The sequence below is a fragment of the Enterobacter sp. BIDMC 30 genome, from assembly GCF_000534355.1.
GTDB lineage: Bacteria > Pseudomonadota > Gammaproteobacteria > Enterobacterales > Enterobacteriaceae > Enterobacter > Enterobacter ludwigii.
The window spans coordinates 3,820,574-3,878,244 of record NZ_KI973169.1 but is presented as its reverse complement, the minus strand read 5'-3'; the positions used below and the strand labels follow the sequence as shown (position 1 = coordinate 3,878,244).

Here is a 57,671-nt window from a genome sequence, read left to right as displayed (position 1 = left end):
AGTCGTTGTCAGCAACGTTGATGAAGAACTGGGCTGTTGCAGAGTGAGGAGCCTGCGTACGCGCCATCGCCAGCGTACCACGGGTGTTTTTCAGACCGTTGTTCGCTTCGTTTTTGATCGCTTCTTTCGTCGCTTTCTGGTTCATGCCAGGTTCGAAACCGCCGCCCTGGATCATAAAGCCGTTGATCACGCGGTGGAAAATAGTGTTGTTGTAGAAACCTTCGCGGCAGTAGTCCAGGAAGTTTTTAACTGTTTCAGGCGCTTTGTCATCAAAGGTTTTGATTACGATATCGCCATGATTAGTGTGGAAAGTAACCATTTTTGCATCCTGTTCCGTTATTGTGGTACGTCGACCCGCGTTTGGGTCATCTATAGGGGCTTGTTATAGCATAACCACAGGATGCGATCACCTTGCATTGTGTGCTGCTTCAGGTTTGAATTACAGGTAGAATAACCGGTTTTCAACCACACACGTGTTTACATGGAATCTTCGATGTTAAAAATCTTTAATACAATGACGCGCCAAAAAGAGGAATTTAAACCTATCCATGCCGGGGAAGTCGGCATGTACGTGTGTGGTATTACGGTTTACGATCTCTGTCATATCGGCCATGGCCGTACCTTTGTTGCATTCGACGTTGTCTCGCGCTACCTGCGTTTTCTGGGCTACAACCTGAAATACGTGCGTAACATCACCGACATCGACGACAAAATCATCAAGCGCGCGAACGAAAATGGCGAAAGCTTTGTTGCGCTGGTGGATCGTATGATCGCGGAAATGCACAAAGATTTCGACGCCCTGAATATTCAGCGTCCGGACAGCGAGCCGCGTGCCACCCACCATATCCACGAAATTATCGACATCACCGAAAAGCTGATCGAACGTGGTCACGCCTATGTGGCCGATAACGGTGACGTGATGTTCTCCGTGCCGACTGACCCTACCTACGGTCAGCTTTCCCGTCAGGATCTGGATCAGCTGCAGGCCGGTGCACGCGTTGATGTGGTGGACGTGAAGCGTAACCCGATGGACTTCGTGCTGTGGAAGATGTCCAAAGAGGGCGAACCAAGCTGGCCTTCCCCGTGGGGCGAAGGGCGTCCTGGCTGGCACATTGAGTGCTCGGCGATGAACTGCAAACAGCTGGGCAAACATTTCGATATTCACGGTGGCGGTTCGGATCTGATGTTCCCGCACCATGAAAACGAAATTGCACAGTCAACCTGTGCGCATGGTGGCGAGTACGTGAACTACTGGATGCACTCCGGGATGGTGATGGTTGACCGTGAGAAGATGTCTAAATCTCTGGGCAACTTCTTCACCGTGCGCGACGTGCTGAAATATTACGATGCGGAAACCGTGCGCTACTTCCTGATGTCTGGTCACTATCGCAGCCAGCTGAACTACAGTGAAGAGAACCTGAAACAGGCGCGTGCGGCGCTGGAGCGTCTGTACACTGCCCTGCGCGGTACCGATAAATCTGTACCCGCGGCAGGTGGTGAGGCGTTTGAAGCGCGCTTTATTGACGTGATGAACGATGACTTCAACACGCCGGAAGCCTACTCCGTGCTGTTTGATATGGCGCGTGAAGTTAACCGTCTGAAGTCAGAAGATATGGCGGCGGCGAATGCATTGGCCTCCCATCTGCGTAAGCTCTCTTCGGTACTGGGTCTGCTGGAGCAGGAACCGGATCTGTTCCTGCAAAGCGGTGCGCAGGCGGACGATAGCGAAGTGGCGGAGATTGAGCAACTTATCAACGCGCGTCTGGAAGCGCGTCAGGCGAAAGACTGGGCGGCAGCAGATGCCGCGCGTAACCGTCTGACGGAAATGGGCATCATTCTGGAAGATGGCCCGCAGGGAACCACCTGGCGTCGAAAATAATTCTGGTGCGCGCTGATGCCCTCTCCCACCGGGAGAGGGTGCAAACACGAAAAACGGCAACTGGGTTGCCGTTTTGCTTTTACCTCCGCTTCCACCACAACAGCCCCATCAGCACAACCCCTGGCAGCCACACCCACAGCAGCTCCGACATAATCACCTGATGCCCGTAGGGCGTGGTATAGCGTGACAGCGCAAACGGCGCGACCTTAATGACCTGCCACGGTGCAAAAAACCGTTCATCTGACCACGGCCACAGCCAGCCGACGCCTTTTCCCCCGGTGGTGATGGAATCCAGCAAGCTGTGCGACAGCAGAGACACGGTTAAGAACAGCCAGCAGCGGGTCAGGCTTGCCCGAAACCATCGTCGGCCCATCAGTACGCAAAGTATCGGCACCACAAAGGCAAACAGCAGGGAGTGGGTAAAGCCGCGGTGGCCGAACACATTGCCGTAGGCAACGCCGAACTTAAACGCCAGCACGTCGGCGTCCGGCAGCATGGCGAGGACGACGCCGGCAAACAGCAGGCGGGGAGGGATGATTTTACTTCCCAGGCCTAAACCCAGACACAAAGGCACTGCAGCGTGGGTGATAACGGTAGGCATTGCAATTATCCATGGCAAAGCAGGGAAATATAGCAGCGAATGGGCGCAATGAGGATGGTGTTAGCGTCTTATTTACGCCGATTCCCGGGCAATAAGCTGCCCGGAAAGGGTGATACGCTGTGTTTGCAGATCCGGCTCTTTTAACTTGCGGATGATCAACCCCGCCGCCTGACGCCCCGTCTCCTCACTGGCGGAGGAAACGTAGGTAAACGAGGGAGACGTCAGGTTCACGTGCAGCATATCTTCAAAACCGACCAGCGCGACCTGCTGGGTGAGAAACACATCTTTCCCCACGGTGCGCCCCACCTGATGAATGCCGGAGATGGAGCCGATCATCGCATCCGGCGAGTGGCAGAGCAGGGCGGTAATGGTGTTGTTTTTTTCCAGCAGCTGGCGGGTGGCGAAACCTGCGGCCAGCGTGTCATCGCTACACGCAGGCGAGTATTCCTCACGCCAGACCAGGCCGTTCTGGGTCATCGCGCTGCGAAAGCCGAGCAGACGTTGCTCGCGGATAAGGCAGCCTTCACGACCCCCAATGTAGGCAATGTTGCGGTGCCCGCGCTCGATAAGATAACGCGCGGCAAGGTTCGCCGCCTGGCGGTTGTCGCGCATCACCAGATTGCATTTTTCATCCAGCAGGGACTGAGAGACCACCACCAGCGGCAGCGGGCACTGACGGATGTGTTCCGGCAGCGAGGATGCCCGGGTGTCAGAGGCCAGATAGATAACGCCGGCGACCCCCTGCTGTTTAAACGACAGCAGGCAGCGCTCAAGATGTTCATGGTCGTTCAGCGGCTGGCCGAGGAAAACCATATACCCCTGTCTCTCCAGCTCCTGGACGATGCTCGCCATCACCTTAATGGAAAAGCTGTCGCTAAAGTCGCGCAGGATCAGGCCAATCAGGTTGGAGGTGTTGGCGCGGAGGTTGGCAGCGGCGACGTTGTGAACATAGCCCAGCGTAGTGATGGCAGCATTGACCTTCGCGATCGTTGCGTCTGAAATCTTCCCTTTCTGGCGCAGCACCAGCGACACGGTGGAGACCGAAACGCCCGCATGCTTTGCGACATCAATGATGCTGACTTTCTTCAAAACCGCTCCCTGAAATTTACCGATTATCAGCCAGATAAGACAACGTCCCCCAGCGTACAGGAGACGTGTCGTTCAGGCATCTTATTATTTGCCAATCATGGTGGACATGGTCTGGGCGATAAACTGTGCTCTGGCACCGAAAATCACCTGAATACCGTTATCACCGACGAACACTACGCCGCGGGCGCCAAGGCCGTTCAGACCGTCCTTATCAACCGCTTCACTTTTTGCCACTTCCAGGCGCAGACGGGTGATGCAGGAGCCGACGGAGTCGATGTTGTGCGCGCCGCCCAGCAGGTTGATGATCTCTGTGGCGAGTTCTGAATCTGACTTATCGTCCGCACTGGCGGTCACTTCTGTACGGCCCGGCGTTTTCACGTCGAAACGACGGATCACAAAGCGGAACGTGAAGTAGTAAATCAGGCCCATCGGAATGCCGATAATAATGGCGTTAAGGAAGTTAGTTTTGTAGCCGTTAAATGACGGCAGGATCCCGAACGACAGGTAGTCGATAAAGCCCGCAGAGAACGACTTGGCGATATGCGCATGCAGCAGATACATGGTCATGTACGCCAGACCGGCCATGATGGCGTTAAAGACGTACAGAATAGGGGCGACGAAGATAAAGGTAAATTCAACCGGCTCGGTGATCCCCGTCAGGAAACAGGTGAGCGCCGCAGAGAACAAAATACCGGCCGCGATTTTCTTATTTTTGGTGTGTGCTTCGTGGTACATCGCCAGGCACGCCGCAGGCAGCGCGAACAGCATCAGCGGGAATTCACCCTGCATGAACTTACCGGCGTTCTGGTAGCTGTCGCTGCTGAAGGATTTGACCCCTTCTTCCAGCATCTTGAACCAGATGGTCTGGTCGCCGTGAATCACCTGACCGGCCTGGGTGGTGTAATCCCCAAACGAATACCAGAAAGAGGGATACCAGATGTGGTGCAGGCCGAGCGGGATCAGCGCGCGTTCCACCAGACCGAAGATAAAGGTCGAGGCTGCCTGATTATCGCCATTAACCACCACGGAGAGCGCATCGATGCCCGCCTGGATATGCTGCCAGACATACGGCAACAGCAGGCCGAGCAGGAAAGAGAGAAACGCTGTCGCAATCGCCACAAAGCGTTTCCCGGAGAAGAACCCGAGGAACTCTGGCAGCTGCAGGGTGTGGAAACGGTTATAGCACCAGGCGGCGAGAATCCCGCAGATCAGGCCGCCGAAGACGCCCATCTGCAACGTCGGGATGCCGACCACCATCGCGTATTTGCCGCCCTGTGACGCCATTTCCGGCGTGATGCTCAAGACGGTGCTGATGGTGATGTTGGTGACAAACACCGAGACCGCCGCCGAGAGCGCGGCAATGCCGGACTCGGATGCCAGCCCCACGGCGGAACCAATGGCAAACAGCATCGGCAGGTTATCAAAGATAACCCCGCCCGCGTTCATCATCAGCGGCAGGTGAAACTTATCGCCAAAGGCCAGCAGCAGGCCCGCAGCGGGAAGCAGTGAAATTGGCAGCATTAACGCGCGACCAATCATCGATAATTTAGAGAGCGATTTAACAAACCCTGATATCAGACTCATGCTGATTTCCCCCGAGTAGCGCTTTTTTTGGCGCTGTTATTGTAAGTAGAACGTTTTAGTAGAACGTTCTACTTATCGTGGGGAAAGAGTGAAAAACGCGCAACAGAATTTTCACTTTTCAACAGATGAAATAATGATTATTTGAAGTCGATCGATAATTAACCGCGATGGGTGTGGGGGAATGTGGGTTCCCTCTCCCGACGGGAGAGGGGGGAGAGCATCAGGCGGTCACCGTCACGGTTTGCCCTTCAAAGCTCACGGTCTGACCCGCGACAATTTTGCAGCGCTTGCGGGTTTCCACTGCGCCGTCCACCTTAACAAGCCCATCGGCAATGGCGATTTTGGCCTGTGCGCCGCTTTCGGTCCAGCCTTCCAGCTTCAGCAGATCGCACAGCTCAACGTGCGGGTGTTTACCTAATGAAAATGTGGCCATCTTACGCGTCCTCTACGTCGTGGTACTCTTCGCATGCCTGCAAAGTATTCTGAATCAGTGTGGCAACGGTCATCGGGCCTACGCCGCCCGGAACTGGGGTAATGTAAGAGGCGCGAGCCGCAGCATCTTCGTAAACCACGTCACCAACCACTTTCCCGTTTTCCAGACGGTTAATACCGACGTCCACAACGATCGCGCCTTCTTTAATCCATTCACCCGGAATAAAGCCCGGCTTCCCGACCGCCACGATCAGCAGATCGGCGTTTTCTACGTGATGACGCAGATTTTTGGTGAAGCGGTGGGTCACGGTGGTGGTGCAGCCAGCGAGCAGCAGCTCCATGCTCATCGGACGGCCGACAATGTTTGATGCGCCAATGACCACGGCGTTCAGACCGTAGGTATCGATGTTATAACGCTCCAGCAGCGTAACGATACCGCGCGGCGTGCACGGACGCAGACGCGGGGCGCGCTGGCACAGACGGCCCACGTTGTACGGGTGGAAACCATCAACGTCTTTGTCGGGGGCGATACGTTCCAGCACCTTCACGTTGTCGATGCCGGCTGGCAGCGGCAGCTGAACCAGAATACCGTCGATCGCGTTGTCGGCATTCAGGGTATCAATAAGTTCCAGCAGCTCTGCTTCGCTGGTGGTTTCCGGCAAATCGTAAGAGCGGGAGACGAACCCCACCTCTTCACACGCTTTGCGTTTGCTGCCGACATAAATCTGCGATGCCGGGTTGCTGCCGACCAGCACAACGGCCAGCCCGGGGGCGCGTTTTCCGGCAGCTTTACGCGCCTTCACTTTTTCCGCGACCTCAGAGCGCACCTGCTGCGCAATCGTTTTACCGTCAATAATCTTTGCTGCCATCAGAGAGAAGATTCCGTCTGTAACGTTTGAAAGGGGGGATTGCCTGTATTTTGTCAGAAGCGAGCGCCGCTGTCAGTCACCCTTTGCGAGTTTTCATCAGGAGGCCGTAAAAACCCTTCTGAGGGGATGGTCAATTTCTTAGGCAGGATTAGGATGTGACCTGGCGAAATGACAGCGTTTTGACATATTTTAAAATACATTCATGAGCTACTTTGTCTCCTCCGAAATAAGCTTTCAATTAATCAATTGAACGTATTTCTTATTCCCGATTATTCGCGGGAAGGGTTATTTACATTTTAAAGGAATAGACATGAAACTCAGCAACATTGCTTCTACTGTTATTGCTACTCTGGCCCTGGTTGCGGGTGCCGCAAATGCAGCAGATCCAGCCACTCCGGTTACCGTAAATGGCGGTACCGTACACTTTAAAGGTGAACTGGTTAATGCTGCATGTTCAGTAAATACTGATTCTTCCGAGCAGACGGTTAACCTGGGCCAATACCGTACCGCGAAGTTCACGAAAGTGGGTGACACCACCTCTAATATTCCGTTCACCATTGAACTGAATGATTGTGACCCGCTGGTTGCGAAAACGGCCGCAGTTGCGTTCACCGGTCAGATCGACGCAACCGACAAAACCCTGCTGGCGGTAACCTCTGGTAACAACGACAACTCCGCGAAGGGCGTGGGCATCGAGATCCTCGACAGCAAATCCACCACCCTGACTCCAGATGGTTCAACCTTCTCTGCCGCGCAGAACCTGATTGAAGGGACTAACACCCTGAACTTCACCGCGCGTTACAAATCAACGGCTGCGACCACCGAGCCAGGCCAGGCAAACGCTGACGCCACTTTCGTAATGAAATACGAGTAATTCCTCCGCACAGGGATGTTCAGGCCTCAGGGAAGAGGCCGTCATACGCTAAGGCCAGGAACGAAGGATGACAAGGACCGGAACACTACTGCTGTTAACCCTTGCGATGGCCTGCCAGGCCTCAGCACATACCGTGGTGATCGACGGCGGCAAAGTTCATCTCAGAGGTGAGCTGGTGAACGGCGGCTGCGCCGTGGCACCCGACAGCCAGAACATGCGCATCGAAATGGGGCAGTACCGAACCAATTCATTTTCCGGTGTGGGCAGTTTTTCCACGGTCAATGTGCCCTTCACCGTGCGGCTGCTGGATTGCAGCGTGGATGTCTCGCGCACCGTAGGCATCCAGTTTCAGGGCGTTACGCCAGCAGAAGATCCGCAGGTTTTTCTGGCGACATCGCGGCCAGGTGAATCACCGATAAGCAGCGGCGTCGGGCTGGCTCTTTTTGACGAACAACAACGTCAGATTATCCCGAACGCAACGGCCGTCAGCTGGTTGCCGGTGAATACCAGTGAGCTTGCGTTTCATTTTAGCGCCCGCTATCGGGCTATTTCCGAACACCTCGTGCCAGGCAATATTCAGTCGGATGTCTGGTTTACGTTGATTTATCCATAACACCTGCGAACACATTATTAAAGGTACGGTTGTGATGAATACCCTAATTAAACCAGGACTGTTTTTATCGTTAATTTTAATGATGGTTTCTGCATGCGCAAATGCTTCCGGCGGTATTGCGCTGGGGGCCACCCGCGTTATTTATCCGGCAGATGCAAAGCAAACTTCGCTGGCGATCACCAACAGCAATAAACAAGAGCGCTATTTAATCAACGCGTGGATCGAAAATGCGAACGGGCAAAAAGAAAAAACCTTTGCCGTGACCCCGCCGCTGTTTGTCAGCGAGCCGGACAGCGAAAACACGCTGCGCATTATTTATGCCGGGCCCGCGCTGCCTGCCGATCGTGAATCGCTCTTCTACATGAACGTGAAAGCGATCCCGTCCGTGAACAAAGCGAAAACGGAAAATAATAACGTGCTGCAGCTGGCTATCCTGTCGCGGATCAAGCTGTTTGTCCGCCCGACAAATTTGCCGATGCAGCCGGAAGAGGCGCTCTCGCAGCTGCGTTTTGAGCGCGTCGGCAACCACCTCAAAGTCAGTAACGCTTCGCCGTATTACATCACGCTGGTCAATATGAAGCTGGGCGGACAGACGCTGGATAACCTGATGGTTGCGCCTAAAAACTCGGCGCAGCAGGTACTGCCAGCCGCCGCAAGCGGTACGCTCTCCTGGCAGAGCGTGAATGACTACGGTGCCATTACGCCGGCGCGTAGCGTCAACCTGTGAGCAGAGTCAGGGCGATGAATAATCACCAGGGACGTTACTGCCCGGTCGCACTGGCGCTGATGGCAGCGCTCTGGCCACAGGCTGGCTGGAGCGAAAGCTACTTTAACCCGGCCTTCTTGTCCGATGACACCGCCAACGTGGCGGATTTATCGCGTTTTGAACAAGGTCACCAGCAGGCGCCTGGCGTTTATCGCGTGGATATCTGGCGTAACGATGAGTTTATCGCGACGCAGGATGTTCGCTTCGAGCAGGCCGACAATACACCGCCGGTTGCCGGTGGGCTGTCGCCGTGCATTACGCGCGTGATGCTGGAGCGTTTTGGCGTCAATATCGCGGCCTTTCCTGAGCTGGTTAACGTGAAAGGGGAGACCTGTATTCCCCTGGCGAAGGCTATTCCCGGCAGTGAGATCGCGTTCAACTTCGCCTCGCTGCGCCTGAATATCAGCCTGCCACAGGTGGCGATGCAGAACAGCGCACGCGGCTACATTCCGCCCGATCAATGGGATGAAGGGATCCCTGCCGCGCTGGTGAACTACAGCTTTACCGGCAACCGCGGGAGCGAGGACGACAGCTATTATCTGAACCTGCAGAGCGGGCTGAACTATGGCGCGTGGCGTTTACGCAATAATGGCGCATGGCGTTACACGCAGAATAACGGGCAGCGGCACAGCAACTGGCAGAATATTGGCACCTGGGCGCAGCGCACCGTGATCCCGCTGAAAAGCGAGCTGGTGCTGGGCGACAGCAATACCGGTAATGACGTTTTCGATAGCGTGGGTTTTCGCGGCGGGCGGCTCTTCTCGTCTGACAGCATGTACCCGGACAGCCTGCAGGGCTACGCGCCAACCGTTCGCGGCATCGCCCGAACGCCCGCCAAAGTGGTCGTTCGACAAAACGGCTACGTTATCTATCAAAGCTATGTACAGCCTGGCGCCTTTGCCATCACCGATCTTAACCCAACCTCGTCAAGCGGTGACCTTGAGGTGACGGTTGAAGAGAAGGATGGCAGCCAGCAGCGCTATACCGTGCCGTATTCCACCGTGCCCCTCCTGCAGCGCGAAGGGCGCTGGAAGTATGACCTGGTGGCCGGGGATTACCGCAGCGGCAACAGCGAACAGGATACGCCATTCTTCACGCAGGGTACGTTGATTACCGGGCTTGGCGACGGCTACACGCTGTACGGCGGTACCCAGCTGGCGTCACGTTATACCGCGGTGGCTATCGGGGCCGGGAAAAACCTCGGTGACTGGGGGGCAGTGTCGCTCGATATCACCCATGCCCGCAGCCAGCTTGCGGATGACAGCCGCCATGAAGGGCAGTCGCTGCGTTTCCTCTATGCAAAATCGCTTAACGGATTCGGAACCAACTTCCAGCTGCTGGGCTACCGCTACTCCACAAAAGGGTTCTACACCCTGGACGATGTCGCGTGGCGTTCGATGGAAGGCTACCAGTATGCCGACAACCAGGATGATGACGGTGTGCCGGATGTGGAGAGTTATCACAACCTGACGTGGAATAAAAAAGGGCGCTTCCAGCTCAATATTTCCCAGTCGCTGGGAGATTACGGCTCGGTCTATATCTCCGGTAGCGAACAGACGTACTGGGGCACCAATGAGTCCAACCTCTGGTATCAGCTGGGGTACGCGGGCGGCGTGAAGGGCGTCAACTACTCCGTGTCCTGGTCATGGAACAAATCCGTCGGGATAGACGGCACGGACCGAATCGCGTCGTTTAACGTCTCCGTACCGTTCAGCCTCTTTACCCGCCAGGGTTTTCGTCGGGACAGCGCCATTGACCGCGCCTATGCCACGGCGTCAGCCAGCCGTAACAGTGATGGCGACACAAGCTGGCAAACCGGGGTCAGTGGGACGTTGCTGGAAGATCGCAACCTGAACTACAGCGTGACCCAGGGCCACACCAGCAATAACGGCTCAAGCGGAAGCGCCAGCGCGAACTGGCAGGCAACCTACGGCACGCTGGGGGTTGGCTACAACTACGCACGCGACCAGCACGATCTCAACTGGCAGCTCTCCGGCGGCGTGGTCGGCCATGCGGATGGCGTAACCTTCAGCCAGCCGCTGGGTGATACCAACGTTCTGATCAAAGCGCCGGGAGCATCGGGCGTGAGCGTGGAAAACCAGACCGGTGTGAAAACCGACTGGCGTGGCTATGCGGTGATGCCGTATGCCACCGTCTACCGCTATAACCGCGTGGCGCTGGATACCAACACCATGAGCAATAACACCGATATCGAAAATAACGTGAGCAGCGTGGTGCCGACAAAAGGGGCGCTGGTGCGCGCCAGCTTTGATACCCGTATTGGCGTGCGCGCCCTGCTGACCGTCACGCGCGGCAACCAGCCTGTGCCATTCGGTGCCGTGGTGCGTGAAACCCAGAGCGGCGTCACCAGTATGGTGGGCGATGACGGACAGATTTACCTGAGCGGCCTGCCGCTGGAAGGTGAACTGCTGATCCAGTGGGGCAACGGGATGCAATCCCAGTGTCGTGCGCACTACAGCTTGCCAGAAAAGAGCCTGCAACAGGCAATCACACTTAAGGGGATTCGCTGTGAGTAAAATCCATTGCCTGGCTTTATCACTTCTCTCTATTTTGCCCGTGGGGAATGCCTTAGCCACCGTGTGTGTGAATGAAAAGGGCGTCCCTACGGAGGTGCATTACGACCTGACGGATAAATTTAACAGTTCGAATAACCAGATCGGACAGGTGGTGACGCTCAGCGAGAAATCGCAGTGGGTGGGGGTGAATGCCGTCTGCCCGAAGGGTACCACCGGGAACACGACCAAACGTAGTTATGTTACCGATTACCCGGTCACGGGAACAAGTGATGGCTATCAGTACCTGAAGCTAAACGACTATCTGGATGGGGCAATGAAAATTACGGACAGCTTTGCTGGCGTATTTTATCCGCCCAAAAGTTACATCCAGATGGGGAGTCACCCGAACGTCTCTAAAAACAAACCGTTTGGCGTTCAGGATTCCAGCCTCGTCTTTCGCCTCAAAGTGACCCGAAGGTTTATTAATATGGTGGTGATCCCGCGGGCGACCATGTTCCGCGTCTATGTCACCACTACCTCTTCTGATCCGTTAACCTCGCCGGTCTACACCATCAGCTACAGCGGGACCATTCAGGTGCCGCAAAGCTGCGCCATCAATGCGGGGAATATCGTGGAGTTTGACTTCGGCGATATCGGTGCCTCCCTGTTCAGCAAGGCCGGGGCGGGTAACAAACCGGAGGGGGTAACCGCGCAAAGCAAAACCATCGCCATCAAATGCACCAACGTGGAAGCGAACGCAATGCTGACGATGCGCGTTGAGGCAGAAAAGGTCTCCAGCAACGCGGTGGTGTCGGATAACCCCGATGTGGGGTTTGTGATTGCCAACGAAAGCGGTACCCCGCTAACGCCCAACAACCTGACCAGCAAAATCCCGTTCCGTCTCGACGACAGCGCGCAGGCGCAGGTGGGGATCCGGGTCTGGCCGGTCAGCGTGACGGGGAATAAGCCTGCGGAAGGCCGTTTCACGTCACGGGGTTATCTGCGTGTGGATTACGATTAAGGGGAAGAGATGCGGAACCGGAACTGGCATTTCGCCGCAATGACACTGATGATGCTTCACGCCAGCGCGCAGGCAGCCACTGCGCTGGGGGAGATCAATATTCAGATGTACGGCAACATTGTTGATTTTACCTGTGTGGCCGAGGGCAGCGATAGCGACAAGACCGTCACGCTGGGAACCTGGCCCACGAAACAGCTCAGCACCACGGGAAGCCGCACGCAGCCCATGCCGTTTACGCTGAAGCTGACCGGCTGTCCGCCTGGTGCGGCGTCCATCACGTTTTCGGGTAAAGCCGACGGAAGCAATAACGGGTTACTGGCGCTCAATGACGCCAGTACGGCAAGCAACGTTGCCGTCGAGATCAGGGATGCGGATAAAACGCGTCTGGCACTTCAGGAGGCCAGCCAGCCGGTAGCGGTTGATGCGCAGGGAAATGCGACATTGTCATTTTATGCCAATTATATTGCCACTGCTGATAACCCTCAGCCTGGACGGGCTGATGCTGATGCCACCTTCATGATTAATTATAATTAGCGCTGACCGCACTCCCTGCAGCTCGGATAAGCTGCAGGGAGTGAATTCAGGTTATAGCAGTTCGTGTGCTTTGGCATAATCAATTAATTCAACGATGCTTTGCACACCCAGCTTGGAATAAATATTGGATTTATGTGCGCTGATGGTTTTGTTGCTTAATAGCAACTGCTCTGCAATCTCCTTATTGGATAAACCATTTGCCAGGTAACGTAATACCGTCACCTCACGATTCGATAATGGCATATCCGCGACCATCCCTTTCCCCGAACCCAAATGGTTTATAAAATTCAACGTTTCCGACGGGAAAAAAGAATAGCCCATCAGGATCATTTCAACGGCGTTGTAGATCTCGCCCAAATCTTTTCGTTTACTGACAAAACCATTTGCCCCGGCGCGAATGGCGCGTCCCGCGTAAAAAGACTCGGATTTTGAAGAGAGGAACAGGACCTTGATGTCTTTATTTAAGTTTCTGATTCTCTTCAGTAAAGCGAAGCCATCTGTGCCCGTAAGTTCGATGTCCAGGATCACCAGATCGATAGGGTGGTTACGGATACAGTCAAGGACTTCATGGCTGTCGCCAGACTTGAGTTTGACTGTGATGTTTTTATTTTTCTGTAGCAGGACTTCTATCGACATTCTGACGATAGGGTGTTCGTCCATAATGATAACGGATGCCGGTTTCATTTTTAATGCCTCAGACTGTTAAAAGCGTTATGCCGAGTTTGGTTAAAACTCTCGAAATGCCGGAAGGATAAATGTGCAGATCCTTATACCGTAGTATTTCCCTGGAAAGAGCGAAAGCATCCTTGTTAACGTAGTGAAGAAATCTATGCCTCAGCGCGGTCATCTCATTTGGCTGGTGTTGGCAAAAAGGTTTTTCTTATTCATATTTGATACGCGTCTTATTATACCGTGTAAGTTTTTTCCGAAAACCCTGTAAATTACCCCTCGCTTATTACTTTGTATTATCTTCTGGATCCGAATAGCTATTTTTTTAAAATTAGATTAAATATCCTGTTATCCCATTTACCGCATCTTTTGATCTTTATGTAATAACAAAAAATGACATATCACACTGTATGTTGATCAAATGTTAACAAATCGACGGCCGTTTTCAGGGGCTGAAAGCGGGAACGGATGGTGAAAAAGTGTTCACAGAGGGCACCAGACCTTCGTTTGAAAGTGATCGGGTCGTCGCCGGAAAGGGCACCCGTCGTACAGCAGAACATACTACAGACTTCGCTTTTGACTGCCAGGCAGTCTCGCCGAGCCGCTTGTTTTTACATCATTATCGTCTTATTAACTCCTTTATCAAACACTTAACGCACGGAGGAAAGTGCTGCAGATTATTCATTCTGTGACATTTCACATGGTTTAAGCCCGTAAATTAGGAATAGTTATAAAATTGAAATTATTGTTAAAATTTAACAAATAAGTAACATGATTGATAAGTAAATTCCTAAAGGTCTTTAGGAAATAAGGGCTTAGTGGGTGGGTTAGAAGGTGCAGTCTGAGAGGTTATTGAGAAGGTGCAGCAGTTCCTGGCGATGGGTCAGACCCAGTTTCAACAGAATGCAGCTGAGACGATAGATAATGCGGCTATAGGGGCGATTCTGCATCAACGCTATCTGGCGAAGGGTCTTCCCCCGCGATAACTCCTGCAAAATAGGCCATTCGGTGCGGGAGAACCAGTCTTTATCGCAGCCCTGGGGAGGGCTGGTATCCATCAGGCTGTGCTGGAAAGCAGACGGCGTCAGTTGACGTTCGAGCACGTGAAAAGGGCCCGCCGCTTTGCAGAACAGGCGAGTATCGTAATTATCCGCCCTGACTAACAGATAGGGCGTCAGAAAAGGGGGATAGAGGCTATGCCTTCTGAGCTGATCCAGCTTGTCGATCAGCGCAGTGGAGCGGCTTTCAATATCCACCACCAGGCGGGCGGAAGGCCACTGGGCCAGGGCGCTAAACGCATCCTCCAGCGTGGGATAGTCGCAACAGCTGCTCAGGGGGAATTGGCCGTTGAGAAAACCGGTGCGTAGAAAATGATCCTCCGTCACCAGAATGATAAACGGAGCGTCTGTTTTGCGGGGCTGGCTGATGGACTGACTCAAAAATTCGAGCCGGTCGAAGAAGGGGGGAGCAAAAGGCGAGTGCGTAAATCCCAGTGCATCACTTCCTGTACGCCGCCGCCGGTAACGGCGCACTGTCATTCGCATGGCCTCCCCCCTGGAAATGGCTTTTTAATCCTCCGGCCATGTCCAGGACGGCCAGTAATAGCCCTGGCCGAGTTCTGCGCCTGCCTGCAGTGCCCAGGTACAATCCTGCTCAGTCTCAATACCTTCAATAAGCACTTTCCCGGCAAGCTGAAAGCACCGGGACACCAGTTGCCGTAGCGCGGGCGTGGCGCGTAGACGCCAGAATGCATCCTTATCGATTTTTACGCCGCTTAACGGTAACCGGCAGGATAAAAAGGGCGGGATGAGTGTTTCATCAATGTCATCCAGCCAGATACCGTGACCTTGTCTTATGAGCTGCAACAGGCTCCGGGTAACGGTCTGCCTCTGCGCGGCTGACAGCGTTAAAAAAGCACTGGGGTCGACAAGTTCAATATTCAGCGGCGGACATTTTATCCGGCTAAGCCGCTGAAAAGCGTCGGGCTCTGTCAGGACGGTTATCGGCAGATTAATGAAAAAATTATTACAGTGCGGGGTATTTTTTAACGCGGTGAGCTGTACTTCAAGCAGCGTTATCGACCAGTCTGCAGACTGATGGCGGAAAAAGGCTTCGCTATGCTGCGTTTCAGACAGGACGCTAAGGACCTCCACGCCGACCCTGCGTAAAGAGGAGAGGGCGACGATGGGCTCAAGTTTGATGCCGACGATGTCCTGAGAAAGGTACTGTAACCGGGGGGGCGTATAGGTCAGGTTTTGCGCTGTCACTCCATGGTCCTGTTGTCTGTCAGCCTCCAGGCGGCCGGGATACCTCACACTAGTGTGACGAGCTGACGCTCAGGAAAACAGCAGGCGTTACTTAAATGCAACTAAGCCTTTTCGCAGCGCGAAATTCTACGACGGAAAAGCGATGAATGTTGAAAAAACAGCCGTATTTACAATCGGCTAGCGGTAATTGCCCCTGAAAGCCGAAAAGGCATTGACTCACCTGTCATTGACCGTATAATTCCAGGCGTTTCACCACCGCGAAGTTCACTCTTCTCAGTGCGCCCTTAGCTCAGTTGGATAGAGCAACGGCCTTCTAAGCCGTAGGTCGTAGGTTCGAATCCTACAGGGCGTGCCATTTACTGCCTTCACCCTTTTTCGCTTCCACTCTCCCGTTTTACGCTAAATACACGTTTATGCCGATCTCATTCTGTCGATTAAATAATCGGGAAATAAATAGAACGCTAATGAATATTTGTTATTTTTCCAGCCTAAGGCTTTCTTAATCTTTATTTCATCCATTTTTATAATCTGGATTTTTATCATATTTATCCGCTGTATAAGAATATTTTACACTTTTACGACTAAACTTGATTGATACTAATTATCATTAGCGTTTTTGTATGCTTTAATCCTGTCCCACAACGCTATGCGTGGTAAATCACCCTGGTCTATAAAGGATATGTTCATGAATTCTCGCCTGTTGTCATGCTTCTCGCTTGCCTTGTTGTCTTCATCTCTTTTCCTTTCCACACAAGCACTTGCCGCTGATAACAACGAAGGTATCGTTGTTTATAACGCGCAGCATGAAAATCTGGTGAAGGCGTGGGTTGACGGTTTTACCAAAGAAACAGGTATTAAGGTGACGCTGCGTAATGGCGATGACAGCGAGCTGGGTAACCAGCTGGTTCAGGAAGGCACGGCATCACCTGCAGACGTGTTTCTGACGGAAAACTCGCCATCAATGGTTCTGGTGGATAATGCCAAACTGTTCGCGCCACTGGATGCAGAGACCCTGAAGCAGGTGCCTGCGGAATTTCGTCCTGCGCACGGCCGCTGGATCGGGATTGCTGCGCGTAGCACGGTGTTTGTCTATAACCCGGAAAAATTGAGCGAACAGCAATTGCCAACATCGCTGATGGATCTGGCGAAACCTGAGTGGAAAGGCCGCTGGGCGGCATCGCCGTCAGGCGCGGATTTCCAGGCGATCGTAAGTGCGATGCTGGCCCTGAAAGGCGAGCAGGCCACCCTTGAGTGGCTGAAGGCGATGAAAACCAATTTTGTGGCCTACAAAGGTAACAGCACCGTGATGAAAGCCGTTAATGCCGGCCAGATTGATGGCGGTGTGATTTATCACTACTACCGTTTTGTCGATCAGTCCAAAACGGGTGAAAACAGCAAAAACACCCAACTCTACTACTTCAAACATCAGGATCCGGGTGCCTTTGTCAGCCTTTCCGGCGGTGGCGTACTGGCGTCCAGCAAACACAAAGAACAGGCTCAGGCATTCATCAAGTGGATCACCGGCAAAGAAGGTCAGGAGAGCCTGCGCACCAATAACGCGTTTGAATATGCGGTTGGCGTGAACGCGGCCTCTAACCCGAAACTGGTTCCGCTGAAAGATCTGGATGCGCCGAAAGTGGAACCTTCAACGCTTAACAGCAAAAAAGTTATCGAGCTGATGACGCAAGCCGGCCTGCTGTGATCCTGAGAGTTAAGTGAACGCCTTATGTCTGGTCTGAGTCTCGACATCGGAAAAAACAGGATGCAGGAGCCTGCCCGCAGGCGACCTGCGCTGCCGATGGTTGCGTTAGCTGTCTTATTTTCATTAATGGCGCTTCTGCCTCTGGGTTTTATCATTGCCATTGGCATTGAGACGGGCTGGGAGACCATTAAGACGCTGGTGTTCCGCCCGCGTGTTGCTGAACTGCTCAGCAACACGCTGTGGCTGACGGCCTTAGCGGTTCCGCTTTGTATTGTGACCGGCGTGGCGATAGCCTGGCTCACGGAGCGTACCCGGCTGGCCGGGCGGGGAATATGGTCTGCGCTGGCGGTCGCCCCGCTGGCAATCCCCGCGTTTGTACAAAGCTATGCCTGGGTGAGCGTCGTCCCCTCCCTGCACGGTCTTTCCGCGGGAGTATTTCTCTCTGTTTTAGCCTACTACCCGTTTATCTACATGCCGGTTGCCGCGGTACTGCGCCGCCTCGACCCGACGCTTGAAGATGTGGCCGCGTCGCTCGGCACGCCGCCGTGGCGGGTCTTTTTCCGCGTAGTGTTGCCGCAGCTCAAGCTTGCTATCTGCGGCGGGGCGCTGCTGGTCGCGCTGCACCTGCTGGCGGAATACGGCCTGTACGTGATGATCCGCTTTGATACGTTCACCACCGCGATTTATGACCAGTTTCAGTCTACCTTCAGCGGCCCGGCAGCCAATATGCTGGCGGGTGTGCTGGCCTTATGCTGTCTGGCCATCTTAATGCTGGAAGGGGTGACGCGCGGAAAAGCACGCTATGCGCGCATCGGCGGCGGGGCCGCACGTGAACAGAAACGCTGGCCGCTGAAGCCGGTCGCGGCCACGCTGGGCCAGCTGTTTTTCCTCACGCTGATCGTGCTGGCGCTGGGCGTACCGTTAATTGTGCTCTGTCGCTGGGTCTGGCTGGGCGGTATTGAGAACTGGATGAGCGCGGACCTCTGGCACTCCCTGCGCCAGACGCTCATGCTCGGCGTGGGTGGGGCACTGCTGACCACGGCCTGCGTGATCCCCATTGCGTGGCTTGGTATCCGTTATCCGCACCGCGTCTTCCGGATGCTGGAAGGGTGTATCTACATCACCAGCTCGCTGCCGGGGATTGTGACCGCTCTCGCGCTGGTAACGGTGACGATTCATTACGCCCGTCCCATTTATCAGACGGAAATTACGCTGTTCCTCGCCTATCTGTTGATGTTTATGCCCCGCGCGCTCATCAACCTGCGGGCCGGGATTGCACAGGCGCCGGTAGAGCTGGAAAACGTGGCGCGTAGCCTTGGCAGCACGCCTGCGAAGGCGCTGTGGAGCGTCACCATGCGGCTGGCCGCGCCGGGTGCCGCCGCGGGGGCTGCGCTTGTTTTTCTCGGCGTCAGCAACGAACTGACCGCCACGCTGCTGCTCTCTCCGCTGGGAACACGCACGCTTTCCACCGGTTTCTGGGCGCTGACCAGTGAGATCGATTATGTTGCCGCCGCGCCGTACGCGATGCTGATGATCCTGATTTCACTCCCGCTGACCGCCATCCTCTACGTGCAGTCGAAAAAAATTGCAGGACTATGACATGCTTGAATTGACGTCCATTTCTAAATCCTTTTCCGGTGTGCAGGTGCTCGACAGCTTAAACCTGAGCGTTGCGCCGGGGAGCCGGACGGCGATAGTCGGGCCGTCCGGGTCAGGGAAAACGACGCTGCTGCGCATTCTTGCCGGCTTTGAAACGCCGGACGCCGGGCGGATAGTGATGCAGGGCCGAACGCTGTTTGACGAAAACAGCTTCGTTCCCGCCCATCTGCGCGGCATCGGCTTTGTTCCCCAGGAGGGGGCGTTATTCCCGCATCTCAGCGTTGCAGACAACATTGCCTGGGGGCTGGACGGCACGCGCCACGAAAAGCGCCAGCGCGTAGAGGCGCTGATGGAGATGGTGTCGCTGGACAGGCAGCTCGCGACCCACTGGCCGCATGAGATTTCTGGCGGACAGCAGCAGCGTGTGGCGCTCGCCCGCGCGCTGGCTCAGCGTCCTTCATTGATGCTGCTGGATGAGCCGTTCTCGGCGCTCGATACCGGTCTTCGCGCCATGACCCGCAAAGCGACCGCTGACCTGCTGGCGGAAGCGGGCGTTGCCTCGATTCTGGTGACGCACGATCAAAACGAAGCGTTATCTTTTGCCACCCAGGTGGCAGTAATGCGTTCCGGGCGCTTTACCCAGGTGGGTACCCCGTATGACGTCTACACTCAGCCTGTTGATGAAGAGACCGCGCTGTTTCTGGGCGACGCGGTGATCCTGCCCGCTCAGCTTACCGCCGGCCATGCGGTGTGCGCGCTGGGTGAGATACCCACCAACAATACGCATGCCACCGGGCAGGGCCGGGTCATGATGCGCCCTGAACAACTGCGCGTGACGGCGTGCGCGCGGCATGAAAGCCCGGTGTCGATAATTGATGTCGATTTTACCGGTCATTTGTCCACGCTCACCCTGGCGTTTGCCGGGCAGCAGGAGCCTGTTGTTCTGAAGACTGTAAGCCAGCCAGGCTGGAATCCGGGTACGGCTGTGCGTATTGATGTTGCGGGAACCGCCCGCGTTTTATCGTTCTCCTGCCGCGCCTGAAAGACCGTCCCGGAAACGGGGCGGTTATGCCACGCTATCCCGTCCATACGTCCTCCTGCTTTCCCACGCCTGTTAACCGATTTTCTCACGCAGTGACGTGCGTTTACGCTTGCCAACAATCATGTAATGCGTATAGTTCTCATTTGCATTGCACTTGATTACATTCTAAGGCCCGACAACGGGCCCTTTTTGCGCGCACGTTTAATGAGTTAATTATGAACAACACGAAAAGGCATAAAACGCTGCTGGCTCTCGCCATTGGCGCGGTCACGCACTCCGCCCTGGCGGCGGATGAAAAGAAAGAAGACACCCTGATTGTCCAGTCTGCGCCTGCCAGCGATTTTAAACCCGGCGGCGACCAGCTTGTGCCGGCGTTCCTTGACGGGCAGGTGGCGAACGGTGGACGCATGGGGATGCTGGGGCAGCAGAACGCCATGGACGTGCCGTTTAATATCATCAGCTACACCTCGAAGCTGGTAGAAGATCAGCAGGCGAAAACCATTGCTGATGTGGTCGCTAACGACGCGGGGGTGCAGTACGTGCAGGGTTACGGCAACAGCGCCGAAACCTTCCGTATCCGTGGCCTGAAGTTTGACGGAGATGACATGACCTTCGGCGGCCTGTCCGGCGTTCTGCCGCGTCAGGTGGTGGATGCGCAGATGGTCGACCGCGTTGAGATTTTTAAAGGGGCAAACGCCCTGATGAACGGCGCGGCAAGTTCAGGCGTGGGGGGAATGATTAACCTTGAGCCGAAACACGCGGATGAAACGCCGCAGGCAAAAGTGGGCGTTGATTACACCTCTGATTCCCAGTTTGGCACCACGCTGGATGCGGGCCGTCGCTATGGCGACAACGACCAGTTTGGCGCGCGCGTGAACCTCGTTCATCGCGAAGGGGAAAGCGGGGTGCCCAACGATCGCCGCCGCACTACGCTGCTCTCCACCGGCCTCGACTACAAAGGCGACAATTTCCGCACCTCTCTGGATGTGGGGTATCAGAAGAAAACCTTCCATGGCAGCCCGACCAGCGTCAATATCTCCGCCGTGGATTTCGTGCCTGAACCGCCGAAAAACGATCGCAACTTCTCGCAGAAATGGGCCTACAGCAACATCGAAAATGAATTCGGGATGTGGCGCAGCGAGTACGACATTACCGATAACTGGACGGCCTATACCGGCCTCGGTGCGCAGCACGCTCACGAAGAAGGGATTTACAGCGCGCCGAAGCTGCTGGATAAAAGCGGTAAGGCGACGGTCAGCCGTCTTGATACCAACCGCATCAGCGATTCCGTCAGCGGGATGGCGGGTATTCGCGGTAACTTTGCTACCGGCTTCGTAACGCATAAAGTCAACGTCGGTTACTCCGCGATGACCAAAAACGAAAAAATCGGCTGGAAAATGTCGTCGGCGGCGGATAACCCAACCACCAATATCTATCACAATACCGGTGTGGATATGCCGGACAGCTCCAGTTTCAACGGCTTAGGCGGAAATTACAGCGATCCGCTCACCAGCGGGCGTACCCGGACGCAGGGCTGGCTGTTGAGTGATACGCTGGGCGTGCTGGACGACAAACTGCTGTTTACCGCCGGGGCGCGTCATCAGAAGGTGGTCATTCGCGGATACAACAAAATTACCGGGCAGGAAAATAAAGCAGACGGTTTCGACGGCAGCCGCTGGATGCCTACCTACGGCGTGGTTTACAAGCCGTGGGAGGCGATCTCCCTGTATGCCAACCACACCGAAGCGCTGCAGCCGGGTCAATCAGCCCCTAACACCGCCACCAACTACGGGCAGAGCACCGGCATCGTTCACTCTAAGCAGAACGAAGTGGGCGTGAAGGCGGATTTTGGTCGCGTGGGCGGCTCCCTGGCGCTGTTTGAGATCAAAATGCCGTCGGCGATCCTCAACAGCAACGGTCATTATGGTCTTGATGCCGAGCAGCGTAACCGCGGCGTGGAGCTGAATGTGTTCGGTGAGCCCCTGCTGGGCGTCCGTCTGAACGCCAGCGCTACCTGGCTGCAGGCGGAGCTGACCAAAACCAACAACGGCCTCAACCAGGGCAATGATGCGATTGGCGTTCCGAATTTCTATGCCGTTCTGGGCGCAGAGTATGACATCAAACCGATTGATGGCCTGACCGCTACCGCGCGCGTGAACCACTCCGGCACGCAATACGCGGACCTGGCGAACACCAAAAAGCTGGACAGCTACACTACGCTGGATCTGGGTATGCGTTATCGCTTCGCCGTTAACCACAATCAAAATCAGATGACGGTGCGTGCGGGTATCGACAACGTGACCAATGAAAACTACTGGTCCAGCGTGGATGATTCAGGTACCTACATCACCCAGGGCGAACCGCGTACCTTTAAAGTCTCGGTGGGCTACGCATTCTGAGAACGCCGCTCGTTATCCGGGGCAGGGATGCCCCATTCCCTTGCTACCACCAGCCTGAAGTGTTAAAACGTGCCCCTTCTAAAAAAGAGACAGGGGTAGGGCGTGAAAGACGCGTCATCCGCTTCAGGCACCGGTAGCGCTGAAGCTTCGTCGGAACAGAATCCGACGCTGCAACGTGGTTTGCAAAATCGACATATACAGTTAATTGCCCTCGGTGGGGCTATCGGTACCGGGCTGTTTCTCGGCATCGGCCCGGCCATTCAGATGGCGGGGCCGGCGGTATTGCTGGGTTATGCCCTCGCCGGGATTATCGCCTTCCTGATCATGCGCCAGCTCGGCGAGATGGTCGTCGAAGAGCCTGTGTCAGGCTCGTTCGCGCACTTTGCGTATAAATACTGGGGCCCGTTTGCGGGGTTCCTCTCCGGCTGGAACTACTGGGTGATGTTTGTGCTGGTGGGGATGGCAGAGCTGACCGCCGCTGGCATCTACATGCAGTACTGGCTCCCGGATGTGCCCACCTGGATTTGGGCGGCGGCCTTCTTCATCATCATCAATGCCATCAACCTTGTGAACGTCCGTTTGTACGGTGAAACCGAGTTCTGGTTTGCGCTCATCAAGGTGCTGGCGATTATCGGCATGATTGGTTTTGGCCTGTGGTTGCTGTTCTCGGGTCACGGCGGTGAGCGTGCCACGATCGACAACCTGTGGCAGCACGGGGGGTTCCTGGCGACCGGCTGGAAGGGGCTTATCCTTTCGCTGGCGGTGATCATGTTCTCTTTCGGCGGGCTGGAGCTGATTGGTATCACTGCCGCTGAAGCGCGCGACCCGCATAAAAGCATTCCGAAAGCGGTCAACCAGGTGGTGTACCGTATTCTGCTGTTCTACATCGGTTCGCTGGTGGTATTGCTCGCGCTCTATCCCTGGGTTGAGGTGAAATCAAACAGCAGTCCGTTTGTGATGATTTTCCACGATCTCAACAGCAATGTGGTGGCCTCAGCGTTGAACTTCGTTATTCTGGTGGCGTCACTTTCGGTCTATAACAGCGGCGTCTACTCCAACAGCCGGATGCTGTTTGGCCTCTCCGTGCAGGGGAATGCGCCGAAGTTCTTAACCCGCGTCAGCCGTCGCGGCGTGCCGGTGAATTCTCTGCTGTTGTCCGGTGCGATCACCTCTTTGGTGGTGGTGATCAACTACCTGCTGCCAAAAGAGGCGTTTGGCCTGCTGATGGCGCTGGTGGTTGCCACCCTGCTGCTGAACTGGATCATGATCTGCCTGGCGCACCTGCGTTTTCGTGCCGCGATGCGTCGTAAGGGACGTGAGACGCAGTTTAAAGCGCTGCTTTATCCGGCAGGAAACTATCTCTGCATCGCTTTCCTCGGGTTGATCCTTGTGCTGATGTGCACCATGGACGACATGCGCCTTTCCGCGATGTTGCTCCCGGTGTGGGTCATCTTCCTGTTTGTGGCATTTAAACTTTCCCGCAAGCAATAATGCATGCCGTCCTCTCCCGGTGGGAGAGGGCGAGCCATCCAGTTTCCCATCCCAACGCGATAAACCTCTTTATCGTGACCCCTCTCCCAAATCTCTCCTGATCCACAGGATCTTTATTTTGTAATCGATTACTTTTCATTTGAGGGTATTTGTAATCGATTACTTTTCTAGGGTGAGGCTCATTATGGTGTCAACAACTGAAAGTAGTGGAAAGGTGATAGCGCAGCACCGGCTGCTGGTTCCGCGTCTGTCGCTGATGATGTTTCTGCAGTTTTTTATCTGGGGTAGCTGGTCGGTCACGCTGGGTCTGGTGATGACCCAGCACAACATGTCGTTGCTGATTGGCGATGCGTTCTCCGCCGGGCCCATCGCCTCTATTTTGTCGCCGTTCGTGCTCGGGATGCTGGTGGATCGCTTCTTCGCCTCGCAGAAGGTGATGGCGGTAATGCACCTGGCGGGCGCGGCTATCCTGTGGTTCGTTCCGGGGGCGCTGATCGCTGAAAATGGTGCGCTGCTGATTGGCCTGCTGTTTGGCTACACGCTTTGTTATATGCCGACGCTGGCGTTAACGAACAACATCGCGTTTCACAGCCTGGCAAACGTCGATAAAACCTTCCCGGTGGTGCGCGTGTTCGGCACGATCGGCTGGATTGTCGCGGGGATCTTTATCGGCGTTACCGGCGTGGCCTCCAGCGTCACGATCTTCCAGGTTGCGGCAGCGAGCTCCGTGCTGCTGGCACTTTACAGCCTGACGCTGCCGCACACGCCCGCCCCGGCAAAAGGGCTGCCGGTCCAGGTTCGCGATCTGTTCTGCGCTGATGCGTTTGCCCTGCTGAAAACCCGCCACTTCCTGGTCTTTTCCGTCTGCGCAATGCTGATTTCCGTGCCGCTTGGCACCTACTACGCTTACACCGCCTCATACCTGGCGGATGCCGGGATTGCTGATGTCAGCACCGCGATGTCGTTCGGCCAGATGTCAGAGATTGTCTTCATGCTGGTGATCCCGCTGCTTTTCCGCCGTCTGGGCGTGAAAGTTATGCTGCTGGTCGGCATGCTGGCGTGGTTTGTCCGTTACGCGATGTTTGCCATGGGAGTGAGTGAGGAGGGACGTTTCCTGCTCTATCTCGGCATCCTGCTGCACGGTGTGTGCTATGACTTCTTCTTTGTGGTGGGCTTTATCTATACCGACCGCGTGGCGGGCAAAAAGGTGAAAGGCCAGGCGCAGAGCATGATCGTGATGTTCACCTATGGCATCGGCATGCTGCTTGGTTCGCAGATTTCTGGCGCGCTGTATAACCGTCTGGTGGCGGGACAGGCCGTGCCGCAGGCGTGGGTCACCTTCTGGTGGATCCCGGCGGTGGCGGCAGCGGTGATTGCGCTGATTTTCCTTCTCACGTTCAAATATGACGATGACAAGGCGTAACGTTCAGGAGGTGGTATGAGAACGATTAAGGGACCTGGTATTTTCCTGTCGCAGTTTATCAGCGCAGAAGCGCCGTTTAACTCGCTGGATGGGCTGGCAGGCTGGGCAGCAGGTAAGGGCTACAAAGCCGTGCAGATCCCCTGCAATCATCCGCACATTTTTGACGTGGAGAAAGCGGCTGAGAGCCAGGCTTACTGTGACGACATTACCGGCACGCTGGCGGAGCACGGACTGGCGATCAGCGAGCTGTCGACCCATCTGGAAGGGCAGCTTATTGCGGTGAACCCGGTCTACGGCGACGCGTTTGACCATTTCGCGCCGGCAGACGTGCGGGGTAACGACGCGGCCCGTCGGGCGTGGGCGACCAGCAAATTGAATCAGGCGGCGGCGGCCTCCGAAAAATTAGGCCTGACAGCGCACGCCACTTTTTCTGGATCGCTGGCGTGGCCATTTTTCTACCCGTGGCCGCCGCACAATGCGCAGCGTTTTCAGGACGCTTTCCAGACGCTGGCAACCCGCTGGCGGCCCATTCTGGACACCTTTGATGAGCACGGCGTCGATGTCTGTTATGAGCTGCATCCGGGGGAAGACCTGCATGACGGCGTGACGTTTGAGCGTTTTCTGGCGCTTGTGGACAACCACCCGCGCTGCAATATTCTCTACGATCCCAGCCATATGCTGCTTCAGCAGATGGACTACCTGACGTTTATCGATCTCTACCATGCGCGCATTAAAGCGTTTCACGTCAAAGATGCAGAGTTTCGTCCCAACGGGCGCAGCGGTGCATACGGTGGCTACCAGCCGTGGATCCATCGCGCGGGTCGCTTCCGGTCGCCGGGCGACGGGCAGATCGATTTCACCGGTATTTTCAGCAAACTGACCCAGTACGACTACGAGGGCTGGGCAGTGCTGGAGTGGGAGTGCTGTCTTAAGGATGGCGATACCGGTGCCCGCGAAGGCAGCGAATTTATCCGTCGTCATATCATTCCGGTATCCGGGCGCGCGTTTGACGATTTCGCCGCGGGAGGCAGCCATGATTAACGTCGGGATTGTCGGCAGTGGCTTTATCGGCCCGGCGCACATTGAGGCGCTACGGCGTCTCGGCAGTGTGCAGGTGGTCGCCCTGTGCGACAGCTCGCTTTCACAAGCGCAGGAAAAGGCGCGCCAGCTGAATGTGCCCCATGCTTACGGGAACGTTGAGGCGCTGCTCGCCCATCCGGATCTGCACGTGGTGCATAACTGCACGCCAAACCATCTGCACGCAGAGATTAACCGCCAGATTTTGCGGGCGGGTAAGCATGTTTTTTCCGAAAAGCCGCTGTGTATGACCCCGGAGGAGGCCCGCGAGCTGGTGGCACTGGCTGAGCAGGCGGGCGTGGTACACGGCGTCAGCTTTGTCTATCGCCAGTTTGCGATGGTGCGCCAGGCGGCCAGCATGAGGCGCGAGGGCAGTCTCGGTCGGCTGTTTGCCACGCATGGCAGCTATCTGCAGGACTGGATGCTGCTGGAAACCGACTATAACTGGCGGGTGGATGCCGCGCTGGGTGGTGCGTCGCGCACGGTGGCGGATATTGGCTCCCACTGGTGTGACACGGTGCAGTTTGTGACCGGGCGGCGGATCACCGACGTGATGGCCGACCTCGCCATCGTCTGGCCAACGCGCAAGGCCAGTGCGGCGGGAAACCGGACCTTCACGGATGATCGCAGCGCGAACGATGAAGACAAACCGGTCACCACCGAAGATTTTGGCTCGGTGCTGGTGCGCTTCGACGATGGCAGCAAAGGCAGTTTTAACGTCTCGCAGGTCAGCGCCGGACGCAAAAATCGGCTGACGTTTGAAATTAACGGCAGCGAACGGTCCGTGGCGTGGGATCAGGAGGTGCCGCAGCAACTCTGGATCGGCCATCGCGCGCAGGCAAACCAGATCCTCTCCGACGATCCAAACCTGATGAACCGTGACGTGGCCGAAAGCGCCCATTTTCCTGGCGGACATATCGAAGGCTGGCCTGATGCCTTTAAAAATATGATGGTGCAGTTTTACCGCGCCGTGATGCAGGGGGAGATGCCGGCACAGCCGCTGTTTGCGACGTTCCATGACGGCGCGAACGTCATGTATATCATTGATGCGATAGTGAAAAGCCATCAGCAACAGCGCTGGGTGCGCGTTGCGTATTGACGCGTTGCCCGGTTCGCCGGGCAACGAATTTATGGTAGCCTGCATAAAACGTTAACCGCAGGAAATGCCGTCGCTATGTCCATTCAGAAAATCGCTCAGCTTGCCGGGGTGTCCGTGGCAACGGTCTCCCGCGTGCTTAACAACAGCGATACCGTGAAAGCGAAAAACCGCGAACGCGTCCTGCAGGCGATCAAAGAGAGTAATTACCAGCCCAACCTGCTGGCGCGCCAGCTGCGAACTGCCCGCAGCTATATGATTCTGGTAATGGTGTCGAACATCGCTAACCCGTTCTGCGCCGAAGTGGTGAAAGGCATTGAAGAGGAAGCCGAAAAGAACGGCTACCGCATTCTGCTGTGCAATTCCGGCTCTGACATTGAACGCTCGCGTTCGGGGCTGAGTTTGCTGTCCGGTAAAATTGTCGACGGCATTATCACCATGGATGCCTTCTCAAAGCTTCCTGAGCTGGCCGCCCTGATTGGCGCTGCGCCGTGGGTGCAGTGTGCCGAATACGCCGATGCCGGTGCGGTCTCCTGCGTCGGGATTAACGATGTGGACGCCTCGCAGCATGCGGTCAGCCAGCTTGCCGACGGCGGGCGCGGGCGGATCGCGATGATTAACCACGACCTGAGTTATAAATATGCCCGCCTGCGCGAGCGGGGCTATAAGAGCGTTATCCACCTGAAAGATCTGGCTTACCAGGCGGTGGAATACGCCAGCGATCTCAGCTTCGGCGCCGGAATGGCGGCGATGCAAAATCTGCTGAAGGAAAACCCGCCTGACGCGGTCTTTGCCGTTTCCGATACCCTGGCGGCAGGCGCATTGCATGCGATCCAGCAGGCGGGATTACGCGTGCCGGAAGACATTGCGGTAGTCGGGTTTGACGGTACGGAACTGGCGGAGATGATTTCGCTCACCACCATCGAACAGCCGTCGCGGGATATTGGGCGCAAGGCGGTCGATTTGTTGTTGAATAAAATCGATAACCCGGATGCGCCCACGGAAAGAGTGATGATGGACTGGCGCTTTATCTCCCGCGCCAGCGCCTGATTATTTCGCTATTACGCCAGCCAGCGAGCGAATATCGTTTCCGGTCGGAGACTGATGAATACGCAGACCAAATTCATCCACCACGGCGAATATATGGTCGAAAATATCGGCCTGAATCGCCTCATATTCCGCCCAGACGACTGTGTTAGTGAACGCGTATATTTCAACTGGCAGCCCGTTAGCTTCTGGTGCTAACTGACGAACCATCAGCGTCATATCTTTACGGATCCGCGGGTGATTACGCAGATATTCATTTAAATAGGCGCGGAAGGTTCCAATATTGGTCATTTTGCGCAGGTTCAGCACCGATTCGCCTTCACCGTTTTCCTGATTCCAGAGCGAAATTTCTTCGTGACGCGCCGCCATGTACGGCTTAAGCAGCTTCGCCTGAATCAGCTGCTGTTGCTCCTGCTCGTCGAGGAAGTGGATGCTGGTGGTGTCTATATTCAGGCTACGCTTGATGCGTCGCCCGCCGGAGGCCGACATGCCGCTCCAGTTGATAAAGGCATCAGAGACCAGCGCCCAGGTCGGAATGGTGGTGATGGTGTTGTCGAAGTTGCGCACCTTCACGGTGGTCAGGCCAATGTCCGTGACCGTGCCGTTGGCTCCGTATTTTGGCATCTCCAGCCAGTCACCGAGTTTAAGCATGTCATTGGCGGAGAGCTGGATCCCGGCGACAAGCCCGAGGATCGGGTCTTTAAACACCAGCATTAACACCGCAGCCATGGCGCCCAGGCCGCTAATCAGAATGGCTGGCGACTGACCAATCAGCAGCGAGATAATTAAAATCCCCACCAGAATAGCGCTCACCAGTTTTATCCCCTGGAAGATGCCCTTCAGCGGGAGCTGCGAGGCTGTCGCCATCTTTTGCGAAAGATTGAAAATGACGTCCAGCAGCGAGAAGAACGAGAGCAGGGCATACACCATCACCCACAACTTTGCGCAGGTGGTGAGCATTTCCGCGGCTTCGCTGCCTTTTTGCAGCCACAGTACCGCCTGAACGTTGACAATAATCCCCTGCAGGGTAAAGGCGACACGGTGAAATAACTTGTTCTGGGTAATGATTTGCAACCATAAATGGCTGCTGGCCTGCGCGCGTTTCTCAAAGGCCCGCAGGACCACTTTGTGCAGAATAAAATGAACGATGAGTGCGGTAAGAAAAATAATACCAAAGATAATCACTAAAGAGGTGGTGTGATTAATTTCAATGCCTAACTCTTCAACCTGAGCAATTAATTCCTGCATAACGTCTCCTGTATTGATGCAGCCCCATAATGGCGGCTGCGGATCTATTATGCAAATTCGTCAGGGTTATTTGACGGCGTGGCAGGTCGTCACCACCGGCAGGCACAGTCGATGGCGAACCCGCAGCGTCGCCAGCGCGAGGATCACCATCAGGCCAGTTTCCACCGCGAGGAAGAGGGTGATCGCCTGGGTGTAATCTCCGTGATGATTTTGCAGACCGTGCAGCAAAATCGCGCCAAAGATGGCCGGACCGAGTCCAAGCGCCGCCTGCTGCAGCGTGCTCAAAATGGCGCTCGCCGCCCCGGCGTCATCAGGCTGAATATCGCGCATGCCAATACGATAAAAACTGTTCACGATCAGCGCCTGACCGTAGCCGACCAGCCCGGTCGCGGGTGCCAGCGTCAGCGCGGTATTGTGCATTCCCCAGAGGCGGAAGGTGACAATCAGTGCCAGCAGGCCCGCTATCTGGATCGCCAAACCGGTTAGCAGAATGGTACTGGTGCTGTAGCGGGCAATCAGACGCGGGGCAAACCACGCTGAAATAAAGTAGGTGACACCCAGGGCGATAAAACTGTTGCCAGACTGCCACGGCGCCATCCCCAGACCGGTTTGCATGGTTAACGCCATGCAGAACATAAAGCCGGACCAGACGCTAAAAAAGAGCAACGCAATCAGCACGCCAAAGCGGATACTGCGCAACTGCAGCAGGCGCGGCGGGATCAGCGGATGCGCATCGTCCCGCTCTTTTTTGCGGGCGTTGAGGGCCATTAACCCGGCAAGCGGAATAATGGCGATAAGCGCGACCTTAAGCGGCCAGGACCAGTGCCACTGCGGGCCAAGCGCCATCGGGAACAGCAGGCAGCAGAGGATGATCGCCAGCAGGACGGTGCCCGTCCAGTCAATGCTTGATGGCGTGTCACGGCGGGTTTCCGGCACGTAGCGGCGGCTCATGGCCAGCACCACCAGACAAATTGGCACGTTGATAAAGAAGGCGTTACGCCAGCCGAGGCCGGCAATGTCCGCCGATACCAACCAGCCTCCGCCCATCTGGCCGACGATAAACGCGATGCCGCCGATGCCGCCAAAGAGGCTGATGGCCTTCGCGTGGGCCGTGCCTTTCAGCGTTACGTGCAGGGTGGCGAGAATTTGCGGCATGATCAGCGCCGCGCCAGCCCCCTGAAGAATACGGGCGCCCAGCAGTTGTTCAATGTTGCCTGCCATTCCGCACAGCAGCGAGGCCAGGCCAAAGCTCGCCACGCCCCACATGAAAAGACGACGGCGGCCAAGGTTATCCCCCAGCTTGCTGCCGAGGGCAAGGCAGACGGCAAAGGCCACACCGTAGAGGGCAACAATTAATTCCAGCTCGGTGGCCGTAGCGTGCAGCGAATGGGTGATAGCATCCAGCGCCACGTTGGTGATTGAGGTATCAATCAGCGGCAGCATCTGGCCGGTTAACAGCAATATCAGGCCTGCGCGGCCCGGTGAAACGACTGACGTATTCATGGTAACTCCATTGCGTCATTCAACAGATGGTCGTAGCATCAACGATCTGATAAACGGGTACCAGTTCTTGCTTATACTGGTACTGGCACTACCATGCAGGGGGATTTATGGCGCTGATGTCTGAACCCGTCGTCTCGCTCAAGGATGACACCCGAAAACAACTTGGTGCGTTTTTACGCGCCCGACGCGAAAGCCTCGATCCGCAGCGGCTCGGCCTGCCGCGCAGCGGTCGACGCCGCACGCCCGGGCTGCGCCGTGAAGAGGTGGCCCTGCTGGCGGACGTCGGGGTGACCTGGTACACCTGGCTTGAGCAGGGCAGGGACGTCAATCCTTCCAGCGCGGTGATGGCCGCCGTGGCAAAAGCGCTGCAATGTACCCCGACCGAAGCGCGCCATCTTTTTGTGCTGGCCGGGCTACCGCCGGGTGAAGCACCGCAGGCCACCTGCTGTGAAGGGATCAGCGAAGGCACGCGCCGCCTGCTTGATACGTTGATGCCGAAACCGGCCAGCATTCAGAAACCCAATTTCGACATCGTGGCCTGGAACGACAGCTTTGGTCATCTGATGGGTGTCGATTTCAATGCGATCCCCCCGGAAGACCGCAACTGTATTTATCTGTTCCTGACCCACCCGGCATGGCGCGCCCGTCTCGGCAGACGTGACGATGTGCTGCCCGTCTTTGTCTCCTATTTCCGGGCGGCGATGGCCGAGCACCGGGGTGACCCGCTGTGGGAAGCCAAACTGGCGCGCTTCTTTGCGGTGTCTGAGGAGTTTAAAAATCTGTGGCATCAGCGCAATGACGTGCGCGGTGTGGAAAACCAGCTCAAGTTGTTTACCCATCCTGAGCTTGGGGAATTTACCCTGCAGCAGATGTACTGGTACTCTGCTCCACGAAACGGTTCCCGGTTGCTGGTGTATCTGCCAGTAGATGAAGCCGGGGAGAGAGCAATGGAATGGCTGACGGAGCAGGCAAAATGAAGGTTACCGGCAAACAGGAGCGGCTGCTACGCCGCGCACTCAACGAGTGGCAACAGGAAGGCACATTAACCGCTGACGACCATCAGCGGCTGGCCGGTACGCTTCAACGCGTGACCATGGACTGGCAGCGGCTGAGCCGCTACGCCTTCTGGACGGCACTTGCCTGCGCCATTATCGCCATCGGCAGCCTGTTTTCGGACAGCGAACTGATGGCGCGCATTATCGAATTCTTCGCTTTTTCCTCCCTTGCCCGCATCGGGCTGCCGGCACTGCTGGCCGTGCTGTTTTATTTGTGGGGCTTCAGCCGCCAGCGGCGGGAGACGCAGTGGCATTACAGTACCGAAGCGATTTTGTTCCTCGGAGTCTTGTTTACCGCCGTCGCGCTCTGGCAGCTGGGTGAACGGCTGGATAATGGCAGCGGCCACATCGCGCCCCTGTTCCTGGCCGGCTGTGCCGTCTATGGTCTGGTAGGCTTTTTCGGCCGCTCCGGCCTGGTCTGGCTGTTCTTCTTGCTCTCGCTTGGCAACTGGTTTGGCGCGGAGACGGGCTATATGTCCGGCTGGGGCGCTTACTGGCTGGGGATGAACTATCCGGTGCGCTTTATCTTTTTCGGCGGCGCGCTGCTGGCCCTGTGCTGGATCCTGCGCGCTGTGCTGCAGTCCCGTCATCTCTACACCACCAGTAAAGCGATGGGGCTGACGTATCTCTTTGTCGCCCTGTGGATCATGTCGATATTCGGTAATTACGATATCGATAACTGGTACAGCGTGACCCAGGCCTCGTTGCTGCCGTGGGCGCTGCTGTTTGCGGTGGCAGCGGTTCTCTGTATTTACGTCAGTCTGAAAACTGACGACGGCATGCTGCGCGGGTTTGGCCTGACGTTCCTCGCCATTAACCTCTATACCCGCTACTTCGAATACTTCTGGGATGGGATGAACAAGGTGGTGTTCTTCCTGATTCTGGCGGCGTCGCTGGCGGTGATAGGGCGGTATGCGGAGCGGATCTGGCATGCCGGGCGTGCGGAGAAGTAAGTTTTTACGCGTTTTTATTGGGAAGACGCAGAAAACGCCGTCTGTGTGAGATGTTGGTTCAATGGCGAAACCAGGCAGATGACGCGTGATTGAAAACGGGCCGCAGTTGCGGCCCGTTTGTCTTAGCACTCGGTCAAAATCGTGCTCAGCGGCAGGCGAGATTTTGGCAGCGTGGCGTTGAAATCTTCCACGCTGTGGTGTCCAACCGGGACCACCACCAGGCTGGTGAAGCCTTTTTCTTTCAGGCCAAACTCTGCGTCGAGAATGGCGGCGTCAAAACCTTCAATGGGTACGGCATCCAGGCCCAGCGCGGCCACGCCTAACAGGAAGTTACCGACGTTGAGGTAAACCTGTTTCGCCATCCACTGGTCGTCATCTTTCAGATCCACGCGGTGCATGTCGGCAAAATAGCAACGACCTTTGTGATTCGCCGCTTTTGCTTCTGGGGTGTTGAAGCGACCGTCTGCCTCTTCCTGATCGACGACGCGCTCAAGCCACGCATCGTCCATGGCGGTTTTCGCGCAGAACACCACCACATGAGAGGCGTCCATCATTTTGCGTTCGTTGAACACGTAAGTGCCTGCCGCAGATTTGGCCACGCGCGCTTTACCTTCCTCAGTGCTGGCAATAATAAAATGCCACGGCTGGGAGTTCGTGCTGGACGGGCTGTACTGCAGCAGGGTTTTGATCTTCTCCGCTTCTTCAGCGGTCAGTTTCTTGCTTGGGTCAAACGCCTTGGTGGAGTGGCGTTTCAGGGCAACGGAAAGGATATCCATAACAACTCCTGGTGATAAAATTCGCCCGCGTGCGGGCGCGAAAAGGAGTGCAGATTACCGTGCGAAGCGGGAAAAGATAAGTGCATTTTGAGCGCTTAATCTGTTCGTCTCAGACGAACAATCAGCGCGGCCTGATCCATTTCTGGTCTTTTTTCGGCAGCTTATCGACGACCAGATTCCAGGAGTCGTTGATGAGATCGGCCACCAGTTCCGGCGTAACATCGTCGGTGCCGTAGAGTGAAATCCAGTGCTTTTTATTGAGATGATACCCCGGCTCAACGCCGCGGTAGATCTGCTGGTTTAACAGGGATTTTTCCGGATCGGATTTCAGGCTGACATGCGGTCGCCCGTGAGCAACCGCAACAATCATGAAAATCTTGCCACCCACTTTAAACACATCAAATTCCGGCCCGAACGGCCAGCAGTGTTCGGTGAACGGCAGTTCCAGCGCCACGCGTTTGGCGTGTTCCTGCAGCGATTTACTGTCCATCAATATCCTCGGAGGCGAGTCCACGCCACATGGCTTCAAAGCCCAGCGCTTTAAAATCGACGGCGCGGGACGGATCGCGGGTGGCAAATTCCATGGTGGTTTCGGCAAGCGATAAGAACATGGCATCACCAAAGGTACGAAACTCATCGGACATAAATACCGGGCGCACTGCGCGACGGCACAGTTCATGCAGCTCCGGGAACATCTCCTGCACGGCCTGCTCCGTTTCGGCGCTGATCTTCTCGCTGACCCCAAGCTGGCGAATGGCGGCGTGAGCGACAGGATTACGGATGCCCCAGTCCACGTAGCTGTTCCAGATATTGCGGGTATGTTCTTTGGGGAGGGTGAGCGTGCGATCAAGCTCCGCCAGCATCGTCTGGCAGAGATCCTGCTTCAGGTGCAGATAGAGGGCATTCAGCAGATCGTCTTTGGTAGCAAAGTAGCGGAACAGTGTGCCTTCAGCGACGCCCGCGTTCCGGGCAATTAAGGCCGTTGAGGCGGCAATACCTGACTGTGCAAATGCAGCGGTTGCTGCGTCCAGTAAGGCCTGTTTTTTATCTTCACTCTTCGGACGTGCCACTAAATTGTTCCTCCTGTCAATTGTAAAAACCTTGATTGAAACACGTGCTTTGACAGGCTGCAACGCGCAATGTCAAAGATCGAAAACGTCTTGACGACTTTATCATCATATCTATAATGAGTGCTTACTCACTCATAATCAAGTTCAACCCGCGTAAACCATCGGATGGGGCGCGTTTTCGGGTCAGGATATGAAAAAGCCTCTATTCATCTGCGTGGTGTTCGTCATGATTATTGCTTCAGCTGCGAGTTTACCTTTTATCCTGAATCCTGGATTTGGCCAGCCACCGCAGGGTGCGCAGCTTACCGAAGTGGAGGCCTCCCCGCAGTATCGCGACGGGAAGTTCCACAATACGTTGCCGACACCGGGCTTCACCGGCGAGCAAAATATGCTGGTAGCGTGGTGGCAATTTCTGACCCGCAAAACCGAAAATGCCCGTCCCGCGCAGCCGCTGCCGCTGGTGAAAACCGATCTCGCCAGTCTGCCGCTGGAGCAGGACACGCTGGTCTGGCTCGGTCACTCGTCGTGGTATATGCAGCTGGCGGGTAAACGTATTCTGATTGACCCGGTGCTCAGTAACTATGCCGCGCCGTTCTCGTTCCTTAATAAAGCTTTTGCGGGCGAGTATCCCTGGCATGCGCAGAACATGCCGGAGATCGACCTGCTGATCATCTCCCACGATCACTACGATCATCTGGATTACGCCACCATCAGGGCGTTACTGCCGAAGGTGAAACGTGTGGTTACCCCGCTGGGCGTTGGATCTCATCTGCGCTACTGGGGCATGAAGCCGGAAATTATCGACGAGCGCGACTGGAACCAGTCGGTGCGCATCAGTGATGACTTAACGGTGCACGTCCTGCCGGCACGTCACTTCTCCGGACGCGGGATTAAACGCGATCAAACCCTGTGGGGGAGCTTTATGTTCGTCACGCCGGCGCAGAAGGTTTATTACAGCGGAGACTCCGGTTACGGCCCGCACTTCAGGGCCATCGGTGAGCAGTTCGGCGAGGTGGATTTAGCCATCATGGAAAACGGCCAGTACGATCGGGACTGGAAGTACATTCACATGATGCCGGCGGAAACGGCACAGGCGTCGGCTGACCTTAACGCGAAAGCTGTCGTGCCCGGTCATAACGGACGCTTTGTGCTGGCGAAACACACCTGGAACGATCCGCTGATCCAGCTGGCGCAGGCCAGCAAAGATAAAAATTATCGGCTACTGACGCCGGAGCTGGGTGAACCTGTTCACGTGAGTGATACCACGCAAACCTTTCGTGAGTGGTGGGAATAATGTTTAAGCGAGAAGCAGAGGGGGAGAGCAGTATGACCATTTCCGCTCAAGTCATCGACACCATCGTCGAGTGGATCGACGACAACCTGCACCAGCCATTACGTATCGAAGAGATCGCCCGCCACGCGGGTTACTCGAAATGGCATCTGCAGCGTTTGTTTATGCAGTATAAGGGCGAAAGTCTCGGGCGTTACATTCGCGAACGCAAGCTGCTGCTGGCAGCGCGTGACCTGCGTGAATCGGACGAGCGTGTCTACGATATCTGTTTGCGCTACGGCTTTGATTCGCAGCAGACGTTTACGCGTATCTTTACCCGTACCTTCAACCAGCCGCCTGGCGCGTACCGCAAAGAGAACCACAGCCGGACACACTGAACGTGTCGTTATGCAGAAATCCGACCGGGTAAGGCGCAGCCGCACCCGGTTTTTTTTTACTTACGATGCCAGTGAAAACCAGCGACGCCAGACGAAACGCAGGATGAAGAATTCGAGGGCGCCAAGCAGTAAAAACCACACGCAGAACAAAATGGTGTACAGCTGGTTAAGATCGACCATGTGGAAGATCGTCATCAGCTTTTTCGCCAGCACCAGCCCAAGCGACGGCGCAGGTAACAGCAGGCAGGAGAGCAGGGCCATCAACAAAATGCCCCCCGCTGTGAGCAGCGATTCTAACGGGTGTTTCATCTTAATGTTAATCGTCAGTTAAAAATGTCATTGTCCGGCATCGCGGAACGTAAAGCAATATAAACCCGGCAGACGTTTTTTGTTAAATCAAATGCACTTTTCTGCGAATAAATAACAGAAAGAGAATAATCTCTCAGAAGCGATTAAATTATTATCGCGTTATGTAAATAAATGTCCTTGTCATGCAAATAATTTTACAAACATATAAGTGCTATATCCAATTAACGTGGCAATAACAATGGCTGCGACAATGTATAACGCCAGGCGGCGTGCGCGATAAATACCAAACATGGTTCCTCCTCGTTTAGCGTTGGTTTAGAAATATTTTGTAAAAATCATCGTATTCGAATAATATTTATTAGTTTTGAATATCCCGGCAGTAATTATATTGCGGTAGATCAATTTTACCCGCAAGCCTTAAAAATGAATTTATTAAAGCCAGAAAGGAATTCAGGCTTCCGTCCACCGTATATTGAAGGAAAAATACGATGACCAAAAAAAATCTCTCTCAGAACATGCCACCTGCTGGTGGGCAGGCGTATCTGCAGACCGTTGAGCAAGTGCTTGCTAACAAGCAGAGCCAGGCAAGCGGCCTCGACCGTGCTGAAGCGCAGGCACGTCTGCATCAGTATGGCCCTAACGCGTTGCCGGAGAAAAAAGGCAAGCCCGCCTGGCTACGTTTTCTCGCCCATTTTAATGATGTACTGATTTACGTTCTGCTTGCCGCGGCGGTATTAACCGCGGTTATGGGCCACTGGGTCGATACGCTGGTTATCCTCGGTGTGGCGGTAATCAACGCGTTAATTGGCCATATTCAGGAAAGCAATGCGGAAAAATCCCTGAAGAGTATTCGCAATATGCTCTCCAGCGAAGCGCGCGTCATTCGCAATGGCAATCATGAAACGCTACCGACAACTGAAATAGTCCCGGGCGATATTATTGTATTACGCGCGGGGGATCGTATTCCGGCGGATATGCGTTTAATCGAAGCGCATAATTTACGCGTGGAAGAGGCTATTCTGACCGGCGAATCTACCGTGGTGGATAAACACATTAATCCGCTGACCGGTGAATTACCGCTGGGCGACCGCACTAACCTGGTCTTTTCCGGTACGACCGTGAGTGCAGGGGGCGGCATTGGCGTGGTCATTGCCACCGGGCAAGAGACTGAACTTGGCCACATTAACCAGATGATGGCGGGTATTGAAAAGCATCGTACGCCGCTGCTGGTGCAGATGGACAAGCTGGGGAAAGCGATCTTCGCCATTATTCTGGCGATGATGGCGGCACTGTTTGTCTTCAGCCTGGTGTTCCGCGAAATCCCCATGGGCGAGCTGCTGCTCTCTCTGATTAGCCTGGCGGTCGCCTCCGTGCCGGAAGGTCTGCCAGCCATTATTTCTATCATCCTTTCTCTTGGCGTGCAGGCGATGGCACGCAAGCGGGCGATTATCCGCAAGCTGCCAACGGTTGAAACCCTGGGGGCGATGACCGTGGTCTGCTCGGATAAAACCGGCACCCTGACCATGAACGAGATGACGGTGAAAGCCATCATTACTGCCGACAGTTGCTACCGCGTGGACGGTAACAGCTACGAGCCGGTGGGGAACATTTACCTGGAAGGCAGCGACGAGCCGATGCAGATCCAGCCGGGCACCGTGCTGGAGCAGTACCTGCGCACTGTCGATCTCTGTAATGACAGCCAGCTGATTCAGGACGAACGCGGTCTGTGGGGCATCACCGGTGGGCCGACCGAAGGGGCGCTGAAGGTGCTGGCGGCGAAGGCGCATCTTGAGCCGGTGATGACCACCCTGATTAACAAGATCCCGTTCGATTCGCAGTACAAGTACATGAGCACCCACTATCAGATTGGTCACGAGGAGCACATCCTGATTACCGGCGCGCCGGACGTGATTTTCGCGCTGTGTAAACAGCAGCAGGCCCGTAACGGCGCTGAAGCGTTCGACCGCGCTTACTGGGAAACCGAGATGGAGCGCTATGCACGTCAGGGGCTGCGTATGGTTGCCGCGGCGTTCAAACCGGCGAACGGTGAGCAGGCGCTGACGCATGACGATCTGAATCACGGGCTGATCTTCCTCGGTATTGCCGCAATGATGGATCCACCGCGTCCTGAAGCGATTGATGCGATTCATGCCTGCCAGCAGGCCGGGATCCGCGTGAAGATGATCACCGGGGATCACCCGCAGACGGCAATGAGCATCGGTCAGATGCTCGGGATCACCAACAGCGAGCAGGCGGTGACGGGCTACCAGCTGGAGAAAATGGACGACGCTGAGCTTGCAGACGCCGCGGTGAAATATGACATTTTCGCCCGTACCAGCCCGGAGCATAAGCTGCGCCTGGTGAAAGCCCTGCAGGACAAGGGTGAGATCGTGGGCATGACCGGCGACGGTGTGAATGACGCTCCGGCATTGCGCCAGGCGGACGTGGGCATCGCAATGGGCATTAAAGGCACCGAAGTGACCAAAGAGGCGGCGGATATGGTCCTGACCGACGATAACTTCGCCACCATCGCCAGCGCGGTAAAAGAGGGGCGTCGCGTTTACGACAACCTGAAGAAAACCATTCTGTTCATTATGCCGACCAACCTGGCGCAGGGGTTGCTGATTGTTATTGCGCTGTTGGCAGGAAACATTATCCCGCTGACGCCGGTATTGATTTTGTGGATGAACATGGCAACCTCCGCCACGCTCTCCTTTGGCCTGGCCTTTGAAGCCGCTGAGCGCAACATCATGAAGCGTCCGCCGCGTCAGACCGGACAGCACGTGATGGATGCGTACGCCGTATGGCGCGTGGCCTTCGTCGGGACCATGATTGCCATCGCCGCCTTTGCGCTGGAAGCCTGGCTGGCACCGCGCGGCCACAGCGCGGAGTTCATCCGTACCGTGCTGCTGCAGATGCTGGTCTGCGCCCAGTGGGTATACATGATTAACTGCCGCAACACTGAAGGGTTCTCCCTGAACCGTGGCCTGCTGGCGAACAAAGGGATTTGGCTGGTCACAGGCGTGTTGTTCCTGCTCCAGGCGGCAATCATCTACCTGCCGTTTATGCAGATGCTTTTCGGCACGGAAGCGCTGCCTCTGCGCTACTGGTTCGTCACGCTGGCGGTAGCCGCGATGATGTTCTTCGTTGTTGAAATCGAGAAGCGACTGACCCGCAGGTTCCGTAAGGCTGCATAACCTTTTGCCCTCACCTTAACCCTCTCCCGCCGGGAGAGGGGATGCTGACCTCCCTTTCATTGAGCAGAGGGCCGGGGTGAGGGAAACACATCAGAGGTACATCCCCATGAAATTCCCGCTCCTGTTTGTCCTCCTCGCCCTCTTTCAACCCGCGTTTGCTGCTGCCATTCCGGTTCGCGTGGCGGTTGTGGAGCAAACGACCCACGCAGCTGAACGGCACGTGCCTGGCCGCATTGAAGCCATTCATACCGTCGAGATAAGAGCGCGCACGGAAGGCGTGATTACCCAGGTTCATTTTCGCGACGGACAATACGTGAAAAAAGGTGACGTGCTGTTTGAACTGGACGATGCCGAGCCACGCGCCGCCGTGCGTCTGGCACAGGCTGAGGTAAAGAGCGCGGAAGCCACGCTGCGTCAGGCGCAGCAGCAGCTTTCACGCTTTGAAAGCCTGGGCAACAGCAATGCCATCAGCCGTCACGACGTGGATAACGCGCGCATGCAGCGCGATGTCGCCAGCGCTGCGCTGGAGCAGGCGAAAGCTCGCCTCGAAACCCGTAACGTGACGCTGGCGTACACGCGCATCACATCGCCGATTGATGGCCGAGTGGGGCACAGCCAGTTCCATGCCGGCAGCCTGGTGAACCCGTCAAGCGGCGTGCTGGTGGATGTCGTGCAGCTTGATCCGATCCGTATCGCCTTTGCGCTGGAAGAGGGGGCGTTTGCCACCAAAGCCGGACAACATGCGGATATCAGCGCCCTGAAGCGCGCCTGGCAGGCGCGGATTGACAGCAATGGTCAGCGCCTGAGCGGTGAACTGACCTCCGTGGACAATCGTATCGACCCGCGTACCGCCAGCGTGATGCTGCGCGCTGAATTTGCCAACCCGCGCCATCAGCTGCTGCCGGGCGGCAATGTGAATGTCTACCTGCGTCCGGCAAGCGCGCAGCCGGTGCTGACAGTGCCCGCTGCGGCGGTACAGCAAAACGGCGAGGGATTCTTTGCCTGGGTGGTTAACGCAGAAGGCAAAGCCGAAAAACGCCCGCTGAAGATTGCCGGACAGATTGGCCAGCAGTTTGAGATTTCATCCGGCTTACATCCCGGTGAGCGAGCGATCACCGACGGTGCCCAGCGCGTACAGCCTGGCGCCGCCGTGCAGATACTGAATTAAGGAGCCATCATGCTGACGTTTTTCATCAAACGCCCGCGCTTCGCGATGGTGATTGCGCTGGTGATAACCCTGCTGGGTGCCATCGCGCTGAAGATTATCCCGGTGGAGCAGTACCCGCAGATCACCCCACCGGTGGTGAATGTCTCCGCCAGCTGGCCGGGTGCCAGTTCGGCTGACGTGGCGGAAGCCATTGCCACGCCGCTGGAGACTCAGCTTAACGGCGTGGATCACATGCTCTATATGGAATCCACCAGTTCGGATGAAGGTGCCTACAGCCTGAACATCACATTTGCGGCAGGGACCGATCCGGATCTGGCCGCCATCGACGTGCAAAACCGCGTGGCGCAGGCTGTGGCGCAATTGCCCACCGAGGCGCAGCAAAACGGCGTGCAGGTGCGTAAACGCGCCACCAATCTGATGATGGGGGTAAGCCTTTACTCACCGGACAATACCCACACGCCGCTTTTCGTCAGTAACTACGCCAGCACGCAGGTGCGTGAAGCGCTGGCGCGTTTGCCGGGCGTCGGGCAGGTGCAGATGTTTGGCGCACGCGACTACAGCATGCGTATCTGGCTGCGTCCGGATCGCATGAACGCCCTGAACGTGACCACCGATGACGTGGCTCAGGCGTTACGCGAGCAGAACGTCCAGGGGGCGGCAGGCCAGGTCGGAACGCCGCCGGTATTTAACGGCCAGCAGCAAACCCTGACGATTAACGGCCTGGGGCGTTTAAATCAGGCTGAGGACTTTGCAGACATCATTATCCGTGCAGGGGAGATGGGCCAGCTGGTGCGCCTGAAAGATGTCGCCACGATTGAACTGGGGTCGCGCAGCTACAGCTCCGGCGCCCAGCTGAACGGGCATGACTCGGCCTATCTTGGCATCTACCCTACGCCGTCCGCCAACGCCCTGCGCGTAGCCGATGCGGTTCGCGCGGAGCTGGCGCGACTCTCCGCACGCTTCCCGGACGATCTGACCTATGAAGTAAAATTCGATACCACCACCTTCGTCGCTGCGACCATCAAGGAGATTGGCGTCTCGCTGGCGCTGACCCTGCTCGCCGTCGTGGTGGTGGTTTCCTTATTTCTGCAGAGCTGGCGTGCGACGCTGATTGTGGCGCTCGCCATTCCAGTGTCGCTGGTCGGCACCTTTGCGGTGCTCTATACCCTCGGTTATTCGGCCAACACGCTCAGCCTGTTCGCCATTATTCTGGCGCTTACCATGGTGGTGGATGACGCCATTGTGGTGGTGGAGAGCGTTGAAACGCTAATGGCGGAAGGGCAAAGCCGCACGGCGGCTACCGCACAGGCGCTGCGCCAGATTGCCGGGCCGGTGATTGCCACCACCCTGGTGCTGCTGGCGGTGTTTGTGCCGGTGGCGCTGTTGCCGGGGATCGTGGGGGAGTTGTATCGCCAGTTCGCGGTCACGCTCTCCACCGCCGTCACGCTCTCAAGCCTGGTGGCGCTGACCCTGACGCCAGCGCTCTGTGCGCTGTTGCTGCGCCCGCGCCCGAAGAAGCCAGCCGCGGTTTACCGCGTTTTCAACCGCGGACTGGATACCACACGCACCGTTTATACCCGCATCGTTAACTGCATTAACCTCCGTCCGTGGCTGGTGCTGCTGGCAACGGCTGGCGCGGCGGGCGTGGTGGTGTTCAGCTTTATGTCGATGCCAAAGGGCTTCCTGCCGCAGGAAGATCAGGGCTACTTCTTCGCCAGCGTGCAACTGCCGGAAGCGGCGTCGCTGGAGCGTACCGAAGCGGTGATGACCACCGCGCGGGAGCTTATCGCCAGACACCCTGCGGTCGAGGATGTGATTCAGGTCTCCGGTTTTAACATTCTCAACGGTACCAGCGCGTCTAACGGCGGGTTTATCTCCATCATGCTGAAGACATGGGGGGAGCGTCCGCCGCTTGATGAGGTGATGGGAACGCTGCAGCGTCAGCTGCTGGCGCTGCCGGAAGCGACCATCATGACCTTCGCCCCGCCGACGTTGCCGGGGTTGGGCAACGCCTCCGGCTTCGACCTGCGTATTCAGGCCCAGGCGGGGCAAAGCCCGGCGGAGCTGGAACGCGTTACCCGCAACGTTCTGATAAAAGCTAACCAGCATCCGCAGCTTAACCGGGTGTTTACCACCTGGAGCAGCAACGTGCCGCAGCTGACGCTGACCGTTGATCGCGAGCGCGCTGCCCGCCTCGACGTGCCGGTCTCGCGCATCTTCAGCAGCCTGCAAACCGCCTTTGGCGGCACGCGGGCCGGGGATTTTAGCGTTAACAACCGCGTCTACCACGTGGTGGTACAGAACGAAATGCAGTGGCGCGAGCGTGCCGGGCAAATCAGCGAATTGTTCGTGCGCAGCAATAACGGTGAGCGGGTGCGTCTGAGTAATCTTGTCACGATTACCCCGACCGTTGGCGCACCGTTCCTGCAGCAGTACAACCAGTTCCCGTCGGTGTCAGTGAGCGGGTCGGCGGCAGACGGCGTGAGCAGCAGCACGGCGATGGCCGTGATGAGCGAGCTTCTGGCGGAAAACCTGCCTGCCGGGTACGACTATGCCTGGAGCGGGATGTCTTATCAGGAGCAGCAGACCGGAAATCAGGCCATCTGGATTGTCCTGGCCGCGGTGGTTATGGCGTGGCTGTTCCTTGTCGCGCAGTATGAGAGCTGGACGCTGCCCGCGAGCGTGATGCTCTCAGTCCTGTTCGCCATCGGGGGCGCGCTGGTGTGGCTGTGGATCGCGGGATACGCCAACGATGTGTATGTGCAGATTGGTCTGGTGCTGTTAATCGCGCTGGCGGCCAAGAACGCGATCCTGATCGTCGAGTTTGCCCGCGCACGGCGTCATGAGGGGATGGCGATTGTCGATGCGGCCTGTGAAGGCGCCTCCCGCCGCTTCCGGGCGGTGATGATGACGGCGGTGTCATTTATTATCGGTGTGCTGCCGATGATGCTGGCGTCCGGGGCAGGGGCGCAGAGCCGCCGCATCATTGGCACCACGGTGTTCAGCGGGATGCTGGTGGCCACCGTGGTCGGCATTCTGTTTATCCCGGCGCTGTTTGTGCTGTTCCAGCGCCTGCGTGAGTGGGGGCATCGGCTTACGGACTCGTCGCCCACAGCTCGCAATGTTTCTGAACCAGAGAAATAAGCGAACCGCCGTCTGCGATAAAATCGCGCATGCGCTGCGCCTCGCTCTTGCCCTGTTTTAACATCAGGGCTATTTCCTCAATCGCGCTCGTCGCGCCGAGCTTCTCGGCCGACGGCGCAACCTGCTCCAGCAGCCACCCAATATCTTCCGCCACGGTTTTGTGCTCACCAGTCTGCACGTCTGTCAGAATGCCCTCTAACCCATAACGACACGCCTGAAAACGGTTAAAGCGGTACAGCAGAAAATCCTTTTCCTGATGCTTATAGGGCCGCGTGGTCAGCAGCCAGTGAGACGTCGCCTGAATCAACCCGGCGATGTTGATCGCGTGGCCGAGCGTCAGCGGTGTATCCATCACCCGCACCTCGACCGTGCCAAAATGCGGGCTGGGGCGAATATCCCAGTGCAAATCTTTAATGCTGTCGATCATGCTGGTGGCGCTCAGACGACGAAACAGCCCTTCGAACTCCTGCCAGTTGTTCACCCACGGCATCTGTCCATTATCCGGAAATCCCGAGAAGATATTGAGTCGCGACGAGGCGAACTTTGTGTCCGTACCCTGCATATAGGGTGAGGACGCCGCCAGAGCAATAAAGTGGGGGACAAAGCGCGACAAACCATGCAGCAGATAAATAGCGTCGTCGCCGGTCCGACACCCGATATGCACGTGCTGGCCGAATACCGTCGCCTGCAAAATCAGATAGCCAAACCGTTCGAGCGTGACGTTATAGCGCTCGTCATCGCACACCTCCTGACGCTGCCACTTCTGGAAAGGGTGCGTCCCACCGCCGCAGATCTGAATATGCTGCTCCGCAGCGGCGCGCAGAATACTTTGCTGCATCACCGAGATTTGTGCGGCGGCCTGATCAATGTTCTGACACACGCCGGTGGCGATTTCGAGCATGCTCTCGGTGATATCGTGCTTCACTTCCCCACCTTTGATGTCGTCTTTGACGGCAGCGATAAGGGCGGAGGAGTCCTGGCTCAGATCGTACCCCGGCGGGTTAACCACCTGCAGTTCAAGTTCAATACCAAGGGTATAAGGTTCAGAGGAATGGAAATCGGGTAATGGCATGGTGCACTCCGTTGTCGTAGATGAAATGAGTATAGACAACGGGTATGGCTCCCACTTCAGGCGGTGGTATAAAGGGTCGTGTGGCGGCTATGCTGAACGCCACGGCACACTGATTAGGGCTTTAGCGACCAGGGGAGTTAACAATGTCTGACTATCCAACCATTGCGCTGATTGGACCCGGTGCAATCGGAACCACTATCGCTGCGGTGCTGCATGAGGCTGGCCGCACGCCGCAACTGTGCGGACGTACCGCACACCCGCAATTACGTTTGCGGCACGATGAGGGTGAAATCGTGGTACCCGGGCCGGTATTAACCGATCCGACGGTCATCGATCGTCCGTACGATCTGGTTTTTATCGCAGTGAAAACGACCCAGAACGCCGACAGCGCGGGATGGCTGAACGCGCTGTGCGATGAAAACACGGTGGTTTGCGCGCTGCAAAACGGCGTCGAGCAAAAGGCCCAGCTGGCACCGTGGGTCAATGGCGCGACGGTACTGCCGTCGGTGGTCTGGTTCCCGGCGCAGCGTGAGCCGGATGCGTCCGTCTGGCTGCGGGCCAGTCCGCGGTTGACGCTGCCGGATGTGCCGCAGGCAAAACGGGTGGCTGATGCGCTGAACGGCACGCGCTGCGCGATAGACTTGTCGGCAGATTTTCTTACCGTCGCATGGCGCAAGCTGCTGCAAAATGCGGTTGCAGGCCTGATGGTGCTTGCGAATCGTCGTGCCGGGATGTTCTCTCGTGAGGATATCAGCGAGCTGGCGCTGGCGTATTTGCGCGAGGGGCTTGCCGTGGCCCGAGCAGAAGGCGCGGTGCTGCACGATGACGTTGCGCAGGAGATCCTGGCGAACTTCCAGCGCGCGCCTGCCGATTTAGGCACGTCTATCCTCGCCGATCGTCAGGCCAACCGTCCCATGGAGTGGGATATTCGCAACGGCGTGATCCAGCGCTATGGTCGTGCTCACGGTATTCCCGTTCCGATTAGCGATGTGCTGGTTCCCCTGCTTGCTGCAGGCAGCGAAGGGCCGGGTTAACGGCCGCTGACTTTTCGTTCGGCAAAATAGTGCGCGGGCGTGGTGCCCATGGCTTTCCTGAACATGGTGATAAACGCATTCACGGATTCATACCCAAGCGTTGTCGCCACGTTCTGGACCGGGACACCGCTTGCCAGCTCCTGCAGGGCAATAATCAACTGCAGCTGCTGACGCCAGCGGCCAAAGCTCAGCCCGGTCTCGCGCGCCATCAAACGCGCAAAGGAGCGCTCGCTCAGCGCCAGCCGTTTCGCCCACGCTTTCAGGGTGCTTCTGTCGTCAGGATGGCTGACCAGCGCGTCGGCCATGGCGCGAATTTTGGGATGGGCTGAAACGGGCAGGCTCAGCTTCTGCTGCGGCATGCTGGCGAGCTCATCAAGCGTCACTCTGGTCAGCCGCGCGGCATGGCTCTCTGGCGGATAATCAACGCGTTCATGCGTCAAACGGTCAACCAGCGCTTTGATTAATGGGGAAATGGCCAGCGTGCAGCATTTCTCCGGCAGCGCGGCGGCACCGGGTTCAATAAACAGATAGTTGAGATGAGCATTCCAGGTCGCTTTGGCGCTGTGTGCGATCCCGCCAGGGATCCAGACGGCACAGTCTGGCGGCACGATCCAGATATCATTTTCCGCATGACAAATCACCGCGCCATACAAAGCAATAATCAGCTGCCCCTTACGGTGGGTGTGCACCGGCACTTCCGCGGCGTACTCCACGAAATCCAGATGTCGGGCTACGGCCGGGCATGCGGTGGCGTCAGGGTCGAAGAGCGTATTGGCAAGTTGAGGTTTCACGTTTCTGGCAACATTTAGGTATTTTTTGACAGAATAGAGTATTTAAGCGGGTTCGCAAGCCAGTAATAATTCTGGCATGAACACATTAAACGCTTTTCATTTTCATTCGTGGCGCGCCATGCGTGAGCGCTTATCTCCCGTGCTGCATAACGATGCCAGCGCGCTGCTCTATTCCGCGAGAAGTTTTGCAGCGGCGATGCTCGCTTACTACATTGCGCTGTCGATAGGCCTCGAACGTCCATCGTGGGCCATTATTACCGTCTATATCGTTTCGCAGACGTCGGTGGGGGCCTCGCTGAGCAGAAGTCTCTATCGTCTGGCCGGCACCGTTGTGGGGGCCTGTGCCACCGTTGCGATCGTGCCTGCCTTCGTCAATATGCCGATCCTCTGCAGCGTGATGCTGTCGGGCTGGATCACGTTCTGCCTCTATTTATCTCTGCTGGAGCGCACCCCGCGGGCGTATGCCTTTGTGCTGGCCGGGTACACTGCGAGCCTGATTGGTTTTCCTGCGGTATCCGACCCCGGCGGGATTTTTAATATCGCCATTATCCGTGTGCAGGAGATTGTCATTGGGATCTTCTGCGCGGCGCTGATACATCGCTATGTGTTACCCGCGCGTATCTCCGGCCTGTTCAACAGTAAGTTATCGCAAACCCTGCGCGCCGCGCGTGAGCGGGTGGCTGACACCCTCGCAGGCAAACCCGTCGCGGTTTCAGACCCGCTGCATCTGGCGTTGGCGCTGCAGTTTCTGCAGGGTATAAGCCACCATATTCCGTATGATTTTGCCCTGTCTGCTCCGGTGCGGCAGGGCAGAAAGGCTATCCATGACCGACTGGCGCGGCTGGTCATCGTCAACTGTGAATTACGCGATCGCTTACCGGTGACGGTGCCTGCCGGGTTGCAGGTATTGCTCGACGACGTTCAGGCCTGGCTGGGGGATAAAAATGCTGCACGCCACAGCACGGCAGATGCGTTAATAGCACGCAGTGAACAGCTCGCAGAGCGCTACGCTGCACAGGCCCGGACGATGGACGACGCGCTACAGGCCAGTTTTGTCCGTTATCTGACGCAGGCCATTGCGCTGTTGCAGCAGTGCGAACGTCTTTCTGATGCCATCCACCATGCGAAGCCCGCCCACGGACTGACGGCGGGCAGGGCAGTTAAAGGGTATGTTTTTCACCGCGATCCTCTTACTGCCGCCCGCACCTCGCTGGGCGCGTTCGCCATCATCCTGAGCGGCTGCCTGGTCTGGATCTTCTCCGCCTGGCCCGATGGCAGCACGGCGGTCTCTATCCTTGGGGTCTGCTGCACGCTGTTTGGCAGTTTCGACACCCCGGCTCCGCACATTGTGAAATACATTATTGGCTCGTTCTGGGGCGTATTGATTAGCCTGCTGTACAGCTTTGCGCTGCTTCCGCAGGTGAGCGATTTCCCCGTGCTGGTGGCCGTGCTGGCGCCGGTATATCTGCTGGCCGGGTCGCTTCAGGCACGTCCTCCCACCACGTTTATGGCGATGGGGATCACCCTGACGCTGCCGGTATTGTGCGAGCTGGGTGCCCACTACAGCGGAGATTTTGCCACGGCGGCCAATACCGCCATTGCGCTGTTTGCCGCAACCGGCTTTGCTGTTATCAGCATGAGCCTGCTGCAAACCGTGCAGGCCGACGCGGCCATCGCACGTCTGCACACGCTGTGCCAGCGCGATATTCGTCGCAGCGTGAAGGGCAAGTTTCAGCTGGATGAGACGCACTGGACCAATCTGATGATTGACCGCGCTGCCCTGTTACTGCCGCGCCTGCAGCGCAGCGGGCGTGCCTCAGCGCAGGTGCTTAACCCGCTGCTGCGCGCGCTGCGCATCGGCCTTTCGGTGATGCATTTACGCCGCTGCGATATGCCCGCGAGCAGAGAGATCAGCGCGCGCCTGTATCACCTGAACGACACCGACGCCTTGCGTGAACACATCGCCGACCACATCCGCCTCTGTTTGCCTGCCGCAGATGCACAAACGCGCCAGTTTGTCGGCCATCTGGTGGATTTACATTGCGCATTACGGAGGGCAGACGATGGTCAATGATCTGAATATCGGGGGCGTTTTTATCCCGGGACTGCTTGTCACCGCGCTCGCGGCGCTGGCCTGCACGCTGGCACTCATCGCGCTTTTATCGCTCAGCAGGCTCTACCGTCGTTTGCCTTTTCGCCCGCTGCTGGACGTTTCAACTTATCTGGTCACCTTTTTCCTGCTGATGCAGGGCCTGACCGCGCTGGGGTTATTTAGATGAAATCACTACTTTCTCTGGTCGGTCGCTATGCGCTGACGTTATGTGCCGTCGCTGCGGCCACGCTTCTGGCTTTTATGATGTGGAAACATTATGCGCAAACGCCCTGGACCCGCGACGGCCGTGTACGGGCGGATGTGGTACAGATTGCGCCGGACGTATCCGGGCCGGTAGTCCGCGTGGCCGTCCGGGATAACCAGTGGGTTAACCGGGGCGATGTGCTCTACGCTATCGACCCGCACTGGCTCACGCTGGCGGTGGCCAGCGCGCAGGCGGAGGTGGAATCCAGACGGCATGAGATGGTGATGCGACAGGATGCCGCCAGACGACGCGCTCAGATTAAAGCCGCGATTTCCAGCGAGGATTTACAGCAAACGGGCAGCGCCGCGAACGTCGCGGTGGCGAATTATCACGGTGCGCTGGCTGCGCTGGAGCTGGCCGAGCTTAATTTGTCCCACGCCACTGTACGGGCTCCCGTCTCGGGTTATATCACCCATCTGCGGCTTCGCCCGGGGGACTATGCCACCGCGGGGGAGACTAAGGTCGCCATCGTCGATGCGCACAGTTTCTGGGTGGTAGGGTATTTCGAGGAGACCAAACTTCGACATATTCGCGTTGGGGACACGGTGCATATCGTGTTGATGGGCTATGAACCGGTGATTGCCGGGCATGTCGAGAGCATCGGCCATGGGATCGGTGATAACAACGATGAGACGGGCGGGCTTGGGCTTCCCGACGTCGAGCCGACGTTTAGCTGGGTGCGGCTGGCGCAGCGCGTCCCGGTGCGCATACATATTGATGCATTGCCGAAGGGGATTGAGCTGGTAGCCGGGTTGTCGGCGAGCGTGGAGGTGGTGCCGGAATGAGGGGCGTCAGCGTACCGAAGGGAAATTCGATCGTGAGCGCTCTTGAGCAAAAAAAACCTTACCGCCCGGCAGAGAGGCGGTAAGGACAGGCAAAGTGGCATAAAAGAGAGGAAAAATACCTGAAATGAGGGTGATGAAACTGTCTGTCAACGTGCCTTACAGGACGTAGCGCACGCCGAATACAAATTCATTGTTCACCAGGCGTCCACGCAGGTTTTCATCCTGCAGACTGCGGGCGTTGACAAAGGTGTTACGGCCGCTTTCGATATTGCCCATATCGACATAACGATAAGTGGCGTACAGGGTCAGATCGTCGATAACTTCATAAGACGCACCAGCACCCACGGAGTAGGTAAAGTTGGTTTGCGTGTTGCCAGCAAACTCGCGGGTGTCATTACCCTGCCAGCCACCCACTTTCACTTTCGCCACACCGGCACCCGCCGTTGCATACAGGGCGAATTTATCGGTGATCATAAAGTCACGATAAACGTTGAGCATTGCACGTTCAGAATCAACTTTCATGTGGTTGAAACTGGTTGCAAACGTGGAAGAGCCGCTGGTGAATTCTGTTTTTTCTTTAAACACATATTCCGCTTCGGTACGCCAGTTATTGCCGAACTGATAGCCAGCGGCCACGGAACCGTTCAGCTTGTGCTCTTTTTCGTCCCCGGCCACAAATGAACCGATCCCCGGGCGTTCGCTCAGGTTCATGCTCTTGGCCTTCTGATGGGTGTCAATCAGGTTCAGGGCACCGTAATAGCCTTCTTTAACGTTTTCGGCAGCCAGTACCGGGCCGGAAGCGCACAGTGAAATCACAGAGGCGAATAAAACACGTGGCGTTACTTTCATAATAAGTTCCTTTTTTATCTTTCCGATAAATGACAGATGGCTTTACTTATTTCAGCTTTTTAATAGCGTCGAGTGCACAGGCTTCATCAATATCACCGCTCGGCGCGCCGCCAATACCAATGGCACCGATGGTGGCGTTATTTTCTTTAACCGGTACGCCGCCAGCCAGTAATAAGAAACCAGGGATATCGCCGAGGTTTTTCGCCGCCGGATACTTATTTGAGTTTTCCAGAAGCTGGCTGGTCGCCGCTCCGCTGGACGCAGAGGTAAACGCTTTCTGATAGCTTGCTGTCAGGGTGTGTGGCCCGGCGTTATCCATACGCTGTACCGCACGGGTGAGGCCTGCAGCATCGACAACCGTCACGCTGACGTTATAGCCTTTAGCGCTGCACGATTTAACGGCTTCGCTGGCGAGTACAGATGCCTGTTCCAGAGACAGGGTGGACTGCGTCAATGATTTAGCGTGCGCAGTCATGGTTAATGCTGTGAGCACAGGCAGAATAAGAAATGTTTTTTTCACAAGGAATACCTTTTAATTAATGAGGCGTAAATAATAAAAATAAAACGCCCGTGAGGTTGATCAGCAAGAGCATCAGAATAAGAAAACGCAGTTCTGTTGTAGTGGTCTCAAATAAATTATTTAACATGGCAACCTTCTTTATTTCAAAAACGTTGCCATGGTGACAACGGGGTCACTATATAAATTCCAGGTCAGTGAGATACATGAGGGCAGGATGATAGGCGTGTAAGGGAAGGACTATAGGCGTGTAGTCCTTGTCGGTGAAAAACAGGACAGGACAGGCCAGGCGCAGGCGCCCGCTCGACAGCGTGTGAGGAAAAGTAAACCTGAGGTTAGCGTGGTGTGGTGAAGGCTGTAATCGCCTGATTCAGCGCCGCGACGTCCCTGAGCAGGGCCTGGAGGCGGGGCACAATGTCAGACTCGACGGGCAACGTTGTCCCTTCGCATGCCTTTTCAAGACTGCGACACTGCTGCGCTATCGCAGTTGCGCCAATGATATCGGCGGCACCGGCCAGGCGATGTACGTGATACGCCAGCGCTGGCCAGTCGCCCTGACGGGCCAGCGTAAGGCAGGGTTGCATGTCGCGTTGGTTTTCATCCCGCGTGGCATTCAGCAGGGTGAACAATAAGGTATTGTCCTCGCCGGTTAACGACCGAAGATTGTCCACATGGATAAACTGGCCGAGGCCTTCCGGTTCAGCAAGTTTTGTGGTCGCCTCTTTTGGGGACACGCGCTGTAGACCCGCCTCCAGTTGCTTCAGATTGAGCGGTTTGAAAAGGCAGTCGTCCATACCTGCGGCAATACAGCGGCTACGCTCTTCGGGCTGAGCATTCGCGGTGAGACCAAGGATAATTAACGGTTTTTGCTGCCGTTCCCGTAACAGCCGGGTGAGGGTTAGCCCGTCCATCACCGGCATATTACAATCGGTGATGACCATATCAACCTGCTGTTCGCTCCAGCGCACAAGGGCTTGTTCGCCGTTTTCTGCCTCGACAACCTCATACCCCAGGCGGATCAATTGCTGCCTGAGCAGGAGCCGGCTTGCCGGGTGATCGTCTACAGTCAGTATGCGTAGCGGGCGTGCCGCCGAAGGGGATTCCGTCACATTTTTCCCTTTAAGTCCCGGTGTTGGCTCATTCTATTTTGTTGCGCAGGGCAAAATCATAAATGTCTTTCGGGCTTTTAAGATCGAGCTTTTTCATCAGGCGGCTTTTATAGGTGCTGACCGTTTTATCACTGATCATCATTTCCCCGGCGATATCGACAATCCGGCTTCCTTTTGCAAGAAAATGCAGAACCTGCAGTTCCTTATCCGACAGACTGGCAATATTCCCTTTGTCATCCAGCGGAATATCCTCTGCGGCAATCTGGCGGGCGCGATTAATCGGGAAAAAACCATAGCCACTTTTGATTGCACGGATAGCGTCATGAAGTTCCGTCAGATTATTACGCTTGCTAATAAACCCATCGGCGCCCGCACCGGCACAACGCTTAATATAATGATCGTCATCCTTACCCGTCAGAACCAGGATCCCCCCTTTAAAATCATTCGCACGGAGTCGCTGAACAACGTTAATCCCATTGATTGTAGGAATATCGATATCGACAATAACCAAATCCGGAAGTAACTGACGTGCCTGTTGTAATGCCTTAAGGCCATCATCAGTCTCGCCGATCACCGTCATCCCGTCTTTTTCCAGCAACATTCTCACCGCCAGACGGGCAACCGGGTGGTCATCCACGATTAATACGCTATTCATTTTATCATCCTGGTTCAAAGGGCTTTGCCTGATGAACACAGGCATGAATATTATGCATAACTATACCATATCTGCAACGATATTACCCGCCGGTCAATAAGCGGAAAATAGCTCTATTTCAATGACATGAAAATTAGTGTGGCGGATTTTTCTGGCATATTTTCTCGGCAGGAACGACGGGATAATCTTTTTTATATTGGCCCAAAAGTACCGTTTTTCGTTCTTCAGGTGACTCCTGTCTTTTACGTCAATACGAAATAATGCCTCCCGAACACAACACAGAGGGAGTTCTTGTTATGAAAACGATTTTCCGTACCGCACTGTTGGTGAGCATGATGAGCGCATTTTCCAGCCAGGCCACCGCACAGGAGACAAATCAGGTGAATACAAAAACAATTCGCGCGATGTCAGGCGCTGTTGCTACGACGTCTTTATCCGCATCTGAAACCGCGTTAATCGTGGTGGATATTCAGAATGAATATTACGCGGGTCAGGACTTCCGTGGCCGGATGGTTATCCCGGATGGCGCGGATGTGCTGTTGAAAAACAAAAAGCTGGTCGAGTATGCACACCAAAAAGGGATGCCGGTCTACTTTGTGCGCCACATAACAAAAAATAGCCCGCAGCAAAACGGTACTCCGCTGTTCGCTGAGAATTCTGTATTTGCCCAGTTCCATAAGGATCTGCAGCCGATTGCGCAGGACACCATTATTACCAAGGAGACCCCGAGCGCTTTCGTGGGCACCGATCTGGATGCCCGCTTAAAGAAACAGGGAATTAAAAAGGTCATCGTGGCGGGCCTGATGACGCATATGTGTATCTCATCGACTGCACGTGATGCTGTACCGCTGGGTTATAGCGTGATTATTCCGGAAGATGCGACAGCCACGCGCGATCTGGATGACGGGAAGGGGGGCGTAGTGGATCACGACACGCTGCAGCGTGCAGCGCTGGCAGGCGTCGCGGATGTCTTTGCTGAAATCATGACCACGGATCAGGTGATGGCGCTGGCGGTGGAAAAATAAGACCGAACTGAAATCCCTGTGGCCAGCCAGCCCTCTATACTGGCTGGCTTACGGAGGCGGTCATGACATTGAAAATTGGTATCGTAGTCTTTGAAGGCATTATTCCTTTTCACCTTTCGGTGCCTTATGCCGTGTTTGAGAAAGCACTGACGCCGCAGGGTGACGCCCTGTGCCAGCTCGTGGTTTGTGCCACTACACCCGGCGCGCTTAAAACCAATGCCGGTTTTTCCATCGTGGTCGACCGAGGTCTGGATGCGTTAGCCGGGATGGATATGGTGATTGTGCCGGGCTGGGATGTGCCCGAGCATGCACCGGAGCCTGAACTGTTAACGGCGTTACAAAACGCGCATGCAGCCGGGTCCCGCATTGTTGGGTTGTGTATGGGCACGTTCGTGGTGGCCGCCGCAGGCCTGCTGGAAAACCGTCCGGCAACGACGCACTGGCGGTGGGCGGCGGACTTTCAGCGTCTTTATCCTTCCGTGCAGATGGATAAAGATGTGCTTTACATTGATGATGGCGATGTTGTGACGTCAGCAGGAACGGCAGCCAGTATCGACTGCTGTTTGCATCTGGTTCGACAGGCGTGGGGCGCGGATGTCGCCAACCGCGTGGCGCGCTTGCTGGTGGTGCCGCCTCATCGTCAGGGCGGGCAGCGGCAGTTTGTGGAGCTGCCGGTGCAGAATACGCGTCGTGGAGATAACTTCACCGACGCGCTGGCCTGGGCAACAGAGAATTTACAGCTGGCCATCACGCTGGACTGCGTGGCAGAGAAAGCCTGCATGAGCCGCCGGAGCTTTACCCGCCGCTTTCAGCAAACGACGGGGGAATGTTTTTCAAACTGGCTTTTGAACCAGCGCATTCTCGTTGCCCAGCGCTTTCTTGAAAAAACCGATCGGCCAGTGGAAGATATTGCCGAACGCGTCGGCTTCCCTTCCACGACCTCTTTACGGCGCCACTTTCAAAAGCAGCTTAATACCTCACCTTCCCGCTATCGTCGCGAGTTTCGTGGTCGTTAGTCATTTCCCGGCGTCATTTCTGTTCAATAGAGATAATTACGTTTTGCCAGATCCACCAGTTCAGTCAATTTGGATATTTTAAATTTCAGCATGATGCGCTTTTTATAAGCGCTGACGCGTTTATTATTTATATTCATTATGCCGGCAATGACCTGATTGCTGTAGCCGGCAGAAATGTAGCGCAAGATACAGATGTCAGTATGGGATAGCGATAACAACAACGAGGCGTCTCGCGGGTATTTTGTCCGGTGCAGCCTCAGTTCATTGCCATAACAGAACTGGCCGGATGCGACTTTATTGACAGTCCGGACGAGGTTGTCCAGCGTACTGCTTTTATTCAGATAGCCGGCAGCCCCCGCCTTCCTGCTAAGCTGAATGTGAAAATCACTGGATGATGAGGATAAAATCATTACCTGTGTATCAGGGATATTTTTTATTAACTGAGCCAGAGAAGAAAACACGTCTGGCTGTTGTTGCAGATGCTCCATTATTATCAAGTCGGCGTTGAACAACGAATGTTTATCCAGCAATTCTTCCATTGTGCCAAACTGCGCAACAATCTGATGACCATGTTCTGATAATAAGCCCTGGAGTCCAGCGCGAAGCAGTGGGCTGGCGTCCATGACAATGACTTTTTTGCCTGACATTCCTGGTTGTCCTGAATCGGGAAAGGAAAAATTTATTCTCTATCCCGTCAATGCAAATTTGGCTAAGACTTGTCTTTAACTGAGACTTTATTTTCCCCCTCAGCGCTGCCCTGCCTGGCCTGCCAGATAACGGACCAGTCCTTTTATTACGTCTCCTTGCAACCTTAACCTGGTCGTTTGCGACAGGTCTTATTAAGACTCCATCGCTCTGACAGGAAGATAGCGTCAGCCAGGGAAAGAATCCCGTATGGAAGTGCGTCTGGCGCGTTGCGCAGACACAGATCGATTATTTACACGAGAATTTAGCGAATGAATCTCAAGCCAGTAAATATTGCAGTCGTTGATAAAAATACGATTGTCAAAGCCGACGTTCTGCGCAGTGAAAAAATAGGCAGTGCCGTCAAAATTAAAGCCATCCCGAATGCAAAGTACATTCTTGCTGAAGGGGAAAACGGCGTTGCGCCAGAAAACATTACCCTGAAACGTGTCGGTAAAGACCTGTTCATCATGCTGGAAGGCACTGATGAAGATCAGCCGCAGCTGATTATCGAAGACTACTTTGATAATCCGGGTGAACTGGTCGGTAAAGGGGAAGATGGCCAGTGGCATGAATACATCGCCACCGACGGTGATGATGACCACGAAGCTGCTTTCCTGCTGGACGGTGAATCCTCTGCGCAAGCGCTGGGCGCTGGCGCGATTGCCAGCCTTGACGGTCTGGCGGTTGCGGGTACCGCGTTTTCCCCTGCCTTGCTGGCACTGGGTGCATTAGCGGCGATTGGTGCGGCGATTGGCATCGGCTCCATTATTCGCCATAACCGTGGCGGCAATGACGGTGGTGATAACGGCGACGTTATTCCCCCTCCACCGACAGGTCCTGGCAAACCAACGATCGGCGAAGTTGAGGATGACGTTGGCCCGATCACTGGCCCTGTCCACAACGGCGATGCCACTGACGACGCCCAGCCTGTTTTCCGTGGCGGTGGTGCGAACCCTGGCGATACCGTTGAGCTGATTGTCGACGATGAAGTCGTGGGCACCGCGATCGTGGGTGAAGACGGCAACTGGGAAGTGACGCCAGAAAAACCGCTGCCGGAAGGCGAACATGAAGCGGTGGTGGTCATTACCGATCC

At 55.9% G+C, this 57,671-nt stretch carries 52 protein-coding genes and 1 tRNA gene (1 of these 53 cut by a window edge); 31 read left to right on the top strand and 22 right to left on the bottom strand.

Annotation, left to right across the window (positions count from 1 at the left end):
* Positions 1-319: the 5' portion of a peptidylprolyl isomerase B gene (ppiB, locus tag L466_RS04165; protein WP_014168939.1), read on the bottom strand. The gene continues 176 nt to the left of window position 1, outside the view; only the first 319 of its 495 coding nucleotides appear in the window; its start codon is at positions 317-319; its stop codon lies off the left edge, out of view.
* Positions 320-493: 174 nt separating this feature from the next.
* Between ppiB and cysS the strand changes: the two genes are divergently transcribed.
* On the top strand, positions 494-1,879 hold the full coding sequence (cysS, locus tag L466_RS04170; RefSeq protein ID WP_020885161.1) for a cysteine--tRNA ligase: 1,386 nt from the start codon (positions 494-496) through the stop codon (positions 1,877-1,879).
* Between the two features lie 79 nt (positions 1,880-1,958).
* Here cysS and L466_RS04175 read toward each other — a convergent pair whose 3' ends face one another.
* The 5 genes from L466_RS04175 to folD form a co-directional block, all read right to left on the bottom strand.
* Complete coding sequence (locus L466_RS04175) at positions 1,959-2,480, bottom strand: metal-dependent hydrolase (RefSeq protein ID WP_025204825.1); 522 nt, start codon at positions 2,478-2,480, stop codon at positions 1,959-1,961.
* Between the two features lie 72 nt (positions 2,481-2,552).
* Entirely contained in the window at positions 2,553-3,569 is a 1,017-nt protein-coding gene (malI, locus tag L466_RS04180) for a Mal regulon transcriptional regulator MalI (protein ID WP_014168942.1), read from the bottom strand.
* A gap of 84 nt (positions 3,570-3,653) precedes the next feature.
* Positions 3,654-5,153, bottom strand: a complete 1,500-nt coding sequence (locus tag L466_RS04185; protein ID WP_014168943.1) for a PTS transporter subunit EIIC — start codon at positions 5,151-5,153, stop codon at positions 3,654-3,656.
* A 220-nt stretch (positions 5,154-5,373) separates the two neighbouring features.
* Entirely contained in the window at positions 5,374-5,586 is a 213-nt protein-coding gene (ybcJ, locus tag L466_RS04190; RefSeq protein ID WP_014168944.1) for a ribosome-associated protein YbcJ, read from the bottom strand.
* A 1-nt stretch (position 5,587) separates the two neighbouring features.
* Entirely contained in the window at positions 5,588-6,454 is an 867-nt protein-coding gene (folD, locus tag L466_RS04195) for a bifunctional methylenetetrahydrofolate dehydrogenase/methenyltetrahydrofolate cyclohydrolase FolD (protein WP_014168945.1), read from the bottom strand.
* Positions 6,455-6,764: 310 nt separating this feature from the next.
* On the opposite strand from folD, the gene fimA reads away from it, so the two are divergent.
* From fimA to sfmF, 6 genes are all read left to right on the top strand, one after another.
* Positions 6,765-7,328 carry a type 1 fimbrial major subunit FimA gene (fimA, locus tag L466_RS04200; protein ID WP_014168946.1) on the top strand — a complete coding sequence of 188 codons (564 nt, stop codon included), beginning with the start codon at positions 6,765-6,767 and terminating at the stop codon, positions 7,326-7,328.
* A gap of 67 nt (positions 7,329-7,395) precedes the next feature.
* Positions 7,396-7,941: a type 1 fimbrial protein subunit FimI gene (gene fimI, locus L466_RS04205; RefSeq protein WP_020885157.1), complete on the top strand. Its 546-nt coding sequence runs from the start codon at positions 7,396-7,398 to the stop codon at positions 7,939-7,941.
* Between the two features lie 34 nt (positions 7,942-7,975).
* The gene (gene fimC / locus L466_RS04210; protein WP_020885156.1) at positions 7,976-8,668 is read left to right on the top strand and encodes a type 1 fimbria chaperone FimC; all 693 of its coding nucleotides are present in this window, start codon (positions 7,976-7,978) and stop codon (positions 8,666-8,668) included.
* Between the two features lie 14 nt (positions 8,669-8,682).
* A complete protein-coding gene (locus L466_RS04215) occupies positions 8,683-11,244 on the top strand; it encodes a fimbrial biogenesis usher protein (RefSeq protein ID WP_032681531.1) in 2,562 nt (853 codons plus the stop codon).
* A complete protein-coding gene (gene fimH / locus L466_RS04220; protein ID WP_020885154.1) occupies positions 11,237-12,244 on the top strand; it encodes a type 1 fimbria D-mannose specific adhesin FimH in 1,008 nt (335 codons plus the stop codon). Before L466_RS04215 ends, fimH begins: the two co-directional genes overlap by 8 nt.
* A 9-nt stretch (positions 12,245-12,253) precedes the next feature.
* A complete protein-coding gene (gene sfmF / locus L466_RS04225; RefSeq protein WP_032681530.1) occupies positions 12,254-12,778 on the top strand; it encodes a fimbria assembly protein in 525 nt (174 codons plus the stop codon).
* 51 nt (positions 12,779-12,829) lie between these two features.
* Here the strand turns inward: sfmF and fimZ are convergent, their stop codons facing one another.
* The 3 genes from fimZ to L466_RS04240 all read right to left on the bottom strand — a co-directional run bounded on the left by fimZ (position 12,830) and on the right by L466_RS04240 (position 15,714).
* Positions 12,830-13,462, bottom strand: a complete 633-nt coding sequence (gene fimZ / locus L466_RS04230; RefSeq protein WP_014168952.1) for a fimbria biosynthesis transcriptional regulator FimZ — start codon at positions 13,460-13,462, stop codon at positions 12,830-12,832.
* An 812-nt stretch (positions 13,463-14,274) separates the two neighbouring features.
* Positions 14,275-14,991, bottom strand: a complete 717-nt coding sequence (locus L466_RS04235) for a helix-turn-helix transcriptional regulator (RefSeq protein WP_014168953.1) — start codon at positions 14,989-14,991, stop codon at positions 14,275-14,277.
* 24 nt (positions 14,992-15,015) lie between these two features.
* Positions 15,016-15,714: an EAL domain-containing protein gene (locus L466_RS04240; protein WP_032681528.1), complete on the bottom strand. Its 699-nt coding sequence runs from the start codon at positions 15,712-15,714 to the stop codon at positions 15,016-15,018.
* Between the two features lie 278 nt (positions 15,715-15,992).
* Here L466_RS04240 and L466_RS04245 point away from each other — a divergent pair.
* The 10 genes from L466_RS04245 to L466_RS04290 all read left to right on the top strand — a co-directional run bounded on the left by L466_RS04245 (position 15,993) and on the right by L466_RS04290 (position 28,593).
* Positions 15,993-16,069: transfer RNA gene (locus L466_RS04245), tRNA-Arg, on the top strand.
* Between the two features lie 330 nt (positions 16,070-16,399).
* Entirely contained in the window at positions 16,400-17,416 is a 1,017-nt protein-coding gene (locus L466_RS04250) for an iron ABC transporter substrate-binding protein (RefSeq protein WP_032677574.1), read from the top strand.
* 24 nt (positions 17,417-17,440) lie between these two features.
* Entirely contained in the window at positions 17,441-19,015 is a 1,575-nt protein-coding gene (locus L466_RS04255) for an ABC transporter permease (protein ID WP_014168956.1), read from the top strand.
* A gap of 1 nt (position 19,016) precedes the next feature.
* Positions 19,017-20,057: an ABC transporter ATP-binding protein gene (locus L466_RS04260; RefSeq protein WP_032681527.1), complete on the top strand. Its 1,041-nt coding sequence runs from the start codon at positions 19,017-19,019 to the stop codon at positions 20,055-20,057.
* Between the two features lie 215 nt (positions 20,058-20,272).
* Positions 20,273-22,456: a TonB-dependent receptor gene (locus tag L466_RS04265; protein ID WP_032681526.1), complete on the top strand. Its 2,184-nt coding sequence runs from the start codon at positions 20,273-20,275 to the stop codon at positions 22,454-22,456.
* Between the two features lie 102 nt (positions 22,457-22,558).
* Positions 22,559-23,947 (top strand): phenylalanine transporter, encoded by a 1,389-nt coding sequence (gene pheP / locus L466_RS04270; protein WP_014168959.1) that lies wholly within the window; start codon positions 22,559-22,561, stop codon positions 23,945-23,947.
* A gap of 184 nt (positions 23,948-24,131) precedes the next feature.
* On the top strand, positions 24,132-25,370 hold the full coding sequence (locus L466_RS04275; RefSeq protein ID WP_032681525.1) for an MFS transporter: 1,239 nt from the start codon (positions 24,132-24,134) through the stop codon (positions 25,368-25,370).
* Positions 25,371-25,385: 15 nt separating this feature from the next.
* Complete coding sequence (locus tag L466_RS04280) at positions 25,386-26,411, top strand: sugar phosphate isomerase/epimerase family protein (RefSeq protein ID WP_032681523.1); 1,026 nt, start codon at positions 25,386-25,388, stop codon at positions 26,409-26,411.
* Positions 26,404-27,546, top strand: coding sequence for a Gfo/Idh/MocA family protein (locus L466_RS04285; RefSeq protein ID WP_032681522.1), 1,143 nt, complete (start codon positions 26,404-26,406; stop codon positions 27,544-27,546). The genes L466_RS04280 and L466_RS04285 overlap by 8 nt, the downstream gene beginning before the upstream one ends.
* A gap of 75 nt (positions 27,547-27,621) precedes the next feature.
* Entirely contained in the window at positions 27,622-28,593 is a 972-nt protein-coding gene (locus L466_RS04290; RefSeq protein WP_025204778.1) for a LacI family DNA-binding transcriptional regulator, read from the top strand.
* Here the strand turns inward: L466_RS04290 and L466_RS04295 are convergent, their stop codons facing one another.
* Entirely contained in the window at positions 28,594-29,838 is a 1,245-nt protein-coding gene (locus L466_RS04295) for a mechanosensitive ion channel family protein (protein WP_014168964.1), read from the bottom strand.
* Between the two features lie 66 nt (positions 29,839-29,904).
* Entirely contained in the window at positions 29,905-31,341 is a 1,437-nt protein-coding gene (locus tag L466_RS04300) for an MFS transporter (protein ID WP_032681520.1), read from the bottom strand.
* A gap of 107 nt (positions 31,342-31,448) precedes the next feature.
* Here L466_RS04300 and L466_RS04305 point away from each other — a divergent pair, with 107 nt between their 5' ends.
* On the top strand, positions 31,449-32,318 hold the full coding sequence (locus L466_RS04305; protein ID WP_014168966.1) for a helix-turn-helix transcriptional regulator: 870 nt from the start codon (positions 31,449-31,451) through the stop codon (positions 32,316-32,318).
* Entirely contained in the window at positions 32,315-33,349 is a 1,035-nt protein-coding gene (locus tag L466_RS04310; protein ID WP_032681519.1) for a hypothetical protein, read from the top strand. Before L466_RS04305 ends, L466_RS04310 begins: the two co-directional genes overlap by 4 nt.
* A gap of 122 nt (positions 33,350-33,471) precedes the next feature.
* Here the strand turns inward: L466_RS04310 and nfsB are convergent, their stop codons facing one another.
* From nfsB to L466_RS04325, 3 genes are all read right to left on the bottom strand, one after another.
* Positions 33,472-34,125, bottom strand: a complete 654-nt coding sequence (gene nfsB / locus L466_RS04315; protein ID WP_032681518.1) for an oxygen-insensitive NAD(P)H nitroreductase — start codon at positions 34,123-34,125, stop codon at positions 33,472-33,474.
* Between the two features lie 121 nt (positions 34,126-34,246).
* Positions 34,247-34,615 (bottom strand): MmcQ/YjbR family DNA-binding protein, encoded by a 369-nt coding sequence (locus L466_RS04320; protein WP_020885135.1) that lies wholly within the window; start codon positions 34,613-34,615, stop codon positions 34,247-34,249.
* Positions 34,605-35,195, bottom strand: coding sequence for a TetR/AcrR family transcriptional regulator (locus L466_RS04325; protein WP_020885134.1), 591 nt, complete (start codon positions 35,193-35,195; stop codon positions 34,605-34,607). Before L466_RS04325 ends, L466_RS04320 begins: the two co-directional genes overlap by 11 nt.
* A gap of 190 nt (positions 35,196-35,385) precedes the next feature.
* Between L466_RS04325 and L466_RS04330 the strand changes: the two genes are divergently transcribed.
* On the top strand, positions 35,386-36,489 hold the full coding sequence (locus L466_RS04330; protein WP_032681517.1) for an MBL fold metallo-hydrolase: 1,104 nt from the start codon (positions 35,386-35,388) through the stop codon (positions 36,487-36,489).
* Positions 36,490-36,521: 32 nt separating this feature from the next.
* Positions 36,522-36,863 (top strand): RamA family antibiotic efflux transcriptional regulator, encoded by a 342-nt coding sequence (locus L466_RS04335; protein ID WP_020885132.1) that lies wholly within the window; start codon positions 36,522-36,524, stop codon positions 36,861-36,863.
* 60 nt (positions 36,864-36,923) lie between these two features.
* On the opposite strand, the gene L466_RS04340 is transcribed toward L466_RS04335, so the two are convergent.
* Positions 36,924-37,172: a DUF1158 domain-containing protein gene (locus L466_RS04340; RefSeq protein ID WP_025204775.1), complete on the bottom strand. Its 249-nt coding sequence runs from the start codon at positions 37,170-37,172 to the stop codon at positions 36,924-36,926.
* A 488-nt stretch (positions 37,173-37,660) separates the two neighbouring features.
* Between L466_RS04340 and L466_RS04345 the strand changes: the two genes are divergently transcribed.
* The 3 genes from L466_RS04345 (at position 37,661) to L466_RS04355 (ending at position 44,681) form a co-directional block, all read left to right on the top strand.
* Complete coding sequence (locus L466_RS04345) at positions 37,661-40,369, top strand: cation-transporting P-type ATPase (RefSeq protein WP_032681516.1); 2,709 nt, start codon at positions 37,661-37,663, stop codon at positions 40,367-40,369.
* Positions 40,370-40,475: 106 nt separating this feature from the next.
* A complete protein-coding gene (locus L466_RS04350; RefSeq protein WP_032681515.1) occupies positions 40,476-41,537 on the top strand; it encodes an efflux RND transporter periplasmic adaptor subunit in 1,062 nt (353 codons plus the stop codon).
* Between the two features lie 9 nt (positions 41,538-41,546).
* Positions 41,547-44,681, top strand: a complete 3,135-nt coding sequence (locus tag L466_RS04355; protein ID WP_032681514.1) for an efflux RND transporter permease subunit — start codon at positions 41,547-41,549, stop codon at positions 44,679-44,681.
* Here L466_RS04355 and L466_RS04360 read toward each other — a convergent pair.
* Positions 44,632-45,753, bottom strand: a complete 1,122-nt coding sequence (locus L466_RS04360) for a YbdK family carboxylate-amine ligase (protein ID WP_032681512.1) — start codon at positions 45,751-45,753, stop codon at positions 44,632-44,634. The two genes, L466_RS04355 and L466_RS04360, sit on opposite strands and share 50 nt — an antisense overlap.
* Positions 45,754-45,896: 143 nt before the next feature.
* Here L466_RS04360 and L466_RS04365 point away from each other — a divergent pair, with 143 nt between their 5' ends.
* Complete coding sequence (locus L466_RS04365; protein ID WP_032681511.1) at positions 45,897-46,787, top strand: oxidoreductase; 891 nt, start codon at positions 45,897-45,899, stop codon at positions 46,785-46,787.
* On the opposite strand, the gene L466_RS04370 is transcribed toward L466_RS04365, so the two are convergent.
* On the bottom strand, positions 46,784-47,578 hold the full coding sequence (locus L466_RS04370) for an AraC family transcriptional regulator (protein WP_025204769.1): 795 nt from the start codon (positions 47,576-47,578) through the stop codon (positions 46,784-46,786). The genes L466_RS04365 and L466_RS04370 overlap by 4 nt on opposite strands.
* A 76-nt stretch (positions 47,579-47,654) precedes the next feature.
* Between L466_RS04370 and L466_RS04375 the strand changes: the two genes are divergently transcribed.
* From L466_RS04375 to L466_RS04385, 3 genes are read left to right on the top strand one after another with little or no spacing between them, the layout of a single operon-like run.
* Positions 47,655-49,652: an FUSC family protein gene (locus L466_RS04375; protein ID WP_032681510.1), complete on the top strand. Its 1,998-nt coding sequence runs from the start codon at positions 47,655-47,657 to the stop codon at positions 49,650-49,652.
* Positions 49,642-49,857: a DUF1656 domain-containing protein gene (locus L466_RS04380; protein ID WP_020885123.1), complete on the top strand. Its 216-nt coding sequence runs from the start codon at positions 49,642-49,644 to the stop codon at positions 49,855-49,857. The genes L466_RS04375 and L466_RS04380 overlap by 11 nt, the downstream gene beginning before the upstream one ends.
* Entirely contained in the window at positions 49,854-50,720 is an 867-nt protein-coding gene (locus L466_RS04385; protein ID WP_032681509.1) for an efflux RND transporter periplasmic adaptor subunit, read from the top strand. Before L466_RS04380 ends, L466_RS04385 begins: the two co-directional genes overlap by 4 nt.
* Positions 50,721-50,876: 156 nt before the next feature.
* Here L466_RS04385 and L466_RS04390 read toward each other — a convergent pair whose 3' ends face one another.
* From L466_RS04390 to L466_RS04405, 4 genes are all read right to left on the bottom strand, one after another.
* Entirely contained in the window at positions 50,877-51,569 is a 693-nt protein-coding gene (locus tag L466_RS04390; RefSeq protein WP_032681508.1) for an outer membrane protein, read from the bottom strand.
* A 46-nt stretch (positions 51,570-51,615) separates the two neighbouring features.
* Positions 51,616-52,089: a GlcG/HbpS family heme-binding protein gene (locus L466_RS04395; RefSeq protein ID WP_020885120.1), complete on the bottom strand. Its 474-nt coding sequence runs from the start codon at positions 52,087-52,089 to the stop codon at positions 51,616-51,618.
* A 332-nt stretch (positions 52,090-52,421) separates the two neighbouring features.
* Positions 52,422-53,195, bottom strand: a complete 774-nt coding sequence (locus tag L466_RS04400) for a response regulator (protein ID WP_071993111.1) — start codon at positions 53,193-53,195, stop codon at positions 52,422-52,424.
* Positions 53,196-53,223: 28 nt separating this feature from the next.
* The gene (locus L466_RS04405; RefSeq protein WP_032681506.1) at positions 53,224-53,850 is read right to left on the bottom strand and encodes a response regulator; all 627 of its coding nucleotides are present in this window, start codon (positions 53,848-53,850) and stop codon (positions 53,224-53,226) included.
* Between the two features lie 296 nt (positions 53,851-54,146).
* Between L466_RS04405 and L466_RS04410 the strand changes: the two genes are divergently transcribed.
* The gene (locus tag L466_RS04410) at positions 54,147-54,875 is read left to right on the top strand and encodes a cysteine hydrolase family protein (protein WP_032681505.1); all 729 of its coding nucleotides are present in this window, start codon (positions 54,147-54,149) and stop codon (positions 54,873-54,875) included.
* 62 nt (positions 54,876-54,937) lie between these two features.
* Positions 54,938-55,891: a GlxA family transcriptional regulator gene (locus tag L466_RS04415; RefSeq protein ID WP_032681504.1), complete on the top strand. Its 954-nt coding sequence runs from the start codon at positions 54,938-54,940 to the stop codon at positions 55,889-55,891.
* 23 nt (positions 55,892-55,914) lie between these two features.
* Here the strand turns inward: L466_RS04415 and L466_RS04420 are convergent, their stop codons facing one another.
* Positions 55,915-56,538: a response regulator transcription factor gene (locus L466_RS04420; protein WP_032681503.1), complete on the bottom strand. Its 624-nt coding sequence runs from the start codon at positions 56,536-56,538 to the stop codon at positions 55,915-55,917.
* A gap of 309 nt (positions 56,539-56,847) precedes the next feature.
* Here L466_RS04420 and L466_RS04425 point away from each other — a divergent pair.
* Positions 56,848-57,671, top strand: an 824-nt coding sequence (locus tag L466_RS04425; protein WP_255344423.1) for an Ig-like domain-containing protein, incomplete at its 3' end; no start/stop codon positions are given.

What these genes read in the sequence shown, in the direction of transcription:
- L466_RS04290 (WP_025204778.1), top strand. Translation starts at nt 27,622, where the DNA reads ATGTCCATTCAGAAAATCGCTCAGCTTGCCGGGGTGTCCGTGGCAACG.
- L466_RS04405 (WP_032681506.1), bottom strand. Translation starts at nt 53,850, where the DNA reads ATGAATAGCGTATTAATCGTGGATGACCACCCGGTTGCCCGTCTGGCG.
- L466_RS04385 (WP_032681509.1), top strand. Translation starts at nt 49,854, where the DNA reads ATGAAATCACTACTTTCTCTGGTCGGTCGCTATGCGCTGACGTTATGT.
- L466_RS04310 (WP_032681519.1), top strand. Translation starts at nt 32,315, where the DNA reads ATGAAGGTTACCGGCAAACAGGAGCGGCTGCTACGCCGCGCACTCAAC.
- fimA (WP_014168946.1), top strand. Translation starts at nt 6,765, where the DNA reads ATGAAACTCAGCAACATTGCTTCTACTGTTATTGCTACTCTGGCCCTG.
- L466_RS04350 (WP_032681515.1), top strand. Translation starts at nt 40,476, where the DNA reads ATGAAATTCCCGCTCCTGTTTGTCCTCCTCGCCCTCTTTCAACCCGCG.
- L466_RS04380 (WP_020885123.1), top strand. Translation starts at nt 49,642, where the DNA reads ATGGTCAATGATCTGAATATCGGGGGCGTTTTTATCCCGGGACTGCTT.
- L466_RS04185 (WP_014168943.1), bottom strand. Translation starts at nt 5,153, where the DNA reads ATGAGTCTGATATCAGGGTTTGTTAAATCGCTCTCTAAATTATCGATG.
- L466_RS04365 (WP_032681511.1), top strand. Translation starts at nt 45,897, where the DNA reads ATGTCTGACTATCCAACCATTGCGCTGATTGGACCCGGTGCAATCGGA.
- L466_RS04390 (WP_032681508.1), bottom strand. Translation starts at nt 51,569, where the DNA reads ATGAAAGTAACGCCACGTGTTTTATTCGCCTCTGTGATTTCACTGTGC.
- ybcJ (WP_014168944.1), bottom strand. Translation starts at nt 5,586, where the DNA reads ATGGCCACATTTTCATTAGGTAAACACCCGCACGTTGAGCTGTGCGAT.
- L466_RS04320 (WP_020885135.1), bottom strand. Translation starts at nt 34,615, where the DNA reads ATGGACAGTAAATCGCTGCAGGAACACGCCAAACGCGTGGCGCTGGAA.
- L466_RS04260 (WP_032681527.1), top strand. Translation starts at nt 19,017, where the DNA reads ATGCTTGAATTGACGTCCATTTCTAAATCCTTTTCCGGTGTGCAGGTG.
- L466_RS04215 (WP_032681531.1), top strand. Translation starts at nt 8,683, where the DNA reads ATGAATAATCACCAGGGACGTTACTGCCCGGTCGCACTGGCGCTGATG.
- L466_RS04355 (WP_032681514.1), top strand. Translation starts at nt 41,547, where the DNA reads ATGCTGACGTTTTTCATCAAACGCCCGCGCTTCGCGATGGTGATTGCG.
- L466_RS04410 (WP_032681505.1), top strand. Translation starts at nt 54,147, where the DNA reads ATGAAAACGATTTTCCGTACCGCACTGTTGGTGAGCATGATGAGCGCA.
- sfmF (WP_032681530.1), top strand. Translation starts at nt 12,254, where the DNA reads ATGCGGAACCGGAACTGGCATTTCGCCGCAATGACACTGATGATGCTT.
- fimC (WP_020885156.1), top strand. Translation starts at nt 7,976, where the DNA reads ATGAATACCCTAATTAAACCAGGACTGTTTTTATCGTTAATTTTAATG.
- L466_RS04295 (WP_014168964.1), bottom strand. Translation starts at nt 29,838, where the DNA reads ATGCAGGAATTAATTGCTCAGGTTGAAGAGTTAGGCATTGAAATTAAT.
- L466_RS04330 (WP_032681517.1), top strand. Translation starts at nt 35,386, where the DNA reads ATGAAAAAGCCTCTATTCATCTGCGTGGTGTTCGTCATGATTATTGCT.
- L466_RS04275 (WP_032681525.1), top strand. Translation starts at nt 24,132, where the DNA reads ATGGTGTCAACAACTGAAAGTAGTGGAAAGGTGATAGCGCAGCACCGG.
- L466_RS04415 (WP_032681504.1), top strand. Translation starts at nt 54,938, where the DNA reads ATGACATTGAAAATTGGTATCGTAGTCTTTGAAGGCATTATTCCTTTT.
- L466_RS04375 (WP_032681510.1), top strand. Translation starts at nt 47,655, where the DNA reads ATGAACACATTAAACGCTTTTCATTTTCATTCGTGGCGCGCCATGCGT.
- L466_RS04300 (WP_032681520.1), bottom strand. Translation starts at nt 31,341, where the DNA reads ATGAATACGTCAGTCGTTTCACCGGGCCGCGCAGGCCTGATATTGCTG.
- L466_RS04265 (WP_032681526.1), top strand. Translation starts at nt 20,273, where the DNA reads ATGAACAACACGAAAAGGCATAAAACGCTGCTGGCTCTCGCCATTGGC.
- L466_RS04250 (WP_032677574.1), top strand. Translation starts at nt 16,400, where the DNA reads ATGAATTCTCGCCTGTTGTCATGCTTCTCGCTTGCCTTGTTGTCTTCA.
- L466_RS04175 (WP_025204825.1), bottom strand. Translation starts at nt 2,480, where the DNA reads ATGCCTACCGTTATCACCCACGCTGCAGTGCCTTTGTGTCTGGGTTTA.
- L466_RS04255 (WP_014168956.1), top strand. Translation starts at nt 17,441, where the DNA reads ATGTCTGGTCTGAGTCTCGACATCGGAAAAAACAGGATGCAGGAGCCT.
- L466_RS04345 (WP_032681516.1), top strand. Translation starts at nt 37,661, where the DNA reads ATGACCAAAAAAAATCTCTCTCAGAACATGCCACCTGCTGGTGGGCAG.
- fimI (WP_020885157.1), top strand. Translation starts at nt 7,396, where the DNA reads ATGACAAGGACCGGAACACTACTGCTGTTAACCCTTGCGATGGCCTGC.
- L466_RS04280 (WP_032681523.1), top strand. Translation starts at nt 25,386, where the DNA reads ATGAGAACGATTAAGGGACCTGGTATTTTCCTGTCGCAGTTTATCAGC.
- cysS (WP_020885161.1), top strand. Translation starts at nt 494, where the DNA reads ATGTTAAAAATCTTTAATACAATGACGCGCCAAAAAGAGGAATTTAAA.
- L466_RS04360 (WP_032681512.1), bottom strand. Translation starts at nt 45,753, where the DNA reads ATGCCATTACCCGATTTCCATTCCTCTGAACCTTATACCCTTGGTATT.
- nfsB (WP_032681518.1), bottom strand. Translation starts at nt 34,125, where the DNA reads ATGGATATCCTTTCCGTTGCCCTGAAACGCCACTCCACCAAGGCGTTT.
- L466_RS04285 (WP_032681522.1), top strand. Translation starts at nt 26,404, where the DNA reads ATGATTAACGTCGGGATTGTCGGCAGTGGCTTTATCGGCCCGGCGCAC.
- L466_RS04420 (WP_032681503.1), bottom strand. Translation starts at nt 56,538, where the DNA reads ATGTCAGGCAAAAAAGTCATTGTCATGGACGCCAGCCCACTGCTTCGC.
- L466_RS04235 (WP_014168953.1), bottom strand. Translation starts at nt 14,991, where the DNA reads ATGCGAATGACAGTGCGCCGTTACCGGCGGCGGCGTACAGGAAGTGAT.
- L466_RS04305 (WP_014168966.1), top strand. Translation starts at nt 31,449, where the DNA reads ATGGCGCTGATGTCTGAACCCGTCGTCTCGCTCAAGGATGACACCCGA.
- folD (WP_014168945.1), bottom strand. Translation starts at nt 6,454, where the DNA reads ATGGCAGCAAAGATTATTGACGGTAAAACGATTGCGCAGCAGGTGCGC.
- L466_RS04335 (WP_020885132.1), top strand. Translation starts at nt 36,522, where the DNA reads ATGACCATTTCCGCTCAAGTCATCGACACCATCGTCGAGTGGATCGAC.
- L466_RS04340 (WP_025204775.1), bottom strand. Translation starts at nt 37,172, where the DNA reads ATGAAACACCCGTTAGAATCGCTGCTCACAGCGGGGGGCATTTTGTTG.
- fimZ (WP_014168952.1), bottom strand. Translation starts at nt 13,462, where the DNA reads ATGAAACCGGCATCCGTTATCATTATGGACGAACACCCTATCGTCAGA.